General features: G+C 51.9%; 50 protein-coding genes, 1 tRNA gene, 2 pseudogenes and 1 riboswitch (1 of these 54 running past the window's edge). Of the genes and pseudogenes, 31 read left to right on the forward strand and 22 right to left on the reverse strand.

Going from position 1 to position 57,671, the window contains the following annotated elements:
- Positions 1-195 precede the first annotated feature (195 nt).
- The 5 genes from parE to nudF are packed head-to-tail and all read right to left on the reverse strand — an operon-like array spanning position 196 to position 4,602.
- Positions 196-2,088 carry a DNA topoisomerase IV subunit B gene (gene parE, locus D9738_RS10005; protein WP_130210353.1) on the reverse strand — a complete coding sequence of 631 codons (1,893 nt, stop codon included), beginning with the start codon at positions 2,086-2,088 and terminating at the stop codon, positions 196-198.
- A gap of 28 nt (positions 2,089-2,116) precedes the next feature.
- Positions 2,117-2,698, reverse strand: a complete 582-nt coding sequence (yqiA, locus tag D9738_RS10010) for an esterase YqiA (protein WP_000105733.1) — start codon at positions 2,696-2,698, stop codon at positions 2,117-2,119.
- A complete protein-coding gene (gene cpdA / locus D9738_RS10015; protein WP_130218206.1) occupies positions 2,698-3,525 on the reverse strand; it encodes a 3',5'-cyclic-AMP phosphodiesterase in 828 nt (275 codons plus the stop codon). The genes yqiA and cpdA overlap by 1 nt, the downstream gene beginning before the upstream one ends.
- 24 nt (positions 3,526-3,549) lie before the next feature.
- The gene (locus tag D9738_RS10020) at positions 3,550-3,972 is read right to left on the reverse strand and encodes a DUF1249 family protein (protein WP_000833390.1); all 423 of its coding nucleotides are present in this window, start codon (positions 3,970-3,972) and stop codon (positions 3,550-3,552) included.
- Positions 3,973-4,602, reverse strand: a complete 630-nt coding sequence (gene nudF, locus D9738_RS10025; RefSeq protein WP_021564655.1) for an ADP-ribose diphosphatase — start codon at positions 4,600-4,602, stop codon at positions 3,973-3,975.
- Positions 4,603-4,806: 204 nt separating this feature from the next.
- Between nudF and tolC the strand changes: the two genes are divergently transcribed.
- The 6 genes and pseudogenes from tolC (at position 4,807) to dsbI (ending at position 11,916) form a co-directional block, all read left to right on the forward strand.
- The gene (gene tolC / locus D9738_RS10030; protein ID WP_130210361.1) at positions 4,807-6,288 is read left to right on the forward strand and encodes an outer membrane channel protein TolC; all 1,482 of its coding nucleotides are present in this window, start codon (positions 4,807-4,809) and stop codon (positions 6,286-6,288) included.
- A gap of 147 nt (positions 6,289-6,435) precedes the next feature.
- Complete coding sequence (locus D9738_RS10035) at positions 6,436-7,107, forward strand: DUF1190 family protein (RefSeq protein ID WP_000831534.1); 672 nt, start codon at positions 6,436-6,438, stop codon at positions 7,105-7,107.
- Between the two features lie 5 nt (positions 7,108-7,112).
- Positions 7,113-8,273, forward strand: coding sequence for a glutathionylspermidine synthase family protein (locus D9738_RS10040; protein WP_130260128.1), 1,161 nt, complete (start codon positions 7,113-7,115; stop codon positions 8,271-8,273).
- Positions 8,274-8,755: 482 nt separating this feature from the next.
- Positions 8,756-10,544 (forward strand): annotated as a pseudogene (locus D9738_RS10045) (aryl-sulfate sulfotransferase).
- A 17-nt stretch (positions 10,545-10,561) separates the two neighbouring features.
- Positions 10,562-11,230 carry a thiol:disulfide interchange protein DsbA/DsbL gene (locus tag D9738_RS10050; RefSeq protein ID WP_000040018.1) on the forward strand — a complete coding sequence of 223 codons (669 nt, stop codon included), beginning with the start codon at positions 10,562-10,564 and terminating at the stop codon, positions 11,228-11,230.
- 14 nt (positions 11,231-11,244) lie between these two features.
- On the forward strand, positions 11,245-11,916 hold the full coding sequence (gene dsbI, locus D9738_RS10055) for a protein-disulfide oxidoreductase DsbI (RefSeq protein WP_130218214.1): 672 nt from the start codon (positions 11,245-11,247) through the stop codon (positions 11,914-11,916).
- Positions 11,917-11,963: 47 nt separating this feature from the next.
- Here the strand turns inward: dsbI and ygiD are convergent, their stop codons facing one another.
- Positions 11,964-12,752, reverse strand: a complete 789-nt coding sequence (ygiD, locus tag D9738_RS10060; protein WP_167850490.1) for a 4,5-DOPA dioxygenase extradiol — start codon at positions 12,750-12,752, stop codon at positions 11,964-11,966.
- A 142-nt stretch (positions 12,753-12,894) separates the two neighbouring features.
- Here ygiD and zupT point away from each other — a divergent pair, with 142 nt between their 5' ends.
- Positions 12,895-13,668 (forward strand): zinc transporter ZupT, encoded by a 774-nt coding sequence (gene zupT, locus D9738_RS10065; RefSeq protein WP_130260130.1) that lies wholly within the window; start codon positions 12,895-12,897, stop codon positions 13,666-13,668.
- A gap of 55 nt (positions 13,669-13,723) precedes the next feature.
- Here the strand turns inward: zupT and yqiD are convergent, their stop codons facing one another.
- Positions 13,724-13,894, reverse strand: a complete 171-nt coding sequence (yqiD, locus tag D9738_RS24745) for a protein YqiD (RefSeq protein ID WP_165382779.1) — start codon at positions 13,892-13,894, stop codon at positions 13,724-13,726.
- Positions 13,895-14,157: 263 nt separating this feature from the next.
- Positions 14,158-14,811, reverse strand: a complete 654-nt coding sequence (gene ribB / locus D9738_RS10070; protein WP_113305203.1) for a 3,4-dihydroxy-2-butanone-4-phosphate synthase — start codon at positions 14,809-14,811, stop codon at positions 14,158-14,160.
- A 103-nt stretch (positions 14,812-14,914) separates the two neighbouring features.
- Positions 14,915-15,063, reverse strand: a riboswitch (FMN riboswitch).
- Between the two features lie 121 nt (positions 15,064-15,184).
- Here ribB and ubiK point away from each other — a divergent pair.
- On the forward strand, positions 15,185-15,484 hold the full coding sequence (gene ubiK, locus D9738_RS10075) for a ubiquinone biosynthesis accessory factor UbiK (RefSeq protein ID WP_064529620.1): 300 nt from the start codon (positions 15,185-15,187) through the stop codon (positions 15,482-15,484).
- A 34-nt stretch (positions 15,485-15,518) separates the two neighbouring features.
- On the opposite strand, the gene glgS is transcribed toward ubiK, so the two are convergent.
- Positions 15,519-15,719, reverse strand: coding sequence for a cell surface composition regulator GlgS (gene glgS, locus D9738_RS10080; RefSeq protein ID WP_130210460.1), 201 nt, complete (start codon positions 15,717-15,719; stop codon positions 15,519-15,521).
- Between the two features lie 266 nt (positions 15,720-15,985).
- On the opposite strand from glgS, the gene D9738_RS10085 reads away from it, so the two are divergent.
- The 4 genes from D9738_RS10085 (at position 15,986) to D9738_RS10100 (ending at position 18,977) form a co-directional block, all read left to right on the forward strand.
- Positions 15,986-16,615 (forward strand): OB-fold-containig protein, encoded by a 630-nt coding sequence (locus D9738_RS10085; protein WP_130260131.1) that lies wholly within the window; start codon positions 15,986-15,988, stop codon positions 16,613-16,615.
- A 26-nt stretch (positions 16,616-16,641) separates the two neighbouring features.
- On the forward strand, positions 16,642-18,303 hold the full coding sequence (locus D9738_RS10090) for a flotillin family protein (RefSeq protein ID WP_130218218.1): 1,662 nt from the start codon (positions 16,642-16,644) through the stop codon (positions 18,301-18,303).
- Between the two features lie 238 nt (positions 18,304-18,541).
- Entirely contained in the window at positions 18,542-18,601 is a 60-nt protein-coding gene (locus D9738_RS10095) for a type I toxin-antitoxin system Ibs family toxin (RefSeq protein WP_001387081.1), read from the forward strand.
- Between the two features lie 316 nt (positions 18,602-18,917).
- Complete coding sequence (locus D9738_RS10100) at positions 18,918-18,977, forward strand: type I toxin-antitoxin system Ibs family toxin (protein WP_104917541.1); 60 nt, start codon at positions 18,918-18,920, stop codon at positions 18,975-18,977.
- A gap of 119 nt (positions 18,978-19,096) precedes the next feature.
- Here D9738_RS10100 and hldE read toward each other — a convergent pair whose 3' ends face one another.
- The 3 genes from hldE to ygiF are packed head-to-tail and all read right to left on the reverse strand — an operon-like array spanning position 19,097 to position 24,742.
- Positions 19,097-20,530: a bifunctional D-glycero-beta-D-manno-heptose-7-phosphate kinase/D-glycero-beta-D-manno-heptose 1-phosphate adenylyltransferase HldE gene (gene hldE, locus D9738_RS10105; protein ID WP_130210454.1), complete on the reverse strand. Its 1,434-nt coding sequence runs from the start codon at positions 20,528-20,530 to the stop codon at positions 19,097-19,099.
- A 47-nt stretch (positions 20,531-20,577) separates the two neighbouring features.
- Positions 20,578-23,418 (reverse strand): bifunctional [glutamate--ammonia ligase]-adenylyl-L-tyrosine phosphorylase/[glutamate--ammonia-ligase] adenylyltransferase, encoded by a 2,841-nt coding sequence (gene glnE / locus D9738_RS10110; RefSeq protein ID WP_130260132.1) that lies wholly within the window; start codon positions 23,416-23,418, stop codon positions 20,578-20,580.
- A 22-nt stretch (positions 23,419-23,440) separates the two neighbouring features.
- Entirely contained in the window at positions 23,441-24,742 is a 1,302-nt protein-coding gene (gene ygiF, locus D9738_RS10115; protein ID WP_130260133.1) for an inorganic triphosphatase, read from the reverse strand.
- Between the two features lie 243 nt (positions 24,743-24,985).
- On the opposite strand from ygiF, the gene D9738_RS10120 reads away from it, so the two are divergent.
- Entirely contained in the window at positions 24,986-25,606 is a 621-nt protein-coding gene (locus D9738_RS10120) for a TIGR04211 family SH3 domain-containing protein (protein WP_130210468.1), read from the forward strand.
- 63 nt (positions 25,607-25,669) lie between these two features.
- Positions 25,670-26,908: a fused tRNA nucleotidyltransferase/2',3'-cyclic phosphodiesterase/2' nucleotidase/phosphatase Cca gene (gene cca, locus D9738_RS10125; RefSeq protein ID WP_130260134.1), complete on the forward strand. Its 1,239-nt coding sequence runs from the start codon at positions 25,670-25,672 to the stop codon at positions 26,906-26,908.
- Positions 26,909-27,007: 99 nt separating this feature from the next.
- Here the strand turns inward: cca and bacA are convergent, their stop codons facing one another.
- Positions 27,008-27,829, reverse strand: coding sequence for an undecaprenyl-diphosphate phosphatase (gene bacA, locus D9738_RS10130; protein ID WP_130260135.1), 822 nt, complete (start codon positions 27,827-27,829; stop codon positions 27,008-27,010).
- Between the two features lie 90 nt (positions 27,830-27,919).
- Positions 27,920-28,288 (reverse strand): bifunctional dihydroneopterin aldolase/7,8-dihydroneopterin epimerase, encoded by a 369-nt coding sequence (folB, locus tag D9738_RS10135; RefSeq protein WP_130260136.1) that lies wholly within the window; start codon positions 28,286-28,288, stop codon positions 27,920-27,922.
- Positions 28,289-28,392: 104 nt separating this feature from the next.
- Here folB and plsY point away from each other — a divergent pair, with 104 nt between their 5' ends.
- A complete protein-coding gene (gene plsY / locus D9738_RS10140; protein ID WP_130210442.1) occupies positions 28,393-29,010 on the forward strand; it encodes a glycerol-3-phosphate 1-O-acyltransferase PlsY in 618 nt (205 codons plus the stop codon).
- A 12-nt stretch (positions 29,011-29,022) separates the two neighbouring features.
- On the opposite strand, the gene ttdR is transcribed toward plsY, so the two are convergent.
- Positions 29,023-29,955 carry an L-tartrate utilization transcriptional activator TtdR gene (gene ttdR / locus D9738_RS10145; RefSeq protein WP_130260137.1) on the reverse strand — a complete coding sequence of 311 codons (933 nt, stop codon included), beginning with the start codon at positions 29,953-29,955 and terminating at the stop codon, positions 29,023-29,025.
- A gap of 206 nt (positions 29,956-30,161) precedes the next feature.
- Between ttdR and ttdA the strand changes: the two genes are divergently transcribed.
- The 3 genes and pseudogenes from ttdA to ttdT all read left to right on the forward strand — a co-directional run bounded on the left by ttdA (position 30,162) and on the right by ttdT (position 33,187).
- Positions 30,162-31,073, forward strand: a complete 912-nt coding sequence (gene ttdA, locus D9738_RS10150; RefSeq protein ID WP_130210438.1) for a L(+)-tartrate dehydratase subunit alpha — start codon at positions 30,162-30,164, stop codon at positions 31,071-31,073.
- Positions 31,070-31,675, forward strand: a complete 606-nt coding sequence (gene ttdB, locus D9738_RS10155; protein WP_021559517.1) for a L(+)-tartrate dehydratase subunit beta — start codon at positions 31,070-31,072, stop codon at positions 31,673-31,675. The genes ttdA and ttdB overlap by 4 nt, the downstream gene beginning before the upstream one ends.
- A gap of 48 nt (positions 31,676-31,723) precedes the next feature.
- Positions 31,724-33,187: pseudogene (ttdT, locus tag D9738_RS10160) on the forward strand (L-tartrate/succinate antiporter).
- 42 nt (positions 33,188-33,229) lie between these two features.
- Here the strand turns inward: ttdT and tsaD are convergent.
- Complete coding sequence (gene tsaD / locus D9738_RS10165) at positions 33,230-34,243, reverse strand: tRNA (adenosine(37)-N6)-threonylcarbamoyltransferase complex transferase subunit TsaD (protein ID WP_001264352.1); 1,014 nt, start codon at positions 34,241-34,243, stop codon at positions 33,230-33,232.
- A 237-nt stretch (positions 34,244-34,480) separates the two neighbouring features.
- On the opposite strand from tsaD, the gene rpsU reads away from it, so the two are divergent.
- The 3 genes from rpsU to rpoD all read left to right on the forward strand — a co-directional run bounded on the left by rpsU (position 34,481) and on the right by rpoD (position 38,588).
- The gene (gene rpsU / locus D9738_RS10170; RefSeq protein ID WP_001144069.1) at positions 34,481-34,696 is read left to right on the forward strand and encodes a 30S ribosomal protein S21; all 216 of its coding nucleotides are present in this window, start codon (positions 34,481-34,483) and stop codon (positions 34,694-34,696) included.
- Positions 34,697-34,806: 110 nt separating this feature from the next.
- Entirely contained in the window at positions 34,807-36,552 is a 1,746-nt protein-coding gene (gene dnaG, locus D9738_RS10175; protein WP_000918827.1) for a DNA primase, read from the forward strand.
- Between the two features lie 194 nt (positions 36,553-36,746).
- Positions 36,747-38,588 carry an RNA polymerase sigma factor RpoD gene (gene rpoD, locus D9738_RS10180; protein WP_064529606.1) on the forward strand — a complete coding sequence of 614 codons (1,842 nt, stop codon included), beginning with the start codon at positions 36,747-36,749 and terminating at the stop codon, positions 38,586-38,588.
- Between the two features lie 78 nt (positions 38,589-38,666).
- On the opposite strand, the gene mug is transcribed toward rpoD, so the two are convergent.
- The gene (gene mug / locus D9738_RS10185; protein ID WP_130260138.1) at positions 38,667-39,173 is read right to left on the reverse strand and encodes a G/U mismatch-specific DNA glycosylase; all 507 of its coding nucleotides are present in this window, start codon (positions 39,171-39,173) and stop codon (positions 38,667-38,669) included.
- 125 nt (positions 39,174-39,298) lie between these two features.
- Here mug and D9738_RS10190 point away from each other — a divergent pair.
- Positions 39,299-39,374, forward strand: a tRNA-Ile gene (locus tag D9738_RS10190).
- Between the two features lie 53 nt (positions 39,375-39,427).
- Here D9738_RS10190 and nfeF read toward each other — a convergent pair.
- Complete coding sequence (nfeF, locus tag D9738_RS10195) at positions 39,428-40,192, reverse strand: NADPH-dependent ferric chelate reductase NfeF (protein ID WP_130260139.1); 765 nt, start codon at positions 40,190-40,192, stop codon at positions 39,428-39,430.
- A gap of 287 nt (positions 40,193-40,479) precedes the next feature.
- Here nfeF and nfeR point away from each other — a divergent pair, with 287 nt between their 5' ends.
- Positions 40,480-41,097 carry a DNA-binding transcriptional regulator NfeR gene (nfeR, locus tag D9738_RS10200; protein WP_130260140.1) on the forward strand — a complete coding sequence of 206 codons (618 nt, stop codon included), beginning with the start codon at positions 40,480-40,482 and terminating at the stop codon, positions 41,095-41,097.
- A 119-nt stretch (positions 41,098-41,216) separates the two neighbouring features.
- Here the strand turns inward: nfeR and aer are convergent, their stop codons facing one another.
- Positions 41,217-42,737, reverse strand: a complete 1,521-nt coding sequence (gene aer / locus D9738_RS10205) for an aerotaxis sensor receptor Aer (protein WP_130260141.1) — start codon at positions 42,735-42,737, stop codon at positions 41,217-41,219.
- Between the two features lie 417 nt (positions 42,738-43,154).
- Between aer and ygjG the strand changes: the two genes are divergently transcribed.
- Positions 43,155-44,534, forward strand: a complete 1,380-nt coding sequence (gene ygjG / locus D9738_RS10210; RefSeq protein WP_130210422.1) for a putrescine aminotransferase — start codon at positions 43,155-43,157, stop codon at positions 44,532-44,534.
- Positions 44,535-44,575: 41 nt separating this feature from the next.
- Here ygjG and D9738_RS10215 read toward each other — a convergent pair whose 3' ends face one another.
- Entirely contained in the window at positions 44,576-44,908 is a 333-nt protein-coding gene (locus D9738_RS10215) for a tRNA-binding protein (RefSeq protein WP_000450588.1), read from the reverse strand.
- Between the two features lie 218 nt (positions 44,909-45,126).
- Between D9738_RS10215 and ebgR the strand changes: the two genes are divergently transcribed.
- The 7 genes from ebgR to fadH all read left to right on the forward strand — a co-directional run bounded on the left by ebgR (position 45,127) and on the right by fadH (position 57,144).
- A complete protein-coding gene (gene ebgR, locus D9738_RS10220) occupies positions 45,127-46,110 on the forward strand; it encodes a transcriptional regulator EbgR (protein ID WP_130260142.1) in 984 nt (327 codons plus the stop codon).
- A 183-nt stretch (positions 46,111-46,293) separates the two neighbouring features.
- Entirely contained in the window at positions 46,294-49,386 is a 3,093-nt protein-coding gene (ebgA, locus tag D9738_RS10225; protein ID WP_130260143.1) for a beta-galactosidase subunit alpha, read from the forward strand.
- On the forward strand, positions 49,383-49,832 hold the full coding sequence (locus D9738_RS10230) for a beta-galactosidase subunit beta (RefSeq protein WP_001219954.1): 450 nt from the start codon (positions 49,383-49,385) through the stop codon (positions 49,830-49,832). Before ebgA ends, D9738_RS10230 begins: the two co-directional genes overlap by 4 nt.
- Before the next feature lie 62 nt (positions 49,833-49,894).
- Positions 49,895-51,328, forward strand: coding sequence for an amino acid permease (locus D9738_RS10235; RefSeq protein ID WP_130260144.1), 1,434 nt, complete (start codon positions 49,895-49,897; stop codon positions 51,326-51,328).
- Positions 51,329-51,461: 133 nt separating this feature from the next.
- Entirely contained in the window at positions 51,462-52,532 is a 1,071-nt protein-coding gene (gene ygjJ, locus D9738_RS10240; RefSeq protein WP_130210416.1) for a protein YgjJ, read from the forward strand.
- Between the two features lie 16 nt (positions 52,533-52,548).
- A complete protein-coding gene (gene ygjK, locus D9738_RS10245) occupies positions 52,549-54,900 on the forward strand; it encodes an alpha-glucosidase (RefSeq protein ID WP_130260145.1) in 2,352 nt (783 codons plus the stop codon).
- Positions 54,901-55,125: 225 nt separating this feature from the next.
- On the forward strand, positions 55,126-57,144 hold the full coding sequence (fadH, locus tag D9738_RS10250; protein WP_130260146.1) for an NADPH-dependent 2,4-dienoyl-CoA reductase: 2,019 nt from the start codon (positions 55,126-55,128) through the stop codon (positions 57,142-57,144).
- Positions 57,145-57,254: 110 nt separating this feature from the next.
- Here the strand turns inward: fadH and higA are convergent, their stop codons facing one another.
- Positions 57,255-57,671 (reverse strand): type II toxin-antitoxin system antitoxin HigA, encoded by a 417-nt coding sequence (gene higA, locus D9738_RS10255; RefSeq protein ID WP_130260147.1) that lies wholly within the window; start codon positions 57,669-57,671, stop codon positions 57,255-57,257.
- Positions 57,668-57,671 carry the final stretch of a type II toxin-antitoxin system toxin HigB gene (gene higB, locus D9738_RS10260; protein ID WP_000550189.1) on the reverse strand. 311 nt of this gene lie beyond the right edge of the window, so the window shows 4 of its 315 coding nt (coding positions 312-315); its start codon lies beyond the right edge, outside the window; the stop codon is at positions 57,668-57,670. The genes higA and higB overlap by 4 nt, the downstream gene beginning before the upstream one ends.

Consider the following 57,671-nt stretch of genomic DNA (forward strand, 5'->3'; position numbering starts at 1 on the left):
CGACCTGCTCAACGACGGCTATTTTAAAGGATAGAGGATAATCACGTTGGGTGCGTTTGAACTCTGTCATCATCACGTTCTCCGGATTTAAGTCAGGAACGTGTCAACGCTATTCAGGACGGGTCATTTTGATAAAAAAAGCCCGGTATACGCGTGTATACCGGGCTATGTTTTATTCTCCTGACGGGAAGATTATCAGACCTCAATCTCCGCCATGTCACCTTTCTCTTGCAACCAGTTACGGCGGTCTTCCGAGCGTTTCTTCGCCAGCAGCATGTCCATCATCGCGTCGGTACGCTGATCGTCTTCATCGTCGATGGTCAACTGCACCAGACGGCGAGTGTTCGGGTCGAGCGTGGTTTCACGTAGTTGCAGCGGGTTCATTTCACCCAGACCTTTAAAACGCTGGACATTTGGCTTGCCTTTCTTGCGTTTTAATTGTTCGAGCACGCCCTCTTTCTCTTCTTCCGTCAAGGCGTAATAGACCTCTTTACCAAGGTCAATGCGGTAGAGCGGTGGTAGCGCTACATATACGTGACCATGTTTCACCAGCGTACGGAAGTGTTTTACAAACAAGGCGCAGAGCAACGTGGCAATGTGCAGACCATCGGAATCAGCATCCGCCAGGATACAGATCTTGCCATAACGCAGTTGGCTAAGATCGTCGCTGTCAGGATCGATACCGATCGCTACCGAAATATCGTGTACTTCCTGTGAGGCCAGCACTTCGTCGGAAGAAACTTCCCATGTGTTAAGGATCTTACCTTTCAGCGGCATGATCGCCTGATATTCACGATCGCGCGCCTGCTTGGCGGATCCGCCTGCAGAGTCCCCTTCCACAAGGAACAGTTCGGTACGGTTAAGATCCTGCGCGGTACAGTCTGCCAGTTTGCCAGGCAGTGCCGGGCCGCTGGTCAGCTTTTTACGCACCACTTTTTTGGCCGCACGCATACGGCGCTGTGCGCTGGAAATCGCCATCTCCGCCAGCAGTTCAGCCGCCTGAACGTTCTGGTTCAGCCACAAGGTGAAGGCATCTTTCACCACGCCCGAAACGAATGCCGCACACTGACGCGAAGAGAGACGCTCTTTGGTCTGCCCGGCAAACTGCGGATCCTGCATTTTTACTGACAGCACATAGGCGCAGCGATCCCAGATATCTTCCGCCGACAGCTTCACGCCGCGCGGCAGAATGTTGCGGTATTCGCAAAACTCACGCATCGCGTCCAGCAGCCCCTGACGCAGACCGTTAACGTGCGTACCGCCCTGCATCGTTGGGATCAGGTTGACGTAACTTTCGGTCAGCAGTTCGCCACCTTCAGGAAGCCACAATAGCGCCCAGTCCACCGCTTCGGTATCGCCAGAAAAATTACCGATAAACGGTTTTTCCGGCAGCGTCGGCAGGCCGTTTACCGCTTCCGCCAGGTAATCATTCAGACCGTCCTGGTAGCACCAGCGTTGTTCGGTGTTGTTGATCTCATCTTTAAAAGTGATCTCAACGCCCGGGCACAGTACCGCTTTGGCTTTCAGCACATGTGTAAGACGGGAAACAGAGAAGCGCGGGCTGTCAAAGAAAGTTTCATCCGGCCAGAAGTGCACGCTGGTGCCTGTGTTGCGTTTACCGCAAGTACCAACAACCTGCAAATCCTGCACCTTTTCGCCATTTTCAAAGGCGATGTTATAAATCTGACCATCGCGGCGCACGTTAACTTCTACGCGCTTCGACAGGGCGTTAACCACCGAAATCCCCACGCCGTGCAGACCGCCAGAGAACTGGTAGTTTTTGTTAGAAAATTTACCGCCCGCGTGCAAACGGCAAAGAATCAGTTCTACCGCCGGAACACCTTCTTCCGGGTGAATATCCACCGGCATTCCACGGCCATCGTCAATCACTTCCAGCGACTGGTCAGCATGTAAAATAACGTCCACGCGTTTTGCGTGACCGGCCAGTGCTTCATCCACACTGTTATCAATGACTTCTTGCCCCAAATGGTTAGGGCGAGTGGTATCGGTATACATCCCCGGACGGCGGCGAACCGGCTCAAGCCCGGTGAGTACCTCAATGGCATCAGCGTTATAAGTTTGCGTCATGGTTTAAGTTAGTAATTCGAGTTGATCGTCAGAGATGGTGCAGACCAAGAAAATCGACGATCGGGTTGAAATAATCTTCGAAGCCCGTGAATGCGTGGTTGCCGCCTTCTATAACAGTCTGGCGGCAGGAAGCGTAGTACGCCACCGCCTGGCGGTAATCCAGCACTTCATCTCCCGTCTGTTGCAGCAGCCAGATCAAATCCGGCGCTTCCAGCGGGTCAATCTGCATGACTTTAAGATCGTAAATATGGCGAGACTCTAGCACATATTGCTGCCCGGTGTAGGGGTTCTCGTTCTGACCGAGATAGTCAGTAAGCAGTTCAAACGGGCGCACCGCCGGGTTTACCACCACTGCGGGCAGCATAAAACATTGCGACAACCAGGTGGCGTAATATCCCCCCAGTGACGAACCGACAATACCCAGCGAATCGCCGCCATGTTCCAGGACAATGGATTCCAGCAGTTCTGCCGCATCGGAAGGATACGGCGGTAACTGCGGAATAATCATCTCAACGTCAGGGTGATGTTCCGCCAGCCAGTTTTTCAACAAGCTCGCTTTCGCAGAACGCGGCGAACTATTGAAACCGTGTAAATAAAGAAGCGTCGACATCAGTAACCTTCTGAAGCGGTATCTGGTTGGAAACGGGAGTCTGCCAGGCGGTGTACTTCTGTGGTCAGCGTACCATCGGCATGGAGTTCCAGCGTACGCCAACCGGGCGCGATAGTGTCCAGCGTGAAGTTGGAACAGTGCGGCTTAAACTGCACGCAGGTCGATGGCGTTGCCAGCAGGCGACGACCATTCCAGTCGAGATCCAGTTCCTGATGGATATGGCCGCATAACAGATATTTGACGTGCGGAAACTTCACCAGCACGTTATCCAGTTCACCCGCGTTACGCAGACTGTGTTGGTCAAGCCAGCTACAGCCCGCAGGCAACGGATGATGATGCAGCAAAAGCAAGGTATGGCGCTCTGGCGCATCAGCCAGTTTACGTTCCAGCCACTCGAGTTGAAACTCGCTTAGCTCACCGTGCGGTACGCCAAACACCTGGCTGTCCAGCAACAGGATTTGCCACTGTTCACCGATAAACACGCGTTTCGCTGAAGATATACCCGCGTCCTGTAGCGCGCTGTACATCGCAGGCTGGAAATCATGGTTGCCCGGCAGCCAGACGCAGGGCGCACGAAAACTTGCGATGCCTTCAGCGAAGTGCTGATAGGCCGCAGCCGTTTGATCCTGCGCTAAATCACCTGTCGCGACAATCAGGTCGAATTCGTGCTGGTGTGGGCGAATCGCCTCCAGCACCGCCTGGTAACTTTCCCAGGTGTTCACCCCTAACAGGGCTTCGTGCTTTTGCGCAAACAGGTGAGTATCGGTAATTTGTAAAATCCTGACTCTGGACTCACCAGCCAGAGGAAGGGTTAACAGGCTTTCCAAATGGTGTCCTTAGGTTTCACGACGCTAATAAACCGGAATCGCCATCGCTCCATGTGCTAAACAGTATCGCAACCAGTCCGCTAAAAACTGATTAATTTGATGCTTTTCGTCGCGTTGATGCAACTTTTTATTAGGATAATCATACCGCGCTTTGAAGCGAAAAATCTGCTGACTTGAACACACTTCAGCCACCATCGCGTCATGATACAGACGCACAGTCATCGACGGAAGGCTCCAGTAACTGATCGCTGGCGCAATCTGTTCAATAGTCACCAGGGTAGTGTATCGGGTCGATTCCACAATCGTTAGCCGATATTGTGCGTTTGCCACCTGATAGCTTACAGTTTCACCGGGTGCGTCATTGCGCGGTAACAAACGGCGCAATTGTGAAAAGTTCATCTCGCACAGGCGCATCATTTCAGGAAAGTCAGGTGTGTAACGCTTCATTTATGCCCACTCATTTTTTAACGCTTGATGATGCAGTTGCAGCCATTGCAAAGCGATGACCGACGCTGCGTTGTCGATTTTCCCCTCTTCTACCCATTGGTATGCCTGTTCCCGACTTACCACATGAACGCGAATATCTTCGTTTTCATCAGCCAGACCGTGAATGCCGCTTGCGGTCGTGGCGTCCACTTCGCCCACCATAATTGACGAACGCTCGCTGGTGCCGCCCGGGCTTGCCAGGAAACTTAACACCGGTTTGGTCCGTTTCACTTTTAGTCCCGCCTCTTCAATCGCTTCGCGACGGGCAACATCTTCCACACTCTCACCTTCTTCAATCATCCCGGCAACCATTTCCAGTAACCAGGGCGTTTCGCTGGTGTCATACGCGGCAATTCGTATCTGCTCAATCAGTACAACTTCATCGCGCACTGGGTCAAAGGGTAGCAAGACTGCGGCGTGACCGCGTTCAAAAATTTCCCGCCGGACCTCATGACTCATTTGCCCGTTGAATAAACGATGACGAAATCTATAAAGATCTAATGAAAAAAAGCCGCGATAAAGTGTTTCTCGTGCAATAATTTCTACATCGTTTTTGCCAAATGTAACGGGCAGGTTGTCTGGCTTAAGCATGGCTAATGTCCTGGCACTAATAGTGAATAAAATGTGAATTTCAGAGACGTTTGACTGCCGTTTGAGCAGTCATGTGTTAAATTGAGGCACATTAACGCCCTATGGCACGTAACGCCAACCTTTTGCGGTAGCGGCTTCTGCTAGAATCCGCAATAATTTTACAGTTTGATCGCGCTAAATACTGCTTCACCACAAGGAATGCAAATGAAGAAATTGCTCCCCATTCTTATCGGCCTGAGCCTTTCTGGGTTCAGTTCGTTGAGCCAGGCCGAGAACCTGATGCAAGTTTATCAGCAAGCACGCCTTAGTAACCCGGAATTGCGTAAGTCTGCCGCCGATCGTGATGCTGCCTTTGAAAAAATTAATGAAGCTCGCAGTCCATTACTGCCACAGCTAGGTTTAGGTGCAGATTACACCTACAGCAACGGCTACCGCGACGCGAACGGCATCAACTCTAACGCAACCAGTGCGTCCCTGCAGTTGACCCAGTCCATTTTCGATATGTCGAAATGGCGCGCACTGACCTTGCAGGAAAAAGCTGCCGGTATTCAGGACGTCACTTACCAGACCGATCAACAAACTTTGATCCTCAACACCGCGACCGCTTATTTCAACGTGTTGAATGCCATTGACGTGCTTTCTTATACTCAGGCACAAAAAGAGGCAATCTACCGTCAGTTAGATCAAACCACCCAACGCTTTAACGTGGGCCTGGTGGCGATCACCGACGTGCAGAACGCCCGCGCACAGTACGATACCGTGCTGGCGAACGAAGTGACCGCACGTAACAACCTCGACAACGCCGTTGAGCAGCTGCGTCAGATCACCGGTAACTACTATCCGGAACTGGCGGCGCTGAATGTCGAAAACTTCAAGACCGACAAGCCACAGCCGGTTAACGCGCTGCTGAAAGAAGCCGAAAAACGCAACCTGTCGCTGTTACAGGCACGTTTGAGCCAGGATCTGGCGCGCGAGCAAATTCGCCAGGCGCAGGACGGTCACTTACCGACTCTGGATTTGACGGCCTCTACCGGAATTTCTGACACCTCTTACAGCGGTTCAAAAACCCGTGGTGCGACAGGTACCCAATATGACGACAGCAATATGGGTCAGAACAAAGTGGGCCTAAGCTTCTCGCTGCCGATTTATCAGGGCGGAATGGTTAACTCGCAGGTGAAACAGGCACAGTACAACTTTGTCGGTGCCAGCGAGCAACTGGAAAGCGCCCATCGTAGCGTCGTGCAGACCGTGCGTTCCTCCTTCAACAACATTAATGCATCTATTAGTAGCATTAACGCCTACAAACAAGCCGTGGTTTCCGCCCAAAGCTCTTTAGACGCGATGGAAGCGGGCTACTCGGTCGGTACGCGTACTATTGTTGACGTGTTGGATGCGACCACTACGCTGTACAACGCCAAGCAAGAACTGGCGAATGCGCGTTATAACTACCTGATTAACCAGCTGAATATTAAATCAGCTCTGGGTACGCTGAACGAGCAGGATCTGCTGGCACTGAACAATGCGCTAAGCAAACCGGTTTCCACTAACCCGGAAAACGTCGCGCCGCAAACGCCAGAACAGAATGCTATTGCTGATGGTTATGCACCTGATAGCCCGGCTCCAGCCGTTCAGCAAGCATCCGCACGCACTAACACCAGTAACGGTCATAACCCTTTCCGTAACTGATGACGACGACGGGGCTTCGGCCCCGTCTGAACGTAAGGCAACGTAAAGATACGGGTTATCTGCCGCATTCTTCCCCCTTCTCGCTTCAATTTCGACCAGCCATCCTCTATTCTGATGGGTATTTACCACTGGTCCTGGAAGACAAAAATGAAACGGACAAAATCCATACGCCACGCATCGTTCCGCAAAAACTGGAGCGCACGCCACCTGACACCTGTCGCTCTCGCTGTTGCTACTGTTTTTATGCTGGCAGGCTGTGAAAAGAGTGATGAAACAGTGTCTCTCTATCAAAATGCTGACGACTGTTCAGCTGCAAACCCAGGCAAAAGCGCCGAATGTACCACCGCGTACAACAATGCGCTGAAAGAAGCAGAACGTACTGCGCCGAAATACGCCACTCGTGAAGACTGTATTGCCGAATTTGGTGAAGGTCAGTGCCAGCAGGCACCAGCCCAGGCTGGCATGGCACCTGAAAACCAGGCGCAGGCCCAGCAATCCAGCGGGAGTTTCTGGATGCCGCTGATGGCCGGCTACATGATGGGACGTCTGATGGGCGGCGGCGCGGGATTTGCACAGCAGCCGCTGTTCTCCTCGAAAAACCCAGCCAGCCCGGCTTATGGTAAATATACCGACGCGACTGGTAAAAACTATGGCGCAGCCCAGCCAGGCCGCACCATGACCGTACCGAAGACGGCAATGGCACCAAAACCGGCGACCACCACTACCGTTACCCGTGGCGGTTTTGGTGAATCTGTTGCCAAACAAAGCACTATGCAGCGTAGCGCAACCGGCACCTCTTCTCGTTCAATGGGTGGCTGATACCGATGGAAAGAGTCAGTATTACCGAGCGCCCAGACTGGCGTGAAAAAGCCCACGAATACGGTTTCAATTTTCACACCATGTACGGCGAGCCGTACTGGTGTGAAGATGCTTACTACAAGTTGACCCTCGCCCAGGTTGAAAAGCTGGAAGAAGTCACCGCCGAACTGCACCAGATGTGTTTGAAAGTGGTGGAAAAAGTGATCTCCAGCGATGAGCTGATGACCAAATTCCGCATTCCAAAGCACACGTGGAGTTTTGTGCGTCAGTCATGGTTGACGCACCAGCCGTCGCTTTATTCACGCCTTGATCTAGCGTGGGATGGCACTGGCGAACCTAAACTTCTGGAAAATAACGCTGATACGCCCACGTCACTGTATGAAGCAGCATTCTTTCAGTGGATCTGGCTGGAAGAGCAGCTTAACGCGGGCAACCTGCCGGAAGGCAGCGACCAGTTTAACAGTCTGCAAGAAAAGCTGATCGATCGCTTTGTCGAGCTGCGTGAACAGTATGGCTTCCAGTTGCTGCATCTCACCTGCTGTCGTGACACGGTGGAAGATCGTGGCACCATCCAGTATTTGCAGGACTGCGCGACGGAAGCTGAAATCGCTACCGAGTTCCTGTACATCGACGATATTGGTTTAGGCGAAAAAGGTCAGTTCACGGATTTGCAGGATCAGGTGATTGCTAACCTGTTCAAGCTTTATCCATGGGAATTTATGCTGCGCGAGATGTTCTCCACCAAGCTGGAAGATGCTGGCGTACGCTGGCTGGAACCGGCGTGGAAGAGCATTATCTCCAACAAAGCGCTTCTGCCGCTACTGTGGGAGATGTTCCCGAATCATCCGAACCTGTTGCCCGCTTATTTTGCGGAAGATGATTATCCAGAAATGGAAAAATATGTGGTTAAGCCAATCTTCTCGCGTGAAGGCGCAAACGTGTCGATTATCGAGAATGGCAAAACCATTGAAGCAGCAGAAGGTCCGTATGGCGAAGAAGGCATGATTGTTCAGCAATTCCATCCGTTACCAAAATTTGGCGACAGTTATATGCTGATTGGTAGCTGGCTGGTGAACGATCAACCCGCCGGAATTGGCATTCGTGAAGACCGTGCGTTGATCACCCAGGATATGTCTCGGTTTTATCCACATATTTTTGTTGAATAACACTGCTTAATATTGCCCCGATAATCGGGGCAACTTTTCATAATCCATCATTTATAATCTCCATCAATATATAAATCCATACATCTCCAACTTTTATTTAACATTAATAACCAATTTAATGTTAAATCGTCATATGTAAGTGGTATTGCAATTAAAGTAAGTAAATAAATCACCGCATAACACATTGATATATATTGAATATTTTATATTTACATCTTCATATTTTAATTTAATAATTAAAAAACAATGTCGCAGAGATCACACTACGCAATATTGAACATTGTTATTGATATATCGCCACCCTACTATCCATTAAAAATAAATAGTTGTTTCAACAAATAACAACATATTCAAAAGCAGCAAAACATTCTCATATTTTATTAGAGTTACATTATTCATTCACAAAACAAATTTATTAGTACCATCTCAACAGTCGATATTCATCATTATTATATATTTGCGTTATATAAGGAGATATATCCATGTTTGATAAATATAGAAAAACACTAGTAGCCGGCATTAGCCCTGGGGTTGTCTGCAACTAGCGTAATGGCGGCGGGTTTTAAACCTGCACCACCTGCCGGGCAACTCGGTGCAATCATTGTCGATCCCTACGGCAATGCACCACTGACCGCTCTGGTTGACTTAGATAGCCACGTCATTTCTGACGTCAAAGTTACCGTCCACGGGAAGGGCGAAAAAGGCGTTGAAATCAGCTATTCCGTGGGCCAGGAGTCACTAAAAACTTACGATGGTGTACCGATTTTTGGTCTTTATCAGAAATTTGCCAACAAAGTGACCGTTGAGTGGAAAGAAAACGGCAAGGCCATGAAAGATGATTACGTGGTGCAAACTTCAGCCATCGTCAACAATTACATGGATAACCGTTCCATCTCTGATCTACAGCAGACCAAAGTCGTTAAAGTCGCACCTGGTTTTGAAGATCGCCTCTATCTGGTTAATACCCACACCTTTACTGCACAAGGTTCCGATCTCCACTGGCACGGTGAGAAAGATAAAAATGCAGGGATCCTCGATGCAGGTCCGGCCACCGGCGCACTGCCCTTTGATATCGCGCCCTTTACTTTCATTGTCGATACCGAAGGTGAATACCGCTGGTGGCTGGATCAAGACACCTTCTACGATGGCCGTGACCGTAATATCAACAAACGTGGTTATCTGATGGGTATCCGCGAAACACCACGCGGCACCTTTACCGCAGTACAAGGCCAGCACTGGTACGAGTTCGACATGATGGGTCAGGTGCTGGAAGATCATAAACTGCCGCGCGGATTCGCTGACGCCACTCATGAATCCATTGAGACGCCTAATGGTACGGTACTGTTGCGCGTAGGTAAAAGTAACTACCGTCGTGATGACGGCGTACACGTCACCACCATTCGTGACCATATCCTCGAAGTCGATAAATCTGGTCGCGTTGTCGATGTATGGGATCTGACGAAGATCCTCGATCCGAAACGTGATGCTCTGCTCGGTGCACTGGATGCAGGCGCAGTTTGCGTCAACGTTGACCTTGCTCACGCCGGACAGCAGGCAAAACTGGAGCCAGATACACCGTTTGGCGACGCGCTGGGTGTAGGACCAGGTCGTAACTGGGCGCACGTCAACTCCATCGCCTATGACGCGAAAGATGACTCAATTATCCTCTCTTCTCGTCACCAGGGCGTTGTGAAAATTGGTCGTGATAAACAAGTGAAATGGATCCTTGCCCCCTCGAAAGGCTGGGAAAAACCATTGGCCAGCAAATTGCTGAAACCCGTTGATGCTAACGGTAAGCCGATCACCTGTAACGAAAATGGCCTGTGTGAAAACTCAGACTTCGACTTTACCTATACCCAGCATACCGCATGGATCTCCAGCAAAGGTACACTCACTATCTTTGATAACGGCGACGGCCGCCATCTGGAACAACCTGCCTTACCAACCATGAAATATTCCCGTTTTGTGGAATATAAGATTGATGAGAAGAAAGGTACCGTTCAGCAAGTTTGGGAATACGGTAAAGAACGTGGTTACGATTTCTATAGCCCAATCACCTCCATTATCGAATACCAGGCTGACCGTGACACCATGTTCGGCTTCGGCGGCTCCATTCATCTGTTTGACGTCGGTCAGCCGACCGTCGGCAAGTTGAACGAGATCGACTACAAAACCAAAGAAGTGAAAGTGGAAATCGACGTGATGTCTGATAAACCCAACCAGACTCACTACCGTGCGCTGTTAGTCCGTCCAAAACAGATGTTTAAATAATCAAGAAGGGAATAAAAATGTCGAAATTAGGGATCTCATCACTGTTTAAAAGCGTACTGCTTACTGCGGCTCTGGCGGTTTCATTTACTGCTTCTGCATTTACCGAAGGCACGGATTATATGGTACTGGAAAAACCGATTCCGAATGCCGACAAAACGCTGATTAAGGTATTCAGCTACGCCTGCCCGTTCTGTTACAAGTACGACAAAGCGGTTACCGGTCCGGTATCGGAAAAAGTGAAAGATGTCGTTGCTTTCACGCCGTTCCATCTGGAAACCAAAGGCGAATACGGTAAACAGGCGAGCGAAGTCTTTGCTGTCTTGATCAATAAAGATAAAGCAGCAGGTATTTCCTTATTTGATGCTAACTCTCAGTTTAAGAAAGCCAAGTTTGCCTACTACGCGGCTTATCACGACAAAAAAGAACGCTGGTCTGACGGTAAAGATCCCGCTGCCTTTATCAAAACGGGTCTGGATGCTGCTGGTATGAGCCAGGCGGATTTTGAAGCTGCACTGAAAGAGCCAGCGGTACAAGAAACACTGGAAAAATGGAAAGCCTCTTATGAAGTCGCCAAAATCCAGGGGGTTCCGGCTTACGTCGTTAATGGTAAGTACTTGATCTACACCAAGAGCATCAAATCCATCGACGCGATGGCAGACCTTATCCGTGAGTTAGCAAGCAAATAACAGGGAAACAGGCTATGGGTATTAAGGGAATGTGGAAAGACCTTCGCACATCACCAGTCGACACACTGGTCAGATGGCAGGAGCAACGCTTTTTGTGGTTGTTAATGGCCGTTGCGATGGGCGCGTTAATTATCCTGGCGCACTCTTTCTTCCAGATCTATCTCTACATGGCCCCCTGTGAGCAATGTGTATACATTCGCTATGCCATGTTTGTGATGGTTATTGGAGGATTGGTTGCGGCGATCAACCCGAAGAACATCATCCTTAAGCTGATTGGCTGCGTGATGGCATTTTACGGCAGCATCATGGGGCTGAAGTTTTCATTCAAACTGAACGATATCCACCATGCGGTGCATAACCCGGATCCCGATTCACTGTTTGGCGTTCAGGGTTGCTCTACCGATCCAACTTTCCCATTTAACCTGCCGCTGGCACAGTGGGCACCAAACTGGTTCAAACCTACCGGGGATTGCGGCTATGATGCGCCAATCGTTCCCGATGGCGTCACACTGAGCAGTATGCAGCAGTGGTTTGTGGCGATGTATCAGCAATCTGAAGGCTGGTATCTGCTACCGCCGTGGCACTTTATGAACATGGCTCAGGCCTGTATGTTGGCTTTTGGTCTTTGCTTATTGCTGCTATTAGTGATGAGCGGCGCATGGGGACTCAAGCTGCTGAGAAAGTAAGGTAATGCAAACCGAAGCCAGAAAGTGGCTTCGGTTTTCTTCATCTATTAACCTACCTGCACCGACAACATACTTAAACTGCCCATTTCTATACCATCGACCGGAATGGTAATTGGCTCCTGCCCATCCCATGCACCTAAAACATACAATAGCGGCAGGTAATGCTCCGGTGTTGGATTCGATAACGCGCCACCTTCATGGTCGAGATAATTCACCAGAGGATGCTGCTCCACCGGTCCTTGCCACGTCAGATTCGCTTTCACATACTCATTAAACGACGTCGCCCACGGATAGGGGGAACTATCGCCATGCCATTTCACCGTGCGCAGGTTATGCACCACGTTACCGCTGGCGACCAACATTATTCCTTCATCTCGCAGTGCTGCCAGTTTACGCCCCATCTCAAAGTGCCAGGTGGCGGGTTTGGTACTGTCGATACTCAACTGCACCATCGGGATATCCGCTTGCGGATACATCTTAATTAGTACGCCCCACGAGCCGTGGTCAAAGCCCCAGGCTTCTTTATCCAGTGTGACAGGCACTGGCGCTAACAACTCAACCAATCGCTTAGCCAAAGCCGGTGAGCCAGGAGCCGGATAATGGGTGTCGTACAGCGCCTGCGGAAAGCCGCCAAAGTCATGAATCGTTGGCGGCGTCTCCATCGCAGTCACTCCTGTACCACGGGTAAACCAGTGAGCCGAAACCACGACAATCGCTTGCGGGCGTGGCAATGTCATCCCCAACTTCTGCCAACTGCGGGTATACAAATTATCTTCCAGCACGTTCATCGGACTACCGTGACCTAAAAACAATGCTGGCATACGTGTTGAAGACATGATGATATCCTTAACTAAAGGTGTCATTTTGATATCCTCACAATACGCTCGTTCGGCGGAGTAAGAACCCGGATAACGATGATGATCATCATCAGTTATTTTGACGATCTGCCTGAAGGTGAAGATTTATAAGGAGTTGTCGATGTCAGTACCTCTCATTCTGACCATACTGGCGGGGGCAGCCACGTTTATTGGCGCGTTTCTCGGCGTTCTCGGGCAAAAACCCTCGAACCGACTGCTGGCATTTTCGCTAGGGTTTGCGGCGGGGATCATGTTGCTTATCTCATTGATGGAGATGCTCCCTGCCGCATTAGCCGCCGAAGGAATGTCCCCCGTTCTGGGCTACGGGATGTTTATTTTTGGTCTGCTGGGCTATTTTGGTCTGGACCGCATGTTGCCGCATGCGCATCCGCAGGATTTAATGCAAAAATCGGTGCAACCGTTGCCCAAATCGCTCAAGCGCACTGCTATTCTGCTCACTCTTGGAATCAGTCTGCATAACTTCCCGGAAGGGATTGCCACCTTTGTTACGGCAAGCAGTAACCTGGAGCTGGGCTTGGGCATCGCGCTGGCCGTGGCTTTGCACAATATTCCTGAAGGTCTGGCGGTTGCGGGGCCGGTTTACGCGGCAACGGGGTCGAAACGCACCGCAATTCTGTGGGCGGGGATTTCTGGGCTGGCGGAAATTCTCGGCGGCGTTCTGGCGTGGTTAATCCTTGGTAGCATGATTTCCCCGGTGGTCATGGCGGCAATCATGGCGGCGGTTGCAGGAATCATGGTGGCGCTCTCCGTGGACGAATTAATGCCGTTAGCCAAAGAGATTGATCCCAATAATAATCCCAGCTATGGCGTGCTGTGTGGGATGTCAGTAATGGGATTTAGTTTAGTGCTGTTACAAACGGCGGGAATTGGTTGAAAACAACTTCAGATGTTGTCCAGCATGGACAACATCTGCAGGCATCGCAGAAGCACTACTCCAGCTTTTCTGCTGTCTCTTCTCTCGCACTGTTTAAGTATTTGTTTCTCGCTTCAAGCAGTGCGTCTCTGTCCTGGCGAAACGCCCGGCAATAACGTTTCAAATGCAGGAAATACCCCACCACAACCAGCGCAATCAATACAATCCAGTACCAGGAGATAAACATCCTTTTTACCCTTAATATTTAACAATACCAAACATTTAGCGCATAAATTTCACATATCCATTTTCGGATATATTTATATGGTCGCATAATATCGGAACATTTATATGATTTTGATCATAATGAAAAAGGTTGTCTGATATTAGTGAAATTTACTCATAGATAAAGCGGTGAAATTTACATTCAGCAGGGTAAGGGCAAAATAAAACCGAAGCCTTCTACAGCTTCGGTTTCTTTGATTATCGCACCAGTTTTAGCAGTTATTTTCAGCTAGCTTTACGCTCATGCGCCTGACGGTATGCAACCAGATCCTCAATAGTGACCAGCGCCATATTGTGTTTGTTGGCAAACTCGATGCACTCTGGCGCGCGGGCCATGGTGCCATCGTCATTAGTCAGTTCACACAGCACACCTGCAGGTTTAAAGCCTGCCAGCGTCATCAGATCAATAGTCGCTTCGGTATGACCGCCACGAGTCAGTACACCACCCGCCTGTGCGCGCAATGGGAAAACGTGGCCAGGGCGATTCAAGTCTGAAGGTTTAGCACCATCAGCAATCGCAGCGCGAACAGTCGTGATACGGTCAGCGGCAGAAACACCGGTAGTCACACCTTCAGCAGCTTCAATGGTCACGGTAAAACCAGTGCCATAGGCGCTGGTATTATTTTCGACCATCATTGGCAGATCGAGTTGTTTACGGCGTTCTTCGGTTATGCACAAGCAAACAATACCGCTACCGTGGCGAATGGTCAGAGCCATCTGCTCAACGGTCATGGTTTCTGCCGGGAAGATCATATCGCCTTCGTTTTCACGGTCTTCATCATCAAGCACCATCACACCGCGTCCTTCACGCAGCGCAGCCAGTGCATTTTCAACACGTTCGAAAGGCGTACCAAAAGAGGAAAGTAGCGTCTGATTCATGGTAAAAAAACCTCACTAAAATTATGGTTACCAGAATCAGGGCAGTCTTAGGAGTGGCGGCATATAGCCAAAATAACGTGAGCGGGTCCATGCCCGACAGAATCGTTACTCTCTCCCATCCGGACTCTAACCGTCGGCCCCGGAATTACACCGGATCTGCTGTCCTTTGAGTTTGCACCCAAAGCGCTCGCGGGCTTTCAACTGAGTTGATTTACCGCCGGTGGGGAATTTCGCCCCGCCCTGAGAATAAGCGGATTCACTATAACGCTAATGATTAGCGGCAGCAACGCATAGGTTCACATAATTCTGGTTTATGACTTACCCTTATCGCACTACAATGGCACCAAACACCTATCAGTACAGGGAAACTACAATGATTGACCCGAAAAAAATTGAGCAAATTGCTCGCCAGGTTCACGAATCAATGCCTAAAGGAATCAGGGAGTTCGGGGAAGATGTGGAGAAAAAAATCCGCCAAACCCTACAAGCACAGCTGACTCGCCTCGATTTGGTAAGCCGCGAAGAATTTGATGTGCAGACGCAGGTCCTGTTACGGACTCGTGAGAAACTGGCGTTACTGGAGCAGCGCATCAGTGAACTGGAAGCTCGTAGTAATCCGGCAGCAGAAGTTCAATCTCCTCCCGCCATCCCGCCAGTTGATAAAGCAGAATAAAGCACCACAAAAACGGGCCTGACGGCCCGTAATCTCAATGTTCTAGTTCCAGTTCTCTTGACTGTGTCATTTGCTGGCAATACCAGGCATAACGAGCGCAAAACCAGGTTCTGTGTTCTTCATCCATATTACCAGTGACGGCCAGAATATCGACCGGTCGACCTTCAGCATTCATTCTGGCAAAACTACGCGCCAGGAAATCGAAATTATTTAAAGAATTAAGACCATGATCCATAAGCACATCCTCCGGTTATCGCATACCTTTTAAGGCCATATGCTTTTTCTGATTTCAGTATTCCTTAATCAGTGTAGTGCCTTTAAACATAACGTGCGTAAATATATTGTTTTGGATCACACTTTTTATTGAAAATAATTACAACGTTAAAAGACTTTCCCTTTTAAAATTTCACTAACGTATGTTATTATTAGCAAAGATAAATGTAAGAAAGGAAATCATACCATAGTAAACAATGCGTCACTGAATGGACGATGGAGTGACTGATGATTTTATTTGCCGACTATAACACACCTTATCTTTTCGCTATTTCCTTTGTACTTTTGATCGGCCTGTTAGAAATTATTGCTATTGTCTGCGGTCACATGCTCTCCGGTGCTCTTGATGCACATCTTGATCATTACGATTCCATAAGCACAGGTAATATTAGTCAGGCACTTCATTATCTTAATATTGGAAGGCTACCAGCCCTCGTCATCCTCTGCCTGTTGGCTGGTTTTTTTGGCCTTATCGGCATCGTTCTACAGCATGCCTGCGTGACGGTCTGGAAAGCTCCACTCTCAAACCTGTTGGTGGTTCCTGTTTGTTTACTGCTCACTGTTATTACAGTGCATTATATCGGCAAGGCGATCGTCCCCTGGATTCCTCGCGATCATAGTTCTGCTATTACAGAAGAAGAATATATTGGCTGCATGGCATTAATTACCGGTCATCAGGCAATATCAGGCAGACCCTGTGAAGGAAAACTTACCGATCAATTTGGTCAAATACACTATTTATTACTGGAACCTGAAGAAGGAAAAAACTTCACCAAAGGTGACAAGGTATTGATTATTTGCCGACTTTCTGCAACACGATATTTAGCAGAAAAAAATCCCTGGCCAAATATATTGTAAATATTTAAACAAAAGGAAATTTAATAATGGATGATATCGTTAACTTAGTACCGTCATGGATGTTTATGGCGATTGTTGCCGTATGTGTTCTGTTTATTATCGGTATTATTTTCGCGCGACTTTATCGTCGGGCATCTGCCGAGCAGGCATTTGTTCGTACCGGGTTAGGCGGGCAAAAAGTGGTAATGAGCGGCGGCGCAATCGTAATGCCGATCTTCCACGAAATCATTCCTATCAATATGAATACGCTTAAGCTGGAAGTCAGCCGTTCTACTATTGATAGCCTGATTACGAAAGATCGTATGCGTGTTGATGTTGTAGTGGCTTTCTTTGTACGGGTAAAACCGTCAGTAGAAGGCATCGCCACTGCGGCCCAGACGTTGGGGCAACGCACGCTATCACCAGAAGATTTACGTATGCTGGTCGAGGATAAATTCGTCGATGCCCTACGCGCCACCGCTGCGCAAATGACCATGCATGAGTTACAGGATACCCGCGAGAACTTCGTGCAGGGTGTACAAAATACCGTGGCAGAAGACTTGTCGAAAAACGGACTGGAACTGGAAAGTGTTTCACTCACCAACTTTAACCAGACTTCGAAAGAGCATTTTAACCCGAACAACGCTTTTGACGCCGAAGGTTTGACCAAACTAACCCAGGAGACGGAACGCCGTCGTCGCGAGCGTAACGAAGTTGAACAGGATGTAGAAGTTGCAGTGCGTGAGAAAAATCGAGACGCTCTTTCGCGGAAGCTGGAGATTGAACAGCAAGAAGCGTTTATGACGCTTGAGCAGGAGCAGCAGGTTAAAACCCGTACCGCTGAGCAGAATGCGAAAATTGCGGCTTTTGAAGCTGAACGTCGTCGTGAAGCAGAGCAGACGCGAATTCTGGCTGAACGACAGATTCAGGAAACGGAAATCGACCGCGAACAGGCCGTCCGCTCAAGAAAGGTTGAGGCTGAACGTGAAGTTCGCATTAAAGAGATCGAACAGCAGCAGGTTACCGAAATCGCCAACCAGACGAAATCGATCGCTATTGCGGCAAAATCAGAACAACAATCACAGGCAGAAGCGCGTGCCAACCTCGCACTTGCAGAAGCGGTAAGTGCGCAACAAAACGTAGAAACCACTCGCCAGACAGCCGAAGCCGATCGTGCCAAGCAAGTGGCGCTGATTGCCGCAGCGCAAGACGCAGAAACCAAAGCGGTCGAACTGACCGTCCGAGCAAAAGCAGAGAAAGAAGCCGCAGAGATGCAGGCGGCAGCGATCGTTGAGTTAGCCGAAGCTACGCGTAAAAAAGGTCTGGCGGAAGCAGAAGCGCAACGTGCGCTGAACGATGCAATCAACGTGCTTTCTGATGAACAAACCAGCCTTAAATTCAAACTGGCGCTATTACAGTCGTTACCTGCGGTAATAGAGAAATCCGTTGAACCGATGAAGTCTATCGACGGCATCAAGATTATTCAGGTCGATGGATTGAACCGTGGTGGCGCTGCGGGGGATGCGGCATCAGGCAGCGTTGGTGGCGGAAATCTGGCGGAACAGGCATTGTCTGCCGCCCTTTCTTACCGCACACAGGCACCGCTGATTGACTCCTTGCTCAATGAAATTGGCGTTTCAGGCGGCTCGCTGGCGGCATTGACTTCACCCTTAACCTCAACAACTCCCGTCGCAGAAAACGTAGAATAAATTTTCATCTATGAACATCCCTGGCCCAAAAAGCCGGGGGTTTTTTATATCTGCGTTCCGCTAAAAAGTGCGAATGATCAGTTTGTTACAACGTTTTGCGAGTCGACTCGGGGAAGAGAAATCTGTATCAGGGAAAGCGTTGCGCGGGGTCCGGCGCTAATCAACAATCGGGGAGTCAGCAAGGGGCTGAAACGGGAAAGCCCCTCCCGAGGAAGGGGCCTTACAGAAGGAAAGGGTTATGATGAAGCTTGTCATCATACTGATTGTGTTGTTACTCGTAAGTTTCGCAGCTTATTAACAGCCAATCAGAGGGGGGAGAAATCCTCCCTCACCCTTGTTCCTTTACTCTAGGTTGAAAAAACAACAGCGTCAAGAAGGTTTCATTAACACACATCCCTGGCCCAAAAAGCCGGGGATTTTTTATATCTGCATTCCGCTAAAAAGTGCAAATGATCAGGTTGTTACAGCGTTTTGCGAGTCGACTCGGGGAAGAGAAATCTGTATCAGGGAAAGCGTTGCGCGGGGTCAGGCGCTAATCAACAATCGGGGAGTCAGCAAGGGGCTGAAACGGGAAAGCCCCTCCCGAGGAAGGGGCCATACAGAAGGAAAGGGTTATGATGAAGCTCGTCATCATACTGATTGTGTTGTTACTGATAAGTTTCCACGCTTACTAACAGCCAATCAGAGGGGGGAGAAATCCTCCCTCACCCTTGTTCCTTTACTTTAGGTTGAAAAAACAACAGCGTCAATAGGTCTACCTGGCACGAAGCGAGATCTGTGAACCGCTTTCCGGTTAGCCTTTTTTATCCTGTTGGATCTTCTTGATGATGTTGGTCGTCGAGCAACCGTCTTCAAAGTTGAGCACCAGCACTTCGCCGCCGTTGGCCCAGACTTCTTTACTCCCGGCAATCTCTTCTGGTTTATAGTCGCCTCCTTTTACCAGCAGATCTGGCAGGATCCCGGCGATCAGGCGCTGCGGCGTGTCCTCTTCAAACGACACCACCCAGTCGACCGCTTCCAGTGCGCCCAGCACAATCATACGCTGTTCGAGCGGGTTAACCGGGCGAGAATCCCCTTTCAGGCGTTTGGTGGAAGCATCGCTGTTCACGGCGACAATCAAGCGGTCACCCAGCTTGCGGGCATTTGCCAGATAAGAGACATGCCCGGCGTGGAGAATGTCGAAGACGCCATTGGTCATCACCACTTTTTCACCGCGTTTACGTGCCGCCGCTACGGCCAGCTTCAGTTCCTCTTCGGTCATCACGCCAAAACCAGTGTCTGCACGTCCACGTACTGCGTTTTCCAGCTCGATCGGCGAAACCGTGGATGTCCCCAGTTTGCCGACTACCACACCAGCTGCCGCATTGGCAAAGAAGCAGGCTTCTTCCAGCGAATTACCAGCCGCCAGCGTTGCCGCAAGCACGCCAATCACCGTGTCGCCTGCACCGGTAACGTCATAGACTTCTTGCGCCTGAGTTGGCATATGCAGCGGCTCTTTACCCGGTTGCAGCAGCGTCATCCCCTGCTCGGAACGGGTTACCAGCAGCGCAGAGAGTTCGTAGTCGGCAATCAGTTTCATGCCGCGTTCAACAATCTCTTCTTCGGTTTTACATTTACCAACAACAGCTTCAAATTCCGAGAGATTAGGCGTTAAAAGCGTAGCGCCGCGGTAGCGTTCAAAATCGGTGCCTTTTGGATCAATCAACACCGGAACGCCCGCTTTACGCGCCAGTTGGATCATCTGCTGTACGCTTGCCAACGCACCTTTCGCATAATCAGAAAGCACCAGCGCGCCAATCGTACCGAGAGCCTGATTAATCCGCTCATGCAGCGGCTGCGGATCAACACCTTCGAAACCTTCTTCGAAATCCAGGCGGATCAACTGTTGGTTACGAGAAAGCACCCGCAGTTTGGTGATGGTCGGATGCGTCGGCACAGAAACGAAGTCGCATTTTACGTTCACGTCCGCCAGCGATTTACTGAGCGCGCGCGCCGCATCATCAATACCTGTCAGTCCCACCAGGCGTGCGTTTGCACCGAGAGAAGCGATGTTCATCGCCACGTTGGCCGCGCCGCCCGGACGTTCTTCGATGGTATTCACTTTAACCACGGGTACTGGCGCTTCCGGCGAGATACGGCTGGTGGGACCGTACCAGTAACGATCCAGCATTACATCACCAACCACCATCACTCCTGCACGTTCAAACTCTGGCAGCGTTACTTTCATTCCTGTCTCCTGAGAGATTCAAAATTTGCGCGCGATAATACCATATTTCATTCCTCCACCAGCCACTTCTGCCAGCTTGCCCGCACCAGTTCACGCTCTGCGGTGAAGTAATCCTCCGACACATGGCCCGGCAACTCTTGTAATGCCAGATGATGAAGTTCATCGCGCAGCGTAGTGTAAGCACGGGTCAGCGCCATCGCTTCCTGCTCTTCCATAATGTCGTTTTGCGCCAGTAGTTCCAGAATGCGCACGTTGTCTGACCAGCGCGTTAACTTCGGTTTTTCATGGGCGTAGCGCAACACCAGATATTGGGTAATAAATTCGATATCGGTAATTCCGCCTTCATCGGCTTTGATATCAAAGCGATCGCGATGTTTATTGCCGAGATGGGCGCGCATTTTCTCGCGCATTTCCCGCACTTCTGTCTGTAAAGTTTTGCCTTCACGCGGCAGCGTCATAATCTCCCGGCGTACTGCGTCAAATTGAGCGGTCAATTGTGGATCACCATATACCACGCGAGCACGTACCAGCGCCTGATGTTCCCACGTCCAGGCCTCGTTTCTCTGATAATCGGCAAACGCTTCTGCGGAAGTCACCAGCATTCCCGCCGCCCCGGACGGGCGTAGCCGTGCATCCACTTCGTACAAAATACCGGAAGACGTGCGCGTGCTGAACAAGTGCATAATGCGTTGCGCCAGACGCAGGTAAAACTGCCGCCCGTCGATTTCCCGCTCGCCGTCCGTCATTACATCCATCGGGCAATCATGGAGGAAGATCAGGTCAAGATCGGAACTGTAGCCTAACTCCCAACCGCCCAGCTTACCGTAGCCAACCACCGCAAAGCCGCGACCTTCACGTTCGTTCAGGTGGGTCGGTTTTCCGTAACGGGCGACCATTTGAACCCATGCCTGCTGAACGACGGCATCTATCATGGCTTCTGCCAACCAGGTTAAGTGATCGCTCACTTTCATTACCGGTAACGTACCGGCAATATCCGCAGCGGCAATGCGTAACAGCTGCGCCTGTTTGAACTGACGCAGCGCCTCAAGCTGTTGTTCTTCGTCATCTTCTGGCACGCGCAGCAAATACTGGCGCAATTCGTCGCGATAGGCATCCGTCGCTGTCGGCTGGTAGAGGGTGTTCGGATCGAGCAGTTCATCCAGCAATAATGGATAGCGCGCCAGTTGACTGGCAATCATCGGCGATGCGGCACACAGAGAAATCAAATGCTTAAGCGCCGCGGGGAATTCACTGAGCAATTCTAAATAGGTGGTGCGGGTAACAATCCCCACCAGCAAGGCGGTGATGCGCGACAGCGTGACAGCAGCGTCTTCACGCGCACATACGTCACTTAACAAATGCGGCATGAGATGGTCGAGCACCTGACGTCCGCGCGGCCCGATAGTGCGCTTATCCAGCTCTTTGCGGAAATCGGCAATCAGCGTCAGCACCTGTTTGCGATCATCTTCTCTAAGATGCGCCAGCACTGGCGTGGTGTCATCTTCCTGCAATGCATCCTGCCACAGCTCACGCCACTGCTCTGACAGAGTCTCTTCCTGGGTTTCGCTTTCGTCGTCACCAATCAGATCGTTAAATACCCGACGCACATTAGCCATATGTCCGGCCAGCGCTCCGGTCAGTTGCTGCCAGTCAGCGAACTCCATCCCCCACGCCAGCCGCGCACGGTTAAGCTCATCTGCAGGAAGCGTCTGGGTTTGTTCGTCATTAATGCTTTGCAGCAGGTTTTCCAGGCGCCGCAGGAACAGATACGCCACTCGCAATTGTTCGGCATCATTCTCAGAAAGCAGATGCAGCGCGGCAATGGCGCTGAGCGTTGGCAGTAAAGAGCGCGATTGCAGCGACGGTTCGCGCCCGCCGCGAATAAGCTGGAACACCTGGACGATAAATTCAATTTCGCGAATACCGCCCGCGCCCAGTTTAATGTTGTCGGTCAAACCGCGGCGACGCACTTCACGGGCAATCATCCCTTTCATGTTGCGCAGAGACTGAATCACACTGAAATCGATGTAACGACGAAAAACAAACGGACGCAGCATCGAACGCAATTCGTTAGCATAAGCGCCGTCGCTATCGCCCATAATCCGCGCCTTGACCATCGCGTAACGCTCCCAGTCACGCCCCTGCTCCTGGTAATAATCTTCCAGCGCCGCAAAGCTCAGCACCAGCGGGCCACTTTCGCCAAACGGACGCAGCCGCATATCTACGCGATAGACAAAGCCATCTTGCGTTGGTTGATCCAGCACTTTAATCAACCGCTGCCCCATGCGGGTAAAGAACTGAGCGTTGTCCAGTTCCCGGCGTCCGCCCTGCGTACAACCATGTTCAGGCCAGGCAAAAATCAGATCGATATCTGAGGAGAAATTCAGTTCCCCTCCACCCAGCTTACCCATGCCTAAAATCAGCAGCGGTTGCGCTTCGCCCTGCGCATTGCACGGCGTTCCCCACTCGCGGCAGCATGCGTCATACAACCAGTCACGCGCCGCAACAATCAGCGTCTCCGCCAGATGGCTGAGCTGCTGCAATATGCTCTCTTCAGTAACCAGTGCCAGCGTTTGCGCCCAGGCGATACGTACCATAATGCGCCGCCGGAACAGCCGCAGTTCACGCATTAACCCAGCCTCGTCACTCACGTTACTGAGCGCCTCCTGTAACCACTCGCCGTAATACTGCCATTCATCGGCTTGTGGCGGCTCGCTTTCCAGCTCCATCAGCCACTCTGGATGCGCAATTACGCTATCCTGCAAAAAATCACTAAAAGTAAGTACTGACTTCGCCTGTGCGCTAAGTAATTCCTCGGCTAAAGGCGCTGGCAGCCGCTCAACAACGGTCTGCCAGTACTGCTGTAACGGTGAAGAGAGCGGCTTCATAAGCGATTTTATCCTTGCCTGATTAACGTTTTCCACTGTGCAACCAGAACGGTTCCTGATTGTTTGCCTCATTACGGAAATGTTCAATTTCGATGCGTTGCCCGGTCGCAATAGCGTGACGCAGCCCCTGCCAGTTCTCCAGCCAGGCTTGCGCGACGACAGGATCATAGTAACCCGCCAGCAACAGTATTGAGTCAATGTCACGTGTCAGGCGTGGCAACTGGTCACGGTAGCGATCGCCCAACGGCTGGCAAAAAACGCTTTTCAGTTCAGCGGCATGGCGGGAAAGATGGATATCGGCAAAGCGTTTGAAGGAATCGCTGATTTTGCCCTGTGCTTTGGCATCTAAAAACGGCTGCCAGGCTTTGCTTACCAGCCATTCGGTCAACGCCAGTTTCGCCATTGCCGTTTCGGTAGAATAGACCGCCGTCACGGCAGAAACCGCAGAAGCAATGGTCGCCTCGCATTGAGTCAGCAGATCACGTAAGTGAGTGCTCGCTTTACGCGGCACGATACCGCCGAACAGCATCAGAGTATGGCGAACCAGGCCGATTGCTGCCAGAACCTGCTCTTTCGCCGCCTCGTTGCCGCGTATCCACAACTCTTCATGGTACTGCCATTGTGCTAACGCCAGCTCGAGCGCCGCTTCCAGCCCCTGTTCCACATCGGCTTTTGCCGCAACATGCAAAATGGTGGTGGGTTTGATTTCACGCGCGGGATTTCCCTGCGCCAGATGATAGCCACGCGCCGCCTTGCTCAGGCTGCCCTGGCGTAAGCCAGTTTGCGATACCAGTTGGTTTGCCAGTTTCAGCACCGCGCGCGTTTCGCCGCTAAGTAGTTCCAGTTCCAGCTCGCAGATAGGTTCAGCAAATTCTCCGGCTTTCACCTCGCCCTGATCGAGGGCGATTTCAATCTGACTGCCATCGATCTCCACCAGCCATTTTTCGCGATAAAAATCGGTGCTGAACAGCGGTTGTACGCGGGAAGCGAGATCGGCAGGTAACACGCCGTTCGGCCAGACTTCCGTCGGAAATTGCGCCAGGTCGAGCGTCGGTTCGCTCAACGCCACATTATATTCCGGGCGCTGGTGTAAACCGCCAGTCACTCGCCCGGCGACTTTCATCGTCATTTCATAGCGACCATTTTCGCCACGAATACGCAAGCCCATATCGTGCCCACGCAGCCAGTTATCCGACGTTTCGTAGTAAATATTCAGCAACTGCACGGGGTCATGGTGCTCGCCGCCCAGCGTATTGAGATGGTCACGCAACGCCTCAACGGCACTGTGATTAACAATAAACTTTAATTCGATTTCCTGAGCCATGGCCTTTACTTATCCGGTTATGTCACATTAGTGACGATGAACGGCGAACTTAATGCGATCTTTTTTGTCAGTAGATAGTATTTTGCGCCAAATTGCCATGCAACGGGCAATTTGACGGGCGTAAAAGATTGAAGCTGTGGCAAGACCTGACACAGAGGATTCCGATTGATAGCGAATGCTTTGCGTAGCGACACTGATGCCACTACTATCGTTCCACTTTTCCCAGACAATAACGACAGCCTGATGCCAAAATTACGCCTGATCGGATTAACTATACTTGCACTTAGCGCCACTGCCGTCTCGCACGCCGAAGAAAAGCGCTATGTTTCTGACGAACTGAACACTTGGGTCCGCAGTGGTCCGGGGGATAATTATCGCCTCGTGGGCACAGTTAACGCGGGCGAGGAAGTAACCTTATTACAAACTGACGCCAACACCAATTATGCCCAGGTGAAAGACAGCTCCGGCCGTACCGCCTGGATCCCGTTAAAAGAACTTAATACCGAGCCAAGCCTGCGCACTCGTGTACCGGTGCTGGAAAATCAGGTCAAAACGCTGACCGATAAGCTCACCAATATTGATAACACCTGGAATCAGCGCACTGCTGAAATGCAGCAAAAAGTGGCGCAGAGCGACAGCGTGATCAACGGGTTAAAAGAAGAAAATCAGAAGCTGAAAAACGAACTGATTGTCGCTCAGAAAAAGGTCGATGCCGCCAGCGTGCAGTTAGATGACAAACAGCGCACCATCATCATGCAATGGTTTATGTATGGCGGCGGTGTACTGGGTCTTGGCTTGCTGCTCGGACTGGTATTACCGCACCTGATCCCAACGCGCAAACGCAAAGATCGCTGGATGAACTAAATCGCCTTCTTCGTTGCACTGTCTTATTATTAGGAATTGTGTATTTGACGAAGGGAAGATGGCGTGAAGATTTATCTGGTCGGTGGTGCGGTACGGGATGCATTGTTAGGGCTACCGGTCAAAGACAGAGATTGGGTGGTGGTCGGCAGTACGCCACAGGAGATGCTCGACGCGGGCTACCAGCAGGTAGGCCGCGATTTTCCTGTTTTTCTGCATCCGCAGACGCATGAAGAGTATGCGCTGGCACGTACCGAACGGAAATCCGGCTCCGGTTACACCGGTTTTACCTGCTATGCCGCACCGGATGTCACGCTGGAAGATGATCTTAAGCGTCGTGATCTGACCATTAATGCGCTGGCCCAGGACGATGACGGCGAGATTATCGACCCGTACAACGGTCTGGGCGATCTGCAAAATCGTCTGTTACGCCATGTTTCCCCCGCTTTTGGCGAGGATCCGCTACGCGTGCTGCGCGTGGCGCGTTTTGCTGCGCGTTATGCCCACCTCAGTTTTCGTATTGCTGATGAAACCCTGGCGCTGATGCGCGAGATGACTCACGCGGGCGAACTGGAACACCTGACGCCTGAACGAGTGTGGAAAGAGACGGAAAGCGCCCTCACCACCCGCAATCCACAAGTGTTCTTCCAGGTGCTGCGCGATTGCGGCGCACTGCGCGTTTTATTCCCGGAAATGGACGCCCTGTTCGGCGTTCCGGCCCCCGCCAAATGGCATCCGGAAATCGACACCGGGATTCATACCTTAATGACGCTCTCCATGGCGGCGATGCTAAGTCCGCAGGTCGATGTTCGTTTCGCGACGTTATGCCACGATCTCGGTAAAGGGCTGACGCTGCCAGAGCTTTGGCCTCGTCATCACGGCCACGGTCCGGCAGGTGTTAAGTTGGTGGAACAACTATGTCAGCGTCTGCGCGTGCCAAATGAAATTCGCGATTTAGCCAAACTGGTGGCTGAGTTTCACGATCTCATCCACACCTTCCCCATGCTGAACCCGAAAACCATTGTTAAATTGTTTGATTCCATTGACGCCTGGCGTAAGCCGCAACGTGTAGAGCAACTGGCGCTGACCAGCGAAGCAGACGTGCGCGGCAGAACCGGTTTTGAATCGGCGGACTACCCGCAAGGCCGCTGGTTGCGCGAAGCCTGGGAAGTGGCGCAGTCAGTGCCGACAAAAGCCGTCGTTGAAGCAGGATTTAAAGGTGTAGAGATTCGTGAAGAGCTAACCCGACGGCGGATTGCGGCGGTAGCCAGCTGGAAGGAACAACGTTGCCCAAAGCCTGAGTGAGTGTTGGGAATTTTGCCGGATGCGACGTGAACGCCTTATCCGGCCTACGCAATCTACGCAATCGTGGACAATTCCAGGCATCCGACACTATTCTTCACATCAAAAGAACACTACGTACACCGCAGCCGCCACAATAAAGCGATAAATGGCGAATGGGATAAACGAAATCCGCTTAATTAATTGCAGGAAGGTTTTAATCGCTATCAGCGCCACTACGAAGGCAGTGATAAACCCAACAGCAAACATCGGGATATCGCCGGTTGTCAGGAAGCCCCAGCTTTTGTAGAGATCAAGCGCCGTTGCGCCCATCATCATCGGCACCGCCAGCAGGAACGAGAACTCAGAAGCCGCGTAACGGCTCACCCCGATCAGCATCCCACCTGAAATGGTCGCCCCGGAGCGAGAGAATCCTGGCCACAGCGCCAAACACTGGAAGCAGCCAATCATAAACGCCTGGCGATAGGTCATATCATCCAGACCCGGCGCACGCGGCTCTTTCGGCTTCAGGCATTCGGCGGCAATCAGCAACAAACCGCCGACAACCAGCGCATACATGACATTTATCGGGTTAAACAATGATTTAATCATGTCGTGGAACAACAGTCCCAGCACCACCGCTGGGATCATCCCCAGCAAAATGTGGATCAGCGTTAAACGACCTTTGCTTTCTCCTTCGTGCTGCAACGGGCGTCCAAAGTGAATGCCAATCAGACCAAACAGACGCCGCCAGAACATCACTACTACCGCCAGAATTGATCCTAACTGGATCACGACTTCAAAGGTTTTCGCCGTGTCGCCCTCAAACCCCAACAAGTGACCGACAATAATCATATGGCCCGTGCTGGATACCGGCAGAAATTCTGTCAATCCTTCGACCACACCCAATATTGCCGCTATCAGCAGCGAGTGCATATCGCTCATCAATAAACCCCTAAATTATTAAAATGTACCGCTTGTCCGAACTACTGCAGTATGACCAGGATATAACCGTTTGGTTTAACAGCTGTAAAATTAATTATTTTCTTTCAGATTATTGCCACGCTCAATGATTACGCCAACATTCGCCGCCCGCGCCACTGCGCCTGGCTTGCTAAGTTTGATGCGAACCCACGGCGAATTAAAGCGAGTTAACAGCAGTTCCGCCACTTCTTCCGCCACGCGTTCCACCAGTGCAAAACGCGCCCCCTCGACGTGGCTGACTATCGTTTCTGCAATGTCAGCGTAACTGAGGCAATCCGCCACATCATCACTTTTCGCCGCTTTACGGTTATCCCACGCCATTTCGATATCGAACACCAGCTTCTGTTCGATGGTCTGTTCCCAGTCGTAAACACCAATAGTGGTGATTACCGAAAGTTGCTCTATAAATACAATATCCATCACGTCCTGCCTGCTTTTTGGCTAACCGGATACCACTTCCGGCGAAATGTGCGTATTATCCACAGATTCATCGTTGAACACGAATTTTCAAAACGGAACAGCTTATGAGTGCAATCGCGCCTGGAATGATCCTCATCGCGTACCTCTGCGGCTCCATTTCCAGTGCCATTCTGGTTTGCCGCCTTTGTGGCTTGCCCGACCCGCGAACCAGCGGCTCCGGTAATCCTGGCGCGACCAACGTTTTACGCATGGGTGGCAAAGGAGCAGCCGTAGCAGTGCTGATCTTTGACGTTCTAAAAGGTATGTTGCCTGTCTGGGGAGCATATGAATTAGGCGTCAGCCCATTTTGGCTGGGATTAATTGCGATTGCCGCCTGTCTTGGACACATCTGGCCCGTTTTCTTCGGTTTTAAAGGGGGAAAAGGCGTTGCCACCGCTTTTGGCGCTATTGCTCCGATCGGCTGGGATTTAACGGGCGTAATGGCGGGGACTTGGCTGCTTACCGTGCTATTGAGTGGATATTCGTCGCTGGGGGCGATTGTCAGCGCGCTGATTGCTCCGTTTTATGTCTGGTGGTTCAAGCCTCAATTCACCTTCCCGGTTTCGATGCTCTCTTGCCTGATCCTGCTGCGTCATCATGACAACATCCAGCGTCTGTGGCGTCACCAGGAGACAAAAATCTGGACGAAATTCAAAAGAAAGCGTGAAAAAGATCCCGAGTGATTTATGACGAGCCTACATAACCTGATAGCCCTCGTCAGGTTTACCCAGCCGTTGCTGGCACCACGCCGCCAAAAATTCCACGCAGACACGTAATTTCATGCTGCGATAGAGCGGCTCCCGGTAAACAGCCCAGATATTGGCGCTTTGTGCATACTCCGGCAATACTCGCACCAGTTTGCCACTCTCCAGAAACGGCAAAACATCCCACTCGGAACGCAGCATAATCCCTTTGCCCTCCAGCGCCCATTGCAGCACAATCTCGCCGCTGTTGGAGGAAAGATGCCCACTAACCTTCACCGACTTTTTCTCCTGACCGTTCCCTAACTCCCATATTCCGTGGGTCATGTCACGCTCTTTAGTCACCAGACAGTCATGGCGACTTAATTCCTGTAATGATTGTGGCGGGGAATATTTTTTCAGATACTCAGGTGCGGCGCATAATATTCTTTTATTTTTCGTTAACAGATGCGCGATATAATAATCAGGAATGTCATCATTAATACGAATATCAAGATCAATATTATCCTGCACTAAATCAATTTGCCGATCGAACAATTCAAAATGCACCTGTAATTCAGGGTAATTGCGCATCAGTTCGGTAATGGCTGGCGCAATATAACTGCGCCCAAAGCCAAAGCTGCAACCAATACGAATCATCCCCTCCGGGCGCGTTTTGATTTGCGTGACGTCATCGACCAGTCGCTGATATTGGGTGAGGATTTCCAGCGCATGTTCGTAACAACGTTGGCCACTTTCAGTCAGTGCCACGCCTCGGGCAGAGCGGTTCAGCAGTGTGGTTGCCAGCGTATTTTCAAGGATTTGGATCCGCTTGGTGACAAATGCAGGCGTTTGCCCAAGCGTTGCCGCAGCGGCGCTAAAACTCCCGCTATGGACGATTTCCACCAGTACCTGCAAGTCTTTGGCTAAAGGCCAGCTATTTAGCATTGTTAAATATCCGCAGTTTTGATAAACGCAGTGTATTTCGCAAAACATTGCCATTCCCTGCTCTGGCGCAATATTCGTTCTTATTTTCGTGTTGATTAACGAACTGTTAATTACATATTCACGGCGGCAAAAAATATAAAACCACATTTTTAGTGGTAGTTTGTGACGGTGAATTTTTCCAGACAAATACAGAAACTGGAGTTGCCATGATGAGCGAAAGTAATAAGCAACAGGCAGTGAATAAGCTGACGGATATTGTCGCTAACTTTACCGCTATGATATCTACCCGGATGCCTGATGACGTGGTGGATAAACTAAAACAGCTAAAGGATGCCGAAACATCGTCGATGGGAAAAATCATCTACCACACGATGTTCGACAACATGCAAAAAGCGATCGACCTGAATCGTCCTGCCTGTCAGGACACCGGGGAGATTATGTTCTTCGTTAAAGTCGGTTCCCGTTTCCCGCTGCTTGGCGAGCTGCGAAGCATTCTTAAGCAAGCTGTGGAAGAAGCAACCGTCAAAGCGCCACTGCGCCACAACGCGGTGGAAATTTTTGACGAAGTGAACACCGGCAAAAATACCGGCAGCGGCGTACCGTGGGTTACCTGGGACATCATTCCCGACGGTGACGATGCGGAAATCGAAGTTTACATGGCTGGCGGCGGCTGCACACTGCCTGGTCGCTCGAAAGTATTAATGCCTTCGGAAGGCTACGAAGGCGTAGTGAAATTCGTCTTTGAAAATATCTCTACTCTCGCTGTAAACGCCTGTCCGCCAGTACTGGTAGGCGTGGGCATCGCCACCTCAGTGGAAACCGCCGCCGTGCTCTCGCGTAAAGCCATTTTGCGCCCGATTGGCAGCCGCCATCCTAATCCAAAAGCGGCAGAGCTGGAGGTACGCCTGGAAGAAGGACTCAACCGTCTGGGGATTGGTCCACAAGGGCTGACTGGCAACAGTTCAGTGATGGGGGTACATATCGAATCTGCCGCCCGCCATCCGTCAACCATCGGCGTTGCTGTTTCTACAGGCTGCTGGGCGCATCGTCGCGGCACACTGCTGGTTCATGCCGATCTCACCTTTGAAAATCTGTCTCACACCCGGAGCGCGTTATGAAAAAGATCCTGACAACCCCGATCAAAGCTGAAGATCTGCAAGATATTCGCGTCGGCGATGTGATCTACCTGACCGGTACACTGGTGACCTGCCGTGACGTTTGTCACCGCCGCTTGATCGAACTGAAACGTCCGATCCCTTACGATCTCAACGGCAAAGCGATTTTCCACGCTGGCCCCATCGTGCGCAAAAACGGCGACAAATGGGAGATGGTGTCCGTTGGCCCGACAACCAGTATGCGTATGGAAAGTTTTGAACGTGAGTTTATCGAGCAGACCGGCGTGAAACTGGTGGTTGGCAAAGGCGGAATGGGGCCGCTGACCGAAGAGGGCTGTCAGAAATTCAAGGCGCTGCATGTGATTTTCCCGGCTGGCTGCGCGGTGCTGGCAGCAACTCAGGTGGAAGAAATTGAAGAGGTGCACTGGACAGAACTCGGGATGCCGGAGTCGTTGTGGGTCTGCCGGGTCAAAGAGTTCGGCCCGCTGATTGTCTCTATAGATACCCACGGAAACAACCTGATAGCCGAAAACAAAAAGCTGTTCGCCGAACGCCGCGAGCCCATCGTGGAAGAGATCTGCGAGCACGTCCATTACATCAAATAACCCTCACGGAGAGGCTCGCCCCCTCTCCTTTTTCGCAGGCATAACACGATGAAACCTTCCACTGAATGGTGGCGATACCTTGCGCCGCTGGCGGTCATCGCCATTATTGCTCTAATTCCGGTTCCCGCAGGGCTGGAGAGCCATACCTGGCTCTACTTTGCCGTTTTTACTGGCGTGATCGTTGGGCTGATCCTCGAACCCGTGCCGGGTGCCGTGGTGGCGATGGTGGGTATCTCCATCATCGCCATTCTCTCTCCCTAGCTGCTGTTCAGCCCGGAGCAGCTCGCCCAGCCAGGTTTTAAATTCACCGCCAAATCTCTTTCCTGGGCGGTTTCTGGTTTTTCTAATTCGGTTATCTGGCTGATTTTCGCCGCCTTTATGTTTGGCACTGGCTATGAAAAAACCGGTCTTGGACGTCGCATCGCGCTGATTCTGGTGAAAAAGATGGGGCATCGCACACTGTTTCTCGGCTATGCGGTGATGTTCTCCGAGCTGATCCTGGCACCTGTAACACCGTCCAACTCGGCGCGCGGTGCGGGGATTATCTATCCCATCATCCGTAACCTGCCGCCGCTCTATCAATCACGGCCGAACGACAGCAGTTCGCGCAGTATTGGCTCGTACATCATGTGGATGGGGATTGTTGCCGACTGCGTGACCAGCGCCATTTTCCTGACGGCGATGGCACCAAACTTGCTGTTAATTGGACTGATGAAAAGCGCATCTCACGCCACGCTGAGTTGGGGCGACTGGTTCCTCGGGATGTTGCCGCTCAGTATTTTACTGGTTCTGCTGGTTCCCTGGCTGGCTTACGTACTGTACCCGCCGGTATTGAAGTCTGGCGATCAGGTGCCGCGCTGGGCAGAGACGGAACTGCAGGCAATGGGCCCGCTCTGTTCGCGTGAAAAACGGATGCTGGGGCTGATGGTGGGCGCGCTGGTGCTGTGGATTTTTGGCGGTGATTATATCGATGCCGCGATGGTCGGTTACAGCGTAGTGGCACTGATGCTGCTTCTGCGCATTATCTGCTGGGACGATATTGTCAGTAATAAAGCGGCGTGGAACGTTTTCTTCTGGCTGGCATCACTCATCACCCTTGCCACCGGACTCAACAACACCGGTTTTATTAGCTGGTTTGGCAAACTGTTAGCAGGCAGCTTAAGTGGTTATTCGCCGACGATAGTGATGGTGGCGTTGATTGTGGTCTTTTATCTGCTGCGCTACTTTTTTGCCAGCGCCACGGCGTATACCTCCGCCCTCGCACCGATGATGATTGCCGCCGCGCTGGCGATGCCGGGAATCCCGCTGCCGGTGTTCTGCCTGATGGTTGGCGCGGCAATTGGTCTGGGGAGCATTCTTACACCATACGCCACCGGACCCAGCCCGATTTACTACGGTAGTGGTTATCTGCCAACGGTGGATTACTGGCGACTGGGGGCGATTTTTGGGCTGATATTCCTCGTGTTGCTGGTGATTACCGGCTTGCTGTGGATGCCCGTGGTGTTGCTTTAAGAAAGGAAGGTGCCGGAAGAGACTATCCGGCACCTGATAGTTTTACGCAGCCGGTAACTCCGCCAGCGGCCAGCGCGGGCGCACACTAACGCCGAGATCCGCCGTCGCGCCTGCTTTAAACCGCACCATTCCGGCATAGGCGATCATCGCGCCGTTATCAGTACAAAATTCTGGACGCGCGTAGAACACTTCGCCACGGCGTTTTTTCATCATTTCCGCCAGTTTCGCCCGCAGCGTGCGGTTAGCACTCACGCCGCCTGCCATTACCAGTCGCTTAAAGCCCGTCTGATCCAACGCACGCTTACACTTAATCATCAACGTATCGACCACCGCATCTTCAAAGGCGCGGGCGATATCAGCACGCGTCTGGTCGTCGGTGCCGTTGTCACGAATCGTGTTCGCGGCGAAGGTTTTCAGGCCAGAGAAGCTGAAATCCAGCCCCGGACGGTCGGTCATCGGGCGCGGGAAGACAAAGCGCCCGGCAGTACCCTGAGCCGCCATTTTCGACAGTAACGGCCCGCCAGGATAATCCAGCCCCAGCAGCTTTGCAGTTTTATCAAACGCTTCACCAGCAGCATCATCGATAGACTCACCGAGCAGCTCGTACTGACCAATGCCAGTCACGCTGATTAACTGCGTATGACCGCCGGAAACCAGTAGCGCCACAAACGGAAATTCCGGTGGGTTATCTTCCAGCATCGGCGCTAACAGATGTCCTTCCATATGGTGTACCGGGATCGCCGGAACGTCCCAGGCAAACGCCAGAGAACGCCCCACGGTCGCGCCAACCAGCAGCGCGCCGACTAATCCAGGACCTGCGGTATAGGCCACAGCGTCAATGTCTTTTGCCGTTAAACCAGACTCCTTCAGCGCTGCCTGGATCAACGGTACGGTTTTACGCACGTGATCGCGGGAAGCCAGTTCAGGCACGACGCCGCCGTAGTCAGCGTGCAATTTCACCTGACTATACAATTGGTTGGCTAACAAACCTTTTTCATCGTCGTAAATGGCGATGCCAGTTTCATCGCAGGAAGTTTCAATACCCAGTACACGCATGACTTGTTTTACCTCGCTTTATTACCGCGCAGTGTAGGACCAATGCGGGTTGATGTAAAACTTTGTTCGCCCCTGGATAAAGCCTCGTGTATACTCCCCACCCTTATAAAAGTCCCTTTCAAAAGAGGCCGCGGTGCTTTACAAAGCAGCAGCAATTGCAGTAAAATTCCGCACCATTTTGAAATAAGCTGGCGTTGATGCCAGCGGCAAACCGAATTAATCAAAGGTGAGAGGCACATGCCGGTAATTAAAGTACGTGAAAACGAGCCGTTCGACGTAGCTCTGCGTCGCTTCAAGCGTTCCTGTGAAAAAGCAGGTGTTCTGGCGGAAGTTCGTCGTCGTGAGTTCTATGAAAAACCGACTACCGAACGTAAGCGCGCTAAAGCTTCTGCAGTGAAACGTCACGCAAAGAAACTGGCTCGCGAAAACGCACGCCGCACTCGTCTGTACTAATTCCTCGAGAGCGTTGCTCTCCGATCAGACCGAGTTGTAGTTGTAAGGCCGTGCTTCCGAAAGGAATGCGCGGCTTATTTTCGTTTATGAATTGCTAAAAATCGGGGCCTATGGCTGGACGAATCCCACGCGTATTCATTAATGATCTGCTGGCACGCACCGACATCGTCGATCTGATCGATGCCCGTGTGAAGCTGAAAAAGCAGGGCAAGAATTTCCACGCGTGTTGTCCATTCCACAACGAGAAAACCCCGTCATTCACCGTTAACGGTGAGAAACAGTTTTACCACTGCTTTGGATGTGGCGCGCACGGCAACGCGATCGACTTCCTGATGAACTACGACAAGCTCGAATTCGTCGAAACGGTCGAAGAGCTGGCGGCAATGCACAATCTTGAAGTGCCATTTGAAGCAGGCAGCGGCCCCAGCCAGATCGAGCGCCATCAACGGCAAACGCTTTATCAGTTGATGGACGGTCTGAATACGTTTTACCAACAATCTTTACAGCAACCTGTTGCCACGTCTGCGCGCCAGTATCTGGAAAAACGCGGATTAAGCCACGAGGTTATCGCCCGCTTTGCGATTGGTTTTGCGCCCCCCGGCTGGGACAACGTCCTGAAACGGTTTGGTGGCAATCCAGAAAATCGTCAGTCATTGATTGATGCGGGTATGTTGGTCACTAACGATCAGGGTCGCAGTTACGATCGTTTCCGCGAGCGGGTGATGTTCCCCATTCGCGATAAACGCGGTCGGGTGATTGGTTTTGGCGGGCGCGTGCTGGGCAACGATACCCCCAAGTACCTGAACTCGCCGGAAACTGATATTTTCCATAAAGGCCGCCAGCTTTACGGTCTTTATGAAGCGCAACAGGATAACGCTGAACCCAATCGTCTGCTTGTGGTCGAAGGCTATATGGACGTAGTGGCGCTGGCGCAATACGGCATTAATTACGCCGTTGCGTCGCTGGGTACGTCAACCACTGCCGATCACATACAGCTGTTGTTCCGCGCAACCAACAATGTCATTTGCTGTTATGACGGCGACCGCGCAGGTCGCGATGCCGCCTGGCGAGCGCTGGAAACGGCGCTGCCTTACATGACAGACGGTCGTCAGCTACGTTTTATGTTTTTGCCTGATGGCGAGGACCCTGACACGCTGGTGCGCAAAGAAGGTAAAGAGGCGTTTGAAGCGCGGATGGAGCAGGCGATGCCGCTCTCCGCATTTCTGTTTAACAGCCTGATGCCGCAAGTTGATCTGAGCACCCCAGACGGGCGCGCGCGTTTGAGTACGCTGGCACTGCCATTGATATCGCAGGTGCCGGGCGAAACGCTGCGAATATATCTTCGTCAGGAATTAGGCAATAAGTTAGGCATACTTGATGACAGCCAGCTTGAACGATTAATGCCAAAAGCGGCAGAGAGCGGCGTTTCTCGTCCTGTTCCGCAGCTAAAACGCACGACCATGCGTATACTTATAGGGTTGCTGGTGCAAAATCCAGAATTAGCGACGTTGGTCCCGCCGCTTGAGAATCTGGATGAAAATAAGCTCCCTGGACTTGGCTTATTCAGAGAACTGGTCAACACTTGTCTCTCTCAGCCAGGTCTGACCACCGGGCAACTTTTAGAGCACTATCGTGGTACAAATAATGCTGCCACCCTTGAAAAACTGTCGATGTGGGACGATATAGCAGATAAGAATATTGCTGAGCAAACCTTCACCGACTCACTCAACCATATGTTTGATTCGCTGCTTGAACTGCGTCAAGAAGAGTTAATCGCTCGTGAGCGCACGCATGGTTTAAGCAACGAAGAACGCCTGGAACTCTGGACATTGAACCAGGAACTGGCGAAAAAGTGATTTAACGGCTTAAGTGCCGAATAGCGATCGGGAAGCCCCCGACAGCCGCACTGAGAGGCAGCGGCAAATATATAAGTACGCCCTCGTAATTATCGTTGGCGGTAAACAGCCGTTGGATTTCAGCGTTAACACCTGAAGGACATCGGGTCAATCGCCCAACACCAACCTCATGAAATAAGTGTGGATACCGTCTTATGGAGCAAAACCCGCAGTCACAGCTGAAACTTCTTGTCACCCGTGGTAAGGAGCAAGGCTATCTGACCTATGCCGAGGTCAATGACCATCTGCCGGAAGATATCGTCGATTCAGATCAGATCGAAGACATCATCCAAATGATCAACGACATGGGCATTCAGGTGATGGAAGAAGCACCGGATGCCGATGATCTGATGCTGGCTGAAAACACCGCGGACGAAGATGCTGCCGAAGCCGCCGCGCAGGTGCTTTCCAGCGTGGAATCTGAAATCGGGCGCACGACTGACCCGGTACGCATGTACATGCGTGAAATGGGCACCGTTGAACTGTTGACCCGCGAAGGCGAAATTGACATCGCTAAACGTATTGAAGACGGGATCAACCAAGTTCAATGCTCCGTTGCTGAATACCCGGAAGCGATCACCTATCTGCTGGAACAGTACGATCGTGTGGAAGCAGAAGAAGCGCGTCTGTCCGATCTGATCACCGGCTTTGTTGACCCGAACGCAGAAGAAGATCTGGCACCAACCGCCACTCACGTCGGCTCTGAGCTTTCCCAGGAAGATCTGGACGATGACGAAGATGAAGACGAAGAAGATGGTGACGACGATACCGCCGACGATGACAACAGCATCGACCCGGAACTGGCTCGTGAAAAATTTGCGGAACTGCGCGCTCAGTACGTTGTAACGCGTGACACCATCAAAGCGAAAGGCCGTAGCCATGCAGCCGCTCAGGAAGAGATCCTGAAACTGTCTGAAGTGTTCAAACAGTTCCGCCTGGTGCCGAAGCAGTTTGACTACCTGGTCAACAGCATGCGCGTCATGATGGACCGCGTTCGTACGCAAGAACGTCTGATCATGAAGCTCTGCGTTGAGCAGTGCAAAATGCCGAAGAAAAACTTCATCACCCTGTTTACCGGCAATGAAACCAGCGATACCTGGTTCAATGCGGCAATTGCGATGAATAAGCCGTGGTCGGAAAAACTGCACGATGTCTCTGAAGAAGTACATCGCGCCCTGCAGAAACTGCAACAGATTGAAGAAGAAACCGGCCTGACCATTGAGCAGGTTAAAGATATCAACCGTCGCATGTCCATCGGTGAAGCGAAAGCCCGCCGTGCGAAGAAAGAGATGGTTGAAGCGAACTTACGTCTGGTTATTTCTATCGCCAAGAAATACACCAACCGTGGTTTGCAGTTCCTTGACCTGATTCAGGAAGGTAACATCGGCCTGATGAAAGCGGTTGATAAGTTCGAATACCGCCGTGGTTACAAGTTCTCCACCTACGCAACCTGGTGGATCCGTCAGGCGATCACCCGCTCTATCGCGGATCAGGCGCGCACCATTCGTATTCCGGTGCATATGATTGAGACTATCAACAAGCTCAACCGTATTTCTCGCCAGATGCTGCAAGAGATGGGCCGCGAGCCGACGCCGGAAGAACTGGCTGAACGTATGCTGATGCCGGAAGATAAGATCCGCAAAGTGCTGAAGATCGCCAAAGAGCCAATCTCCATGGAAACGCCGATCGGTGATGATGAAGATTCGCATCTGGGGGATTTCATCGAGGATACCACCCTCGAGCTGCCGCTGGATTCTGCGACCACCGAAAGCCTGCGTGCGGCAACACACGACGTGCTGGCTGGCCTGACCGCGCGTGAAGCGAAAGTTCTGCGTATGCGTTTCGGTATCGACATGAACACCGACCATACGCTGGAAGAAGTGGGTAAACAGTTCGACGTTACCCGCGAACGTATCCGTCAGATCGAAGCGAAGGCGCTGCGTAAACTGCGTCACCCGAGCCGTTCTGAAGTACTGCGTAGCTTCCTGGACGATTAATCGGTAGCCGGATAAGGCGTTTACGCCACATCCGGCACTTGTCCCTTTGCACAAACGCCACCTTTTCGGTGGCGTTTTTTATCGCCCACGCACCACCAGTGCCTGATCCAGTTCCCGATACGCCTCCACCAGCTTTTCCAGAGAAACTCGACTTAAACCGCTGGGATTTGGCAGTACCCAGATCTGCGTCGAACCAATAGTGAGCGTTTGTTTCCCCCACTGTGCGCCGCGCTGGCTGAATCCCTGCTCATAGGCCTGTTTGCCCAAAATCGCCAACGCCTGAGGCTGATAATCTTCAATTTTTTCAATCAACTTACGCCCGCCTGCGTGCAGCTCCTGCTTTGAAACTTCATTAGCTTGCACCGTTGGACGGTCAACCAGTTTGGTGACGCCACAACGATAATCCAGCAGATGCTGTGCCTCCTGCGGCTTCAACTGTCTGTCAGTAAACCCGGCCTGATAAATCACCTTCCAGAAACGGTTCGCCGGATGAGCAAAAGGAAAGCCAGTATCCGCAGATGAAAGCCCCGGATTGATGCCGCAAAACACAACGCGCAACCCTGGTGCAATAATATCTTCAACCATATTAACCCCTGAACAACACAACCTGGGGAAAGTATAACGAATTGAAAACACATTGTTTATAAAAACAGCAGGCGCGCGGTAATGGCTGGATTGCGACACGGAGTTACTTTATAATCCGCTACCATGGCCCCTTAGCTCAGTGGTTAGAGCAGGCGACTCATAATCGCTTGGTCGCTGGTTCAAGTCCAGCAGGGGCCACCAAATACAGTAAAGGCTGACGAGAAATCGTCAGCCTTTTTCTTTTCATATATCAGTTACTTCGCGTGCCAGTAAGCCGCTGCGCGTACCCGTTGAGGGTCATACTGTTCCGCTTCAAAGCGACGGCTTAAATTCTTCACCACCTTCCCTTCACCGGTTATCCAGATGAAGTAATCATCGGCAGGGATTTGCATCTGCGCCAGACGCGCATCTACCGCCTGCTCATCATGCGCCAACCATTCGATATTAAAACCATCAAGGTGCGCGAGATAATCCTGACAGGCGTTATCCCGCACGCTGACCAGCGCGGTAACGTGCGGTTTAGCAGCAAGTTTGCTCAACGTTTCCAGGCGGCGGCGTAGTGCGGGCATCCCGGACTCATCGCAAACATACAGCTGATACGCGTAATCTTCCGGCACCACCAGCGAACCGCGCGGTCCTGCCACCGTGAGTTTATCACCCGGTTGCGCCTGCATCGCCCAGCCGCTGGCGACCCCACCGTCGTGAATAAAGAAATCGATCGCCAGTTCATGGCGTTGTTCGTCATACAGCGGCGTATAGTCACGCGACGGTGCGCGTGGTCCTTCCGGCCAGACGATCCCCTCTTCCGTTACTGTTGGCGGCACAAAGTGAGCGTCAGATTGAGGAAAGAAGAGTTTGCTGTGATCGTCAAAGCCGCGCGACGTAAAGCCGTCCAGCGCCTCGCCGCCGAGGACAATGCGCTGAAAACCGGCGCTGATGCGCTCAACGCGTAACACAGTCAGTTCACGGAAGCGCAGATCATTGCGAACGCGCTGCGGGTAGCGGGGAGAGTTATTCATTGTTATCGCCTTCGTGATGGTAATCAGATATATCTAAATAAATTTCGCAAATGATAATGATTGTTAATCATGATAAATGCAAGCGATTTGTAGAACTGATATATCTATAGTCTGATAAGACGAACCGCCTCTTCTCAGGCATCATTGCTCAATGCCGGATGCGGCGTGAACGCCTTATCCGGCCGACATATTGAGTACATCTGCGTTCAAAAATCATTTTTACACTTGCAAGAATTCTCACATCAGATATAAATTAGATATATCTAATTAAGCAAAAGGAGGCTGATATGAGCCATCATCACGAAGGGTGTTGTAAACATGAAGGCCAGCCACGCCATGAAGGCTGCTGCAAAGGTGAGAAGTCAGAACACGAGCACTGCGGACACGGTCACCAGCATGAACACGGTCAATGCTGCGGGGGGCGTCGCGGCGGCGGTCGTCGGCAACGTTTCTTTGGTCACGGTGAATTGCGTCTGGTGATTCTGGATATTCTCTCGCGCGATGACAGCCACGGTTACGAGTTGATTAAAGCGATTGAGAATCTGACCCAGGGGAATTACACCCCAAGCCCAGGCGTCATCTACCCGACGCTGGATTTTCTCCAGGAGCAGTCACTGATTACCATCCGCGAAGAGGAAGGTGGTAAGAAGCAGATTGCGCTGACCGAACAGGGCGCACAGTGGCTGGAAGAAAACCGCGAACAGGTGGAGATGATTGAAGAACGCATCAAAGCACGTTGCGTTGGTGCGGCGCTGCGCCAGAACCCGCAAATGAAGCGAGCGCTGGATAATTTTAAAGCGGTGCTGGATTTACGCGTCAATCAGAGCGACATCAGCGACGCGCAGATAAAAAAGATCATTGCGGTGATCGACCGCGCCGCTTTTGATATTACGCAACTGGATTAATCGCCAACTGCCGGATGCGGCATAAACGCCTTATCCAGCCTACGCGCCACGTTGGCCTGATAAGATGCGCCAGCATCGCATCAGGCATTGTGCTCCAACCGCCGGATGCGGCATACCGATTAATGCAGCACCGTCACCGCGTCTTCCAGTCGGCTGGCGCGGTGTTTCACCATCGCCGACACCTGCGCACTCTCTTCCACCAACTCGGCGTTTTTCTGCGTGATCAGGTTAAGTTCATCCACCGCACGGGTCAGGCTGGAAAGCCCATCGGCCTGTTCCAGCGTTGAATGGCTAATCTGGGCGATCAACTGCGTGACGTTTTTTACCTGCGCCACAATATCATCCATCGTCCGTCCGGCGGCGTGTACCTGCTGCGAACCGGATTGCACCTTATCAGCACTGGCATCAATCAGCTTGCGGATATCGTTGGCAGCATTGGCGCTGCGGCTGGCTAAATGACGCACTTCCCCTGCCACCACTGCAAAACCTTTGCCCTGTTCTCCGGCACGCGCCGCTTCCACCGCCGCATTCAGGGCGAGAATATTGGTCTGAAACGCAATATCGTTAATCAGCGAAGTAATGGTGCCAATGCGCTGGGTACTGTCGGCGATATCGTCCATCGTCTTGATCACCGTGGTCATCGCTTCCCCGCCCTGCACAGCCGCATTACTGGCGGTGATAGAAAGTTTATCGGCAGCCGATGCTGTGGCTGAGTTCTGTTTCACCGACGCCGCCATCTGGTTCATGGTCGCTACAGTTTGCTGGACATTATCTACCGTCTGCTGAGTATGCTCGTTCAGTTCATCAGTGCCTTTTGCCAGCGCCTCACTACCGTTTCTGACGCTGGAAACCTGGCTTGAGACATCATTAATCAACCAGCGACACATCAGGCCAAGCTGCCCTACCGCGCGTAATGTCAGCCCCAGCTCATCGCTGCGATTCAAATGCTCAACACTATTACGTTCTCCGGTCGCCACCTTCAGTGCCTGGCTGGCGACATTTTCTATCGGGCGTACAATTTGCCTTTCAAAACAGGCATTTCCAAACAACATCGCTAACGCACAGAGGAAATACGTCACCACCGGGGCAGCGGCAAACCAGAGCATGGCCGCCAGCACGATAAACATCAGTGTCATCACTCCACGCACTCGCCAGCGAAGCGGTAATGACGGCAGTTTTCCCAACCAACCGTTACGTACCACCAGCCCTTTATGCATACGTTTATTGGTACGTCCAGCGTTCAGCGCCTTATACAGCGGCTCTACCGCCGCGATCTCTTCATCCGTCGCCCGGGAGCGAATCGACATATAGCCACTAATTTTGCCCTCGCGCACCATCGGCACCGCATTCGCACGTACCCAATAATGGTCGCCATTTTTGCGGCGATTTTTCACGATACCGCTCCAGGGTTCCCCTTTTTTCAGGGTGTACCACATATCAGCAAACGCCGCTTTTGGCATATCCGGGTGACGCACCATCTTGTGCGGCTGGCCCTGTAACTCCTGCAAGGTATAGCCGCTTACTTGTACAAAAGAATCATTGGCGTGGGTGATATAGCTTTGCAGATCGGTAGTGGACATCAGGGTAGTATCGTCAGCCAGCGGGGTATTTTGCTGGGTGACATACGGATGAGAAGACATAATCGCGTCCTGTGCAGGTTATATGGTTGTTAACTTCTTGTCGGAGGTTATGTCGGCCCCGGCGCGGTTATCTTTAGCACTTTAATTTGATTTAGATCGCAATTTGCGATCTAAGCATAAGCTCTAATCCATTGATTTAAAATACTTTCACTCTGTTATTATCCGAAGCCGTTAATTATCTTGCCCAAAAATCCGGCATTTATTGCCCTGAAAGAGTGCATTTGCGCAGCGATAGCAAAATTCCCCCCCGATAAAATCGTGCAAAATAACGACAATGGTTAACGCTTAGCATTAAATGTTACACAAATGATAATGTGATTTGTGTTTATCCCGATTTTCGCGATCGCAGCCGGAGTGGCGCAATCCCTGCAATACTTAAATCGGTATCATGTGATACGCGAGCCTCCGGAGCATATTTTGAACAGGTTACCTTCGAGCGCATCGGCTTTAGCGTGCAGCGCCCACGCCCTGAATCTCATTGAGAAGCGAACGCTGGATCATGAGGAGATGAAAGCACTTAACCGAGAAGTGATTGAATACTTCAAAGAGCATGTCAATCCGGGGTTTTTAGAGTATCGCAAATCTGTTACCGCCGGCGGGGATTACGGAGCCGTAGAGTGGCAAGCGGGAGGTTTAAATACGCTTGTCGACACCCAGGGACAGGAGTTTATCGACTGCCTGGGAGGTTTTGGAATTTTCAACGTGGGGCACCGTAATCCAGTTGTGGTTTCCGCCGTACAGAATCAACTTGCGAAACAACCGCTGCACAGCCAGGAGCTGCTCGATCCGTTACGGGCGATGCTGGCGAAAACTCTCGCTGCGCTAACGCCCGGTAAACTGAAATACAGCTTCTTCTGTAATAGCGGCACCGAGTCCGTGGAAGCGGCGCTGAAACTGGCGAAGGCTTACCAGTCACCGCGCGGCAAGTTTACTTTTATTGCCACCAGCGGCGCGTTCCACGGTAAATCACTTGGCGCGCTGTCGGCCACGGCGAAATCGACCTTCCGCAAACCGTTTATGCCACTGCTGCCAGGGTTCCGTCATGTGCCGTTTGGCAATATCGAAGCCATGCGCACGGCTCTTAACGAGTGCAAAAAAACCGGTGATGATGTGGCTGCGGTGATCCTCGAACCGATTCAGGGCGAAGGTGGCGTAATTCTGCCGCCGCCGGGCTATCTCACCGCCGTGCGTAAGCTGTGCGATGAGTTCGGCGCACTGATGATCCTCGATGAAGTACAAACGGGCATGGGGCGCACGGGCAAGATGTTTGCCTGCGAACATGAGAACGTACAGCCGGACATCCTGTGTCTGGCAAAAGCCCTCGGCGGCGGCGTGATGCCGATTGGCGCAACCATCGCCACTGAAGAGGTGTTCTCTGTCCTGTTCGACAACCCGTTCCTGCATACCACCACCTTTGGCGGCAACCCGCTGGCCTGTGCGGCGGCGCTGGCGACCATCAATGTGTTGCTGGAGCAGAACTTACCGGCTCAGGCAGAACAAAAAGGCGATATGTTGCTGGACGGTTTCCGTCAACTGGCGCGGGAATATCCCGATCTGGTGCAGGAAGCGCGTGGTAAAGGGATGTTGATGGCGATTGAGTTTGTTGATAACGAAATCGGCTATAACTTTGCCAGCGAGATGTTCCGCCAGCGCGTACTGGTGGCCGGAACGCTCAATAACGCCAAAACGATCCGCATTGAACCGCCACTGACACTGACCATTGAACAGTGTGAACTGGTGATCAAAGCGGCGCGTAAGGCGCTGGCGGCCATGCGAGTAAGTGTCGAAGAAGTGTAATATCAAATCGGATGGCGATACGACGTCGCCATCCGATCTATTTATACGATACGTACGCCCGCAGGCATCATCCGCTCCGGCGTTAACAGCACGCTTTCACTGCCGTCATCGGTTTCCGCACACAACAGCATGCATTCCGACGTTTCACCGCGCATTTTCGCTTTTTGCAGATTGCATAAGACCACCACCGTTTTCCCCATCAGCTCTTCTTCGCTGTAGTACGGCACCAGGCTGGTCACGGTTTGCAGCGTTTTTTCACCCACATCAACCTGTACGATGTACAGCTTGTCGGCGTTTTCATGGCGTTTCACTTCCACAATCTTTCCGACGCGCATTTCCAGACGTGCAAAATCAGCGTAAGCCACGGTTTCCATTGCTTCCTCCCTTCGAGTAAAATTTTACTAAACTATAGCAAAAGTTTTTCTCAATCCTGTAGGCTAAAAATGGAGAATGCAGGCGTGATCACATTCGTAAGCCGCTGTGTTACCGTTACAGCGTCAAAGAAACGCGCTTTATTTACTGAAAACAGGTGACCCGATAAGCACTTCCTCTACAATGGGGGCGCACATCAGGGAAAGTAAAAAAGGTAAACATGGCAACACTAAAAGACATCGCAATCGAAGCTGGCGTATCCCTGGCGACAGTATCCAGGGTCTTAAATGACGATCCGACATTGAATGTGAAAGAAGAGACGAAACATCGCATTCTCGAGATCGCCGAAAAGCTGGAGTACAAGACCAGTAGTGCCCGTAAACTCCAGACAGGTGCAGTCAACCAACACCATATTCTGGCTATCTACAGCTACCAGCAGGAGCTGGAGATCAACGATCCTTACTATCTGGCGATCCGCCACGGCATTGAAACCCAGTGCGAAAAGCTGGCGATCGAACTGACCAATTGTTATGAACACAGCGGCTTACCAGACATTAAAAACGTCACCGGTATTTTAATTGTCGGCAAACCCACACCCGCCCTGCGCGCCGCTGCCAGCACGTTGACCGACAATATCTGTTTTATCGACTTTCACGAACCCGGCAGTAATTACGATGCTGTAGATATCGATCTGGCACGCATCAGTAAAGAAATCATCGACTTCTATATCGATCAAGGCGTTAATCGCATTGGTTTTATTGGCGGCGAGGACTTGCCTGGCAAGGCGGATATTCGTGAGGTCGCCTTTGCGGAATATGGCCGACTGAAACAAGTGGTACGCGAAGAGGATATCTGGCGCGGCGGTTTTTCCAGTTCGTCGGGCTATGAACTGGCAAAACAGATGCTGGCGCGGGAAGACTATCCGAAGGCACTGTTTGTTGCTTCCGATTCCATTGCTATCGGCGTACTGCGGGCAATTCATGAACGTGGTCTGAACATCCCACAGGATATTTCGCTTATCAGCGTGAACGACATCCCCACCGCGCGATTTACCTTTCCGCCGCTCTCCACCGTGCGCATCCATTCCGAAATGATGGGAAGCCAGGGCGTTAACCTGGTGTATGAAAAAGCCCGCGATGGTCGCGCGCTGCCGCTATTAGTCTTCGTTCCCAGCAAATTAAAACTGCGCGGCACGACCCGTTAAATCCCCTTACACACTGTCCGGCAATCGTTTTTGCCGGACAGTGCTGCCGTTTATTTTCGTGATCCAGTTAAAGTAAATGCATTTACTCGCTACATTTTAGTAAAAATTTTACTAAACTCCCCAGCAATTACACAAACTACCATCACCATGAATGGTTCCGATTTCTCTCTACCGGGAGGCCCTATGAATCGCTGGGAAAACATTCAGCTCACCCACGAAAACCGACTTGCGCCGCGTGCGTACTTTTTTTCATATGACTCTGTTGCGCAGGCGCGTACTTTTGCCCGTGAAACCAGCAGCCTGTTTCTGCCCTTAAGCGGTCAGTGGAATTTCCACTTTTTTGACCATCCGCTGCAAGTGCCAGAAGCCTTCACCTCTGAGTTAATGGCTGACTGGGGGCATATTACCGTCCCCGCCATGTGGCAAATGGAAGGCCACGGCAAACTGCAATATACCGACGAAGGTTTTCCGTTCCCCATCGATGTGCCGTTTGTCCCCAGCGATAACCCAACCGGTGCCTATCAACGTATTTTCACCCTCAGCGACGGCTGGCAGGGTAAACAGACCCTGATTAAATTTGACGGCGTCGAAACCTATTTTGAAGTCTACGTTAACGGTCAGTATGTCGGTTTCAGCAAGGGCAGTCGCCTGACCGCAGAGTTTGACATCAGCGCGATGGTTAAAACCGGCGACAACCTGTTATGTGTGCGCGTGATGCAATGGGCGGACTCCACCTACGTGGAGGACCAGGATATGTGGTGGTCGGCGGGGATTTTCCGCGATGTTTATCTGGTCGGAAAACAACTCACGCATATTAACGATTTCACCGTGCGCACCGACTTTGACGAAGCCTATTGCGATGCCACGCTGTCCTGCGAAGTGGTACTGGAAAATCTCGCTGCCTCCCCTGTCGTCACGACGCTGGAATATACCCTGTTTGATGGCGAACGCGTGGTGCACAGCAGCGCCATTGATCATCTGGCAATTGAAAAACTGACCAGCGCCAGCTTTGCTTTTACTGTCGAACAGCCGCAACAATGGTCAGCAGAATCCCCTTATCTTTACCATCTGGTCATGACGCTGAAAGACGCCAACGGCAACGTTCTGGAAGTGGTGCCACAACGCGTTGGCTTCCGTGATATCAAAGTGCGCGACGGTCTGTTCTGGATCAATAACCGTTATGTGATGCTGCACGGCGTCAACCGCCACGACAACGATCATCGCAAAGGCCGCGCCGTTGGAATGGATCGCGTAGAAAAAGATCTCCAGTTGATGAAGCAGCACAACATCAACTCCGTGCGTACCGCTCACTACCCCAACGATCCGCGTTTTTACGAACTGTGTGATATCTACGGCCTGTTTGTGATGGCGGAAACCGATGTCGAATCGCACGGCTTTGCTAATGTCGGCGATATCAGCCGCATTACCGACGATCCGCAGTGGGAAAAAGTCTACGTCGAGCGCATTGTTCGCCATATTCACGCGCAGAAAAACCATCCGTCGATCATCATCTGGTCGCTGGGCAATGAATCCGGCTACGGCTGTAACATCCGCGCGATGTACCACGCAGCGAAGGCGCTGGATGACACGAGACTGGTGCACTACGAAGAAGATCGCGACGCTGAAGTGGTCGATATTATTTCCACCATGTACACCCGCGTGCCGCTGATGAATGAGTTTGGTGAATACCCGCATCCGAAGCCGCGCATCATCTGCGAATACGCTCATGCGATGGGGAACGGACCTGGTGGGCTGACGGAATACCAGAACGTTTTCTATAAGCACGATTGCATTCAGGGCCATTATGTCTGGGAGTGGTGCGACCACGGGATCCAGGCGCAGGATGACAACGGCAATGTCTGGTATAAATTCGGCGGCGACTACGGCGACTATCCCAACAACTATAACTTCTGTCTTGATGGTTTGATCTATTCCGATCAGACGCCGGGACCGGGCCTGAAAGAGTACAAACAGGTTATTGCGCCGGTAAAAATCCACGCGCTGGATCTGACTCGCGGCGAGCTGAAAGTCGAAAATAAACTGTGGTTTACCACGCTTGATGACTACACCCTGCACGCAGAGGTGCGCGCCGAAGGTGAAACGCTCGCGACGCAGCAGATTAAACTGCGCGACGTTGCGCCGAACAGCGAAGCCCCCTTGCAGATCACGCTGCCGCAGCTGGACGCCCGCGAAGCGTTCCTCAACATTACGGTGACCAAAGATTCCCGCACCCGCTACAGCGAAGCCGGGCATTCTATCGCCACTTATCAGTTCCCGCTGAAGGAAAACACCGCGCAGCCTGTACCTTTCGCACCGAATAACGCCCGTCCGCTGACGCTGGAAGACGATCGTTTGAGCTGTACTGTTCGCGGCTACAACTTTGCGATCACCTTCTCAAAAACGAGTGGTAAACCGACATCCTGGCAAGTGAATGGCGAGTCGCTGCTGACCCGCGAGCCAAAGATCAACTTCTTCAAGCCAATGATCGACAACCACAAGCAGGAATACGAAGGGCTGTGGCAGCCGAATCATTTGCAGATCATGCAGGAACATCTGCGCGACTTTGCCGTAGAACAGAGCGATAGCGAGGTGTTGATCATCAGCCGCACGGTTATAGCCCCGCCGGTGTTTGACTTCGGAATGCGCTGCACCTACATCTGGCGCATCGCTGCCGATGGCCAGGTTAACGTGGCGCTTTCCGGCGAGCGTTACGGCGACTATCCGCACATCATTCCGTGCATCGGTTTCACCATGGGGATTAACGGCGAATACGACCAGGTGGCGTATTACGGTCGTGGACCGGGCGAAAACTACGCCGACAGCCAGCAGGCTAACATCATCGATATCTGGCGCAGCACCGTCGATGCCATGTTCGAGAACTATCCCTTCCCGCAGAACAACGGCAACCGTCAGCATGTCCGCTGGACAGCACTGACTAACCGCCACGGCAACGGTCTGCTGGTGGTTCCGCAGCGCCCAATTAACTTCAGCGCCTGGCACTATACCCAGGAAAACATCCACGCTGCCCAGCACTGTAACGAGCTGCAGCGCAGTGATGACATCACCCTGAATCTCGACCACCAGCTGCTTGGCCTAGGCTCTAACTCCTGGGGCAGCGAGGTGCTGGACTCCTGGCGCGTCTGGTTCCGTGACTTCAGCTACGGCTTTACGTTGCTGCCGGTTTCTGGCGGAGAAGCTACCGCGCAAAGCCTGGCGTCGTATGAGTTCGGCGCAGGATTCTTTTCCACGAATTTGCACAGCGAGAATAAGCAATGAGGATCATCGATAACTTAGAACAGTTCCGCCAGATTTACGCCTCTGGCAAGAAGTGGCAACGCTGCGTTGAAGCAATTGAAAATATCGACAACATTCAGCCTGGCGTCGCCCACTCCATCGGTGACTCATTGACTTACCGCGTGGAGACAGACTCCGCGACCGATGCGCTATTTACCGGGCATCGACGCTATTTTGAAGTGCATTACTACCTGCAAGGGCAGCAAAAGATTGAATATGCGCCGAAAGAGACATTACAGGTAGTGGAATATTATCGTGATGAAACTGACCGTGAATATTTAAAAGGCTGCGGAGAAACCGTAGAGGTCCACGAAGGGCAAATCGTTATTTGCGATATCCATGAAGCATATCGGTTTATCTGCAATAACGCGGTCAAAAAAGTGGTTCTCAAAGTCACCATCGAAGATGGTTATTTCCATAACAAATAACAATTACGGCGGCAAAAGGAGTTTGCCACCACCTCTACCCTACTCATTTTCGGAGATGTGTTATGTCTGATACCAAACGTAATACAATCGGCAAATTCGGCTTGCTCTCGCTGACTTTTGCCGCCGTTTACAGCTTTAATAACGTTATCAATAATAATATTGAGCTTGGACTGGCCTCGGCACCGATGTTTTTCCTCGCGACGATTTTTTATTTTATTCCCTTCTGTTTGATTATCGCAGAATTTGTTTCGTTAAATAAAAACTCAGAAGCTGGTGTCTACGCATGGGTAAAAAGTTCGCTGGGCGGACGTTGGGCATTTATTACTGCCTATACCTACTGGTTCGTAAATCTGTTCTTTTTCACCTCGCTGTTGCCGCGCGTTATTGCTTATGCTTCGTATGCCTTCCTCGGCTACGAATATATTATGACGCCGATTGCCACCACTATTATTAGTATGGTGCTGTTCGCCTTCTCCACCTGGGTTTCCACCAACGGGGCGAAAATGCTGGGGCCAATCACCTCCGTCACTTCAACGCTGATGCTGCTGTTAACGCTCTCCTACATTTTACTGGCAGGTACGGCACTGGTTGGCGGCGTACAGCCTGCCGATCCGATCACCGTTGACGCGATGATCCCGAACTTCAACTGGGCGTTCCTCGGCGTTACCACCTGGATCTTTATGGCCGCAGGTGGCGCGGAGTCCGTCGCGGTGTACGTTAACGACGTCAAAGGCGGTTCGAAATCGTTCGTTAAAGTGATCATCCTCGCCGGGATTTTTATCGGCGTACTGTATTCCGTCTCCTCAGTGCTGATTAACGTCTTCGTCAGCAGCAAAGAGTTGAAATTTACCGGTGGATCGGTGCAGGTATTCCACGGCATGGCGGCGTATTTTGGTCTGCCGGAAGCGCTGATGAATCGCTTTGTCGGTCTGGTGTCCTTTACCGCGATGTTCGGCTCCCTGCTAATGTGGACCGCAACACCGGTGAAAATTTTCTTCTCCGAAATCCCGGAAGGCATCTTTGGTAAGAAAACCGTCGAACTTAACGAAAACGGCGTTCCGGCGCGCGCGGCGTGGATCCAGTTCCTGATCGTCATCCCGCTGATGATTATCCCGATGCTCGGTTCCAATACCGTGCAGGATCTGATGAATACCATTATTAATATGACTGCCGCAGCGTCCATGCTTCCGCCGTTATTCATCATGCTGGCTTACCTGAATTTACGCGCCAAATTAGATCACCTGCCACGCGATTTCCGTATGGGCTCCCGCCGCACCGGTATTATCATTGTTTCAATGCTGATTGCGATATTTACCGTAGGGTTTGTCGCTTCGACATTCCCGACTGGCGCGAATATTCTGACCATCATTTTTTATAACGTCGGCGGTATTGTTATCTTCCTCGGATTTGCGTGGTGGAAATACAGTAAATATATAAAGGGATTAACGGCTGAAGAGCGCCATATTGAAGCGACGCCAGCCAGCAATGTTGATTAGCAGACGAATAAAAAAATGAGCAGGCATTTTCCCTCTTCCTGGATGGGGAGAGGGAAAATAGTTTCTGCCTTTATATTTTTATAATTACAACGATAAAAGGCTGTACTTTTTCTTTAGCTCATGGATTAACACAATGAAATTAATCACTGCACCATGCAGAGCATTACTTGCTCTGCCGTTTTGCTATGCCTTTTCTGCGATGGGCGAAGAAGTACGTCCGGCAGAACATGACGACACAAAAACACCCGCAATTACCTCAACATCTTCTCCTTCATTTCGTTTTTACGGCGAATTAGGGGTTGGTGGATATATGGATTTAGAGGGTGAGAATAAACATAAATACAGCGACGGCACCTATATTGAAGGTGGCCTGGAGATGAAGTACGGCTCCTGGTTCGGCCTGATTTACGGCGAAGGCTGGACCGTGCAGGCCGACCACGACGGTAATGCCTGGGTGCCTGACCATAGCTGGGGCGGTTTCGAAGGTGGGATTAACCGTTTTTATGGCGGTTATCGTACCAACGATGGCACCGAAATCATGCTCAGTCTGCGTCAGGATTCCTCGCTGGATGACCTGCAATGGTGGGGCGATTTCACGCCCGATCTGGGCTACGTCATTCCCAATACCCGCGACATTATGACCGCGCTGAAGGTACAGAACTTAAGCGGCAACTTTCGTTATAGCGTCACCGCCACACCTGCCGGACATCATGACGAAAGCAAAGCCTGGCTACATTTTGGCAAATACGATCGCTACGACGACAAATACACCTATCCGGCAATGATGAACGGTTACATCCAGTATGACCTTGCCGAAGGCATCACCTGGATGAACGGTCTGGAAATCACCGACGGCACAGGGCAACTCTATCTGACGGGCCTGCTTACCCCTAACTTTGCCGCTCGCGCCTGGCACCATACCGGACGCGCCGACGGGCTGGACGTACCGGGAAGTGAAAGCGGGATGATGGTGAGCGCCATGTATGAAGCGTTAAAGGGCGTTTATCTCTCCACCGCTTACACCTACGCCAAACATCGCCCTGACCACGCTGATGATGAAACCACCTCTTTCATGCAGTTTGGTATCTGGTACGAATACGGCGGCGGACGTTTCGCAACGGCTTTTGATAGCCGCTTCTACATGAAAAATGCCTCTCACGATCCCAGCGACCAAATCTTCCTGATGCAATATTTCTACTGGTAATAAGGACAGTAATCTCATGAAAATCACAACTATTTTAACACCAGTAGCCTGTGCCCTGCTGATGAGTTTTTCCGCCCATGCCGCCAACGCCGACAATTATAAAAACGTGATTAACCGTACCGGCGCGCCGCAGTACATGAAGGATTACGATTACGACGACCACCAGCGTTTTAATCCGTTTTTCGATCTCGGAGCCTGGCATGGTCACTTGTTGCCAGACGGCCCGAACACCATGGGCGGTTTTCCGGGCGTAGCGCTGCTGACGGAAGAATACATCAACTTTATGGCCAGCAATTTCGACCGCCTGATCGTCTGGCAGGACGGCAAGAAAGTCAATTTCACGCTGGAGGCATACAGTATTCCCGGCGCGCTCGTGCAAAAACTGACAGCAAAAGATGTGCAGGTCGAAATGACTCTTCGCTTCGCCACGCCGCGCACGTCACTACTGGAAACTAAAATCATCAGCAATAAACCTCTGGATCTGGTGTGGGACGGCGAACTGCTGGAAAAACTGGAAGCGAAAGAAGGGAAACCGCTTTCCGATAAAACCATTGCTGGCGAGTACCCTGACTATCAGCGCAAAATCAGCGCCACCCGTGATGGCCTGAAAGTCACCTTTGGCAAAGTGCGCGCCACCTGGGATCTGCTGACCTCCGGCGAATCGGAATATCAGGTGCATAAATCCCTGCCGGTGCAGACTGAAATCAACGGTAATCGCTTTACCAGTAAGGCGCATATCAACGGTTCGACCACGCTCTATACCACCTATTCCCATCTGCTGACCGCCCAGGAAGTTAGCAAAGAGCAAATGCAGATCCGCGATATTCTGGCGCGTCCGGCGTTTTATCTCACCGCCTCGCAGCAACGCTGGGAAGAGTACCTGAAGAAAGGGTTAACCAATCCGGATGCGACGCCGGAACAGACGCGCGTCGCGGTAAAAGCAATCGAAACGCTCAACGGTAACTGGCGCTCACCGGGCGGCGCGGTGAAATATAACACCGTCACGCCGTCGGTGACCGGACGCTGGTTCTCCGGCAATCAGACCTGGCCGTGGGATACCTGGAAGCAGGCGTTTGCGATGGCGCATTTCAATCCGGACATCGCCAAAGAGAATATCCGCGCGGTCTTCTCCTGGCAGATCCAGCCCGGCGACACTGTGCGTCCACAGGATGTGGGCTTTGTCCCCGACCTGATAGCGTGGAACCTTAGCCCCGAGCGTGGCGGCGATGGTGGCAACTGGAACGAACGTAACACCAAACCCAGCCTTGCCGCCTGGTCGGTGATGGAAGTGTATAACGTCACCCAGGATAAAACCTGGCTGGCAGAGATGTACCCGAAACTGGTGGCCTATCACGACTGGTGGTTACGTAACCGCGATCATAACGGCAACGGCGTGCCGGAATATGGCGCGACCCGCGACAAAGCCCACAACACTGAGAATGGCGAGATGCTGTTTACGGTGAAAAAAGGTGACAAAGAAGAGACGCAGTCTGGGCTGAACAACTACGCCCACGTGGTGGAGAAAGGCCAGTACGACAGTCTGGAAATTCCGGCACAGGTCGCTGCGTCGTGGGAATCGGGCCGTGATGATGCCGCCGTCTTTGGGTTTATCAACAAAGAACAGCTGGATAAATATGTCGCTAATGGCGGCAAACGTAGCGACTGGACGGTGAAATTCGCCGAAAACCGCAGTCAGGACGGAACGTTGCTGGGCTACTCGCTATTGCAGGAGTCGGTGGATCAGGCCAGCTATATGTACAGCGATAATCATTATCTGGCGGAGATGGCAACCATCCTCGGTAAGTCGGAAGAGGCTAAGCACTATCGCCAGTTGGCACAGCAGCTCGCGGACTACATCAACACCTGTATGTTCGACCCGACTACACAGTTCTACTATGACGTGCGCATTGAAGATAAACCGCTGGCGAACGGCTGCGCGGGCAAACCGATTGTTGAGCGCGGTAAAGGGCCGGAAGGCTGGTCGCCGCTGTTTAACGGTGCGGCAACGCAGGCCAACGCCGACGCGGTGGTGAAGGTGATGCTCGATCCTAAAGAGTTCAACACCTTTGTCCCGCTGGGAACGGCAGCGTTAACCAACCCGGCCTTTGGCGCGGATATCTACTGGCGCGGGCGCGTATGGGTGGATCAGTTCTGGTTTGGTCTGAAAGGGATGGAGCGTTACGGTTATCGCGATGATGCCCTGAAGCTGGCGGATACGTTCTTCCAGCACGCCAAAGGATTAACCGCCGATGGCCCAATTCAGGAGAATTACAATCCGCTGACCGGCGCACAGCAAGGCGCACCAAATTTCTCCTGGAGTGCCGCACATTTGTATATGTTGTATAACGATTTTTTCCGTAAGCAGTAATTTGCAACGGCTGGCGGATGCGGCGTAAACGCCTTATCCGCCCTACATGTGCAATCCCCCAGGCCGGATAAGACGCGGCAAGCGTCGCATCCGGCGTTACCACCGGGCGTATTCTTTTTGAATCCCATCACAAACCCCGCACTCCCCTTTTCCCTTTTCTCCGGCGACGGCTAAATTAGAACTCATCCGACCACATAACAATTATTTTACATACTGGACAATTTTATGAGCTACCCGTCGCTGTTCGCCCCGCTTGATTTAGGTTTTACCACGTTAAAAAACCGCGTGCTGATGGGCTCAATGCACACCGGGCTGGAGGAATACCCGGACGGTGCCGAGCGGCTGGCGGCGTTTTATGCTGAACGCGCCCGTCACGGCGTGGCGTTGATTGTCAGCGGCGGTATCGCACCAGATTTAACAGGCGTTGGCATGGAAGGCGGCGCAATGCTCAACGACGCCAGCCAGATCCCACACCATCGCACCATTACCGAAGCGGTACATCAGGAAGGCGGCAAAATCGCCCTGCAAATTTTGCATACCGGGCGCTACAGCTACCAACCGCATCTGGTCGCTCCCTCCGCATTGCAGGCCCCCATCAACCGTTTCGTTCCTCACGAACTCACCCATGAAGAGATCCTGCAACTGATCGACGATTTCGCCAGCTGCGCACAACTGGCGCGGGAGGCGGGATACGACGGTGTAGAGGTAATGGGTTCCGAAGGGTATTTGATCAACGAATTTCTGACGCTGCGCACCAATCAGCGTAGTGACCAGTGGGGCGGCGATTACCGCAATCGGATGCGATTTGCCGTAGAAGTAGTGCGTGCGGTGCGCGAACTTGTTGGCAACGACTTCATTATTATCTACCGACTGTCGATGCTCGACCTGGTCGAAGGCGGCGGTACTTTTGCCGAAACGGTAGAGCTGGCGCAGGCCATTGAAGCGGCGGGCGCGACCATTATCAACACCGGCATTGGCTGGCATGAAGCGCGTATTCCGACCATCGCCACGCCCGTGCCGCGCGGTGCCTTTAGCTGGGTCACGCGCAAACTGAAAGGCCACGTCTCGCTGCCGCTGGTCACCACCAACCGGATTAACGATCCGCAGGTTGCCGACGATATTCTCTCGCGCGGTGATGCGGACATGGTGTCGATGGCGCGACCGTTCCTTGCTGATGCCGAGCTGCTATCAAAAGCGCAATCGGGACGAGCCAATGAGATCAACACCTGTATTGGCTGCAATCAGGCCTGTCTCGATCAGATCTTCGTTGGCAAAGTCACCTCGTGCCTGGTGAATCCTCGCGCCTGCCACGAAACCAAAATGCCAATCCTTCCCGCCATGCAGAAAAAAAATCTGGCGGTAGTCGGTGCAGGTCCGGCAGGGCTGGCGTTTGCCATTAACGCGGCGGCGCGTGGTCATCAGGTAACGTTGTTTGACGCTCACAGCGAGATCGGCGGGCAATTTAATATCGCCAAACAGATCCCCGGCAAAGAGGAGTTTTACGAGACGCTGCGCTATTACCGCCGGATGATCGAAGTGACGGGCGTGACGCTAAAACTCAATCACACCGTGACGGCGGATCAGTTACAGGCGTTCGATGAAACGATCCTCGCTAGCGGGATCGTACCGCGAATTCCGCCCATTGACGGGATCAATCACCCGAAGGTGTTGAGTTATCTCGATGTACTGCGCGACAAAGCGCCGGTGGGCAACAAAGTTGCCATCATCGGTTGTGGTGGGATTGGTTTTGATACGGCGATGTATTTAAGTCAGCCGGGCGAATCCACCAGCCAGAATATCGCCGAGTTCTGTAATGAGTGGGGGATCGACAGTAGCCTGCAACAGGCCGGAGGTTTGAGTCCGCAAGGCATGCAGATCCCCCGTAGCCCACGGCAAATTGTGATGCTCCAGCGCAAAGCCAGCAAACCAGGACAAGGGTTGGGCAAAACTACGGGCTGGATCCATCGCACCACCCTGCTCTCGCGCGGCGTGAAGATGATCCCTGGCGTAAGTTACCAGAAGATCGACGATGAAGGGCTGCATGTGGTGATCAACGGCAAAACGCAGGTGTTAGCAGTGGAACATGTGGTGATCTGCGCAGGGCAAGAGCCAAACCGCGCTCTGGCGCAACCGCTGATTGATAGCGGGAAAACTGTGCATTTAATTGGCGGCTGCGATGTGGCTATGGAGCTGGACGCACGACGGGCGATCGCGCAGGGGACACGGCTGGCGCTGGAGATTTAAATCGTGCATTGAAGTGCCGGATGCGACGCTTGCCGCGTCTTATCCGGCCTGGGGGTAATGTGCTGAACGTAGGCCGGATAAGGCGTTTACGCCGCATCCGGCAGGCCGCGTTAATCAATAAACAATGCAGGGGAAATGCCGAATCGCGTTGCCAGTTTTTTAGCGTGTTCCAGCGTTAATTTTCTCTTTCCGTTCAAAACGCGTGACACCATCGATTTACTGCCAATTTCCGGCAGATCAGAAAGGGTTAAACCGTATTGATCCATCAGTGTACGAATCACAGCAACACCGCCAGGCATGGCTTGAGCCATGGCATTAAATTCAGCAAATTCAGGCGCTGCCCCCTCCCACGCTGTGATTTTGGCACACACCAGATCCAGCAAGGGGTTTTCAGGATCGTTGAGCAGCAGATGATCGACCAGTTCCAGCGCCTGGGTGTATTGTTCCTCGTTCTGAATACCCGCCAGAAAAGGTGCCACAGCAGTTAGCTTTTCTCCTGCTTGCAAGATGTCGGCAATCGCAATCAT

The organism is Escherichia sp. E10V5 (assembly GCF_004212315.1).
Taxonomy (GTDB): domain Bacteria; phylum Pseudomonadota; class Gammaproteobacteria; order Enterobacterales; family Enterobacteriaceae; genus Escherichia.

Bases quoted from the DNA above. Each gene is read 5' to 3' on its own strand.
- nfeF (WP_130260139.1), bottom strand. From the start codon at position 40,192: ATGAATAACTCTCCCCGCTACCCGCAGCGCGTTCGCAATGATCTGCGC.
- dsbI (WP_130218214.1), top strand. From the start codon at position 11,245: ATGGGTATTAAGGGAATGTGGAAAGACCTTCGCACATCACCAGTCGAC.
- nfeR (WP_130260140.1), top strand. From the start codon at position 40,480: ATGAGCCATCATCACGAAGGGTGTTGTAAACATGAAGGCCAGCCACGC.
- D9738_RS10230 (WP_001219954.1), top strand. From the start codon at position 49,383: ATGAGGATCATCGATAACTTAGAACAGTTCCGCCAGATTTACGCCTCT.
- aer (WP_130260141.1), bottom strand. From the start codon at position 42,737: ATGTCTTCTCATCCGTATGTCACCCAGCAAAATACCCCGCTGGCTGAC.
- bacA (WP_130260135.1), bottom strand. From the start codon at position 27,829: ATGAGCGATATGCACTCGCTGCTGATAGCGGCAATATTGGGTGTGGTC.
- glgS (WP_130210460.1), bottom strand. From the start codon at position 15,719: ATGGATCATGGTCTTAATTCTTTAAATAATTTCGATTTCCTGGCGCGT.
- ebgA (WP_130260143.1), top strand. From the start codon at position 46,294: ATGAATCGCTGGGAAAACATTCAGCTCACCCACGAAAACCGACTTGCG.
- glnE (WP_130260132.1), bottom strand. From the start codon at position 23,418: ATGAAGCCGCTCTCTTCACCGTTACAGCAGTACTGGCAGACCGTTGTT.
- nudF (WP_021564655.1), bottom strand. From the start codon at position 4,602: ATGCTTAAGCCAGACAACCTGCCCGTTACATTTGGCAAAAACGATGTA.
- zupT (WP_130260130.1), top strand. From the start codon at position 12,895: ATGTCAGTACCTCTCATTCTGACCATACTGGCGGGGGCAGCCACGTTT.
- hldE (WP_130210454.1), bottom strand. From the start codon at position 20,530: ATGAAAGTAACGCTGCCAGAGTTTGAACGTGCAGGAGTGATGGTGGTT.
- dnaG (WP_000918827.1), top strand. From the start codon at position 34,807: ATGGCTGGACGAATCCCACGCGTATTCATTAATGATCTGCTGGCACGC.
- rpoD (WP_064529606.1), top strand. From the start codon at position 36,747: ATGGAGCAAAACCCGCAGTCACAGCTGAAACTTCTTGTCACCCGTGGT.
- D9738_RS10235 (WP_130260144.1), top strand. From the start codon at position 49,895: ATGTCTGATACCAAACGTAATACAATCGGCAAATTCGGCTTGCTCTCG.
- ttdR (WP_130260137.1), bottom strand. From the start codon at position 29,955: ATGCTAAATAGCTGGCCTTTAGCCAAAGACTTGCAGGTACTGGTGGAA.
- yqiD (WP_165382779.1), bottom strand. From the start codon at position 13,894: ATGTTTATCTCCTGGTACTGGATTGTATTGATTGCGCTGGTTGTGGTG.
- ribB (WP_113305203.1), bottom strand. From the start codon at position 14,811: ATGAATCAGACGCTACTTTCCTCTTTTGGTACGCCTTTCGAACGTGTT.
- yqiA (WP_000105733.1), bottom strand. From the start codon at position 2,698: ATGTCGACGCTTCTTTATTTACACGGTTTCAATAGTTCGCCGCGTTCT.
- folB (WP_130260136.1), bottom strand. From the start codon at position 28,288: ATGGATATTGTATTTATAGAGCAACTTTCGGTAATCACCACTATTGGT.
- D9738_RS10050 (WP_000040018.1), top strand. From the start codon at position 10,562: ATGTCGAAATTAGGGATCTCATCACTGTTTAAAAGCGTACTGCTTACT.
- ttdB (WP_021559517.1), top strand. From the start codon at position 31,070: ATGAAAAAGATCCTGACAACCCCGATCAAAGCTGAAGATCTGCAAGAT.
- ubiK (WP_064529620.1), top strand. From the start codon at position 15,185: ATGATTGACCCGAAAAAAATTGAGCAAATTGCTCGCCAGGTTCACGAA.
- D9738_RS10090 (WP_130218218.1), top strand. From the start codon at position 16,642: ATGGATGATATCGTTAACTTAGTACCGTCATGGATGTTTATGGCGATT.
- parE (WP_130210353.1), bottom strand. From the start codon at position 2,088: ATGACGCAAACTTATAACGCTGATGCCATTGAGGTACTCACCGGGCTT.
- ebgR (WP_130260142.1), top strand. From the start codon at position 45,127: ATGGCAACACTAAAAGACATCGCAATCGAAGCTGGCGTATCCCTGGCG.
- D9738_RS10120 (WP_130210468.1), top strand. From the start codon at position 24,986: ATGCCAAAATTACGCCTGATCGGATTAACTATACTTGCACTTAGCGCC.
- D9738_RS10215 (WP_000450588.1), bottom strand. From the start codon at position 44,908: ATGGAAACCGTGGCTTACGCTGATTTTGCACGTCTGGAAATGCGCGTC.
- ygjK (WP_130260145.1), top strand. From the start codon at position 52,549: ATGAAAATCACAACTATTTTAACACCAGTAGCCTGTGCCCTGCTGATG.
- mug (WP_130260138.1), bottom strand. From the start codon at position 39,173: ATGGTTGAAGATATTATTGCACCAGGGTTGCGCGTTGTGTTTTGCGGC.
- D9738_RS10040 (WP_130260128.1), top strand. From the start codon at position 7,113: ATGGAAAGAGTCAGTATTACCGAGCGCCCAGACTGGCGTGAAAAAGCC.
- tsaD (WP_001264352.1), bottom strand. From the start codon at position 34,243: ATGCGTGTACTGGGTATTGAAACTTCCTGCGATGAAACTGGCATCGCC.
- ygiD (WP_167850490.1), bottom strand. From the start codon at position 12,752: ATGTCTTCAACACGTATGCCAGCATTGTTTTTAGGTCACGGTAGTCCG.
- ttdA (WP_130210438.1), top strand. From the start codon at position 30,162: ATGATGAGCGAAAGTAATAAGCAACAGGCAGTGAATAAGCTGACGGAT.
- fadH (WP_130260146.1), top strand. From the start codon at position 55,126: ATGAGCTACCCGTCGCTGTTCGCCCCGCTTGATTTAGGTTTTACCACG.
- plsY (WP_130210442.1), top strand. From the start codon at position 28,393: ATGAGTGCAATCGCGCCTGGAATGATCCTCATCGCGTACCTCTGCGGC.
- ygjJ (WP_130210416.1), top strand. From the start codon at position 51,462: ATGAAATTAATCACTGCACCATGCAGAGCATTACTTGCTCTGCCGTTT.
- ygiF (WP_130260133.1), bottom strand. From the start codon at position 24,742: ATGGCTCAGGAAATCGAATTAAAGTTTATTGTTAATCACAGTGCCGTT.
- D9738_RS10020 (WP_000833390.1), bottom strand. From the start codon at position 3,972: ATGAAGCGTTACACACCTGACTTTCCTGAAATGATGCGCCTGTGCGAG.
- D9738_RS10085 (WP_130260131.1), top strand. From the start codon at position 15,986: ATGATTTTATTTGCCGACTATAACACACCTTATCTTTTCGCTATTTCC.
- D9738_RS10035 (WP_000831534.1), top strand. From the start codon at position 6,436: ATGAAACGGACAAAATCCATACGCCACGCATCGTTCCGCAAAAACTGG.
- tolC (WP_130210361.1), top strand. From the start codon at position 4,807: ATGAAGAAATTGCTCCCCATTCTTATCGGCCTGAGCCTTTCTGGGTTC.
- rpsU (WP_001144069.1), top strand. From the start codon at position 34,481: ATGCCGGTAATTAAAGTACGTGAAAACGAGCCGTTCGACGTAGCTCTG.
- higA (WP_130260147.1), bottom strand. From the start codon at position 57,671: ATGATTGCGATTGCCGACATCTTGCAAGCAGGAGAAAAGCTAACTGCT.